Below are 45,346 nucleotides of genomic sequence, written 5' to 3'. Positions count from 1 at the left end.
GTCCCGGTGGGGCCGTCATCGGCGGTCCCGGCGGCGTGGCCGCCGGTGCCGCGGGTGCTCGCGGCGGCATGGGCGCGATGGGCGGCATGCCGTTCGGTGCCGGTGCGAACGGCGAAGAGGACGGCGAGCACACCAACAAGTACGACGAGGGCCTCGACCTGTTCGACGACCTGCCGCCCGCCTATCCTCCGGTGTTCGGCGCATAGCTCGAAACGAGGAGGCGGCCGTGTCCGGGTTCGAGGCCGATCTGGCCGCCATCGGCGTCACCGCCGGAGTGCTGGGCTCCGCGGCGGAGTCCGTCGGTGCCGCGGTGGACCGGCTGGAGGGCTGCTCGGGGCTGGGTCCCGGGCGGCTCGACGGGGTCGTCGGCACGCTGATCGCGGACACCCGCCGGGAGCTGAGCGGCGTGCTGCGTGCGGTCGACGACGACGCGGCGCTGGTCGGGACCATCCGCGGTGGGTACGCCAACCTCGACGAGGACGCCGCCGAAGGGCTGCGCCGCGCCGGCGGTGACCGCTGGTGACCGCCTACCGGGGTCTGGAGTTCGACCCGACCCCCGGCCGGCCGGACGCCGTGCACGCCGCGATCGCCCAGCTCACCACAGCCGACTCGGCGCTGGGCACGGTCGAGCCGGCGCTGCGCGACGCGGAGCGGCACTCGGCCGGCTGGGAGGGCGAGGCGGCGGAGACGTTCCGCGACCGGCTGCGCGCCACCCCGTCGGACTTCGACGCCACCCGCCACCGGTTGCGCGAGGCGGTCGCCGTCCTCGAGCGGTGGGCGCGCACGCTCACGGACAACCAGCGGCGCACCGAGGAGCTGGACGCGGCCGCCGTGCGGCTGCGCCGCCAGCTGACGGACGCGCGGGACGCCGTGCAGGACAAGCAGAACGCGCTCGACCTCGCCGCCACGCCGAGCGTGGCCGCCGGGGCGAGCATCGAGCTGTCGGGCGCCACGAGTCGGGTCGCGGACCTCGAGGAGCGGCTCGCGGCGGTGCTGGAGGAGGCGCGGACCTTGGAGCGTGAGCACCTGCGGGCGGCCGAGGAGATCGCCGACGAGCTGGGCGCGGCCGAGTCGGCCCCGTCCGCGCAGGAGCGGAGTCCGGCGATCCGCGCGCTGGCGGGCGTGCTCGGCGACGCATCCCGGACCACGGCGGCGCTCGGCGGGTTGCTGCGCACGCCGGGCTCGGCGGCCGAGCCGGTGCCGGTCGGCGCACTGCCCGCGCTCGCGGACGCGGTGTCGGCGGGGCTGTCCGGCGGCCTGCGACCCTCCGGCGAGCTGATCGTGTTCGGTGAGACCCCGCTGGCGGCGGACTCGTGAAGCTCGCCGCCATCCCGGGCGTCACGCCGGTTTCCGTGCAGTCGGTCGACGCGACCGAGCGCGCGCTCACCGACGCGATCATCGGCGTGCGCGGCCCGGAGGCGGAGCACGACCCGGGAGTCGCCCTGGCCGCGCGCGACGCCGCGGAGCTGGCGCACGCGAACGGCGCCGGCCTGGTGGCCGTGGTTACCCATGCCGTCGCCGACCCCGCGATCCTGGTCGGCATGGTGGTGACGGCGGACGCTCCGCTCGGCCCGGACGCGGCGGCGGAGCTGCGCCACTACCTGGCCGACGCGGGTCCGGACATCCGCGAGGTGACCGAGTCGCGCACCGAGCGCGGCTACCCGGTGGTGATCGCGGAGCGGATCCTGGTCGACGGCCCGTCCCGGGACGCGCCGGCCGCGGGCTGTCAGCTGCAGGCGGTCGTGATCGACCCGCCGGGCAAGCGGATGGCTGTGTTCACCCTGCATTCGACGACGGGTCGCGGCTGGCTGGAGCTCGCCGGCGTGCTCGGCCAGCTGGTGTCGTCGGTGGACTTCGAGGTGGCCCCGAACGACCCGAGAGTCCGGGTCTCCTCGAAGACGTGACGGCCTCCGACGCGGACCTCGGTGCCAAGATCCTCGCCGGGTGGCAGCGGATCTCGCGGGCGGTCGAGGACGGGCCGCGGATGAACCGGCGGCTGGCCGACCACTTCGGCGTCGGGGTGCGGGAGATCGGGCACCTGCGCGACATCCGCAACCGGGTGGCGCATCCGGGTCCGCCCGTCGAGCGGCGTGACCTCGAGCGGGCGTTGGCGACGATCCGTCAGGTGGACCGCCGTGGCCGAGCCCCGGCCAAGAAGCGGCGCACCGCCGGCCCGTCGAGGACCGGCACTGGCGCCGCACGCGGCGGACAGCGGAGCGGCACGGGCCGGACGTCAGGCGGTCGGCGCGGCGGGCGGGCGACGAGTCCCGGCCCGAGGCCGGCGGGCGCCACGAGGACGAAGCGGAAGCCCAGGCCTCGCAAGGCGAAGAGGCCCGTGCGGGTGCCGCGGCGCCTCGCCGCGTACCGGGCCGTGCTGCTGGCGGTGGTCCTCGGCGTGGCCGTCGTCGTCCTCGTCCTGGTCGAGCTCCGCTAGGGCGTCCAGCGCGGGTCGCGGCCGGACAGGGCCAGCAGGCGGTCCAAGGTGGACGCTCCCGTTGGGACGGTGACCTCGGGACCGTAGCTGCCCATCTCCCGGCCCTGCCCGGCGCTGCGGGCCACCTCGTCATGTACGTACCGCAACAGGTCCGCGTCCCAGTCCGGGCGCTGGGCGGTCGCCCGTGCCAGGTCCCAGCCGTGCACCACGAGCTCGCCCGCGACCATGCCGCCGACCAGCTCGGCCGGCAGCTCCATGGGACCGCCCATCCGCGTGACGCCCGCCCACGCGCCGGGCTCGCCCCAGGTTGCGACGGTCCGCGCGGCGTGCTCCTCCAACGCGGCGGCCCAGTCGGGTCCGGCGAGGTCCACATCGGACTCGGACTCCGCCGGCGGCGGCACGGCCTCCTTGCGGGCGGCGCCGACCAGGGACGGACCCCAGAACAGCAGGTGGTTGACGAGCCGGTGGACGTCGAACTCCGTGCACGGCGTCGGGTTGGCGAGCTGGTCGGCCTTGACGTTGCGGACGATCTCGACGAACGGCGCGGCGGCGCGCTCGATGTGCGTGGCGGACATGGCCGTCAGGCTGGCACGTCGCGCGCGGGCCGTCTTGAACAAACGCGACGTAGACTCGGCCGCGTGCCCAGGGACGCCCGCGAGCTCGGCAGCGCCTGGACCCGCTACCAGCGCCACGACTACCCGAGCCCGTCGCCGGACCTCGCGCGCTACTGGGTCGTCTCCTGGAGCTACCGCGAGTCCTACCGGCAGAAGATCGTGCCGTACCCGAACGTGCACTTGACGTTCCAGGGCGGCGGCGCGACCGTGCACGGCGTCTCCAGCGGGTTCCAGGTCAAGGTGCTCGAGGGCGACGGCGGCGTGTTCGGCGTCGAGTTCCGGCCCGGCTGCTTCCGGCCCTTCCTCGGCGCGCCGGTGGCCACGCTCGCCGACCGGTCGATCGACGCACGCGAGGTCTTCGGCTCGGACCCGCCCGCCGAGCCCTGAGCCGCCTCCCCGGAATTAAAAGTGTTGGTCGCGTTCCAGGGAACAGTGCCGTTGTGCGGTTGATGGTGGCTGGGTGCCGTCACGTTCCCTGAGGTTGCGCTGGGCAGTCCAAGACTCGCGCGATGGCTACGAGCCCGGCTCATCCCTTCAGAACGCGGTCGCGGTAGTCGCGCGGAGTCTCGCCGACCACCTTGCGGAACGTGCGGGAGAAGTGGGCGGCGTTGGCGAACCCGCACTGCCGGGAGATCTCGCCGATGCCCTTCACCGCGTGCGCCGGGTCGCCGAGCAGCTCCTTCGCCCGGTCGATGCGCAGCTGCCGGATCCGGCCGGACACCCCGTCGCCGTCGTCGAAGAGCTGGTAGAGCCGGCGACGGGAGATGAACAGCGCGTCGGCGATCCGGTCCGCGGACAGTGCCGGGTCGGCCAGGTTCTCCTTGATGTACTCGACCGCGTCGCGCCGCCGGGTGGCGATCGCGTCGGCGCGGTTCAGCTCGGTGCGCAGGGCGCTGCGCAGCACCAGCTCGGCGAGCCCGGTCAGGTACGGCCTGATGCCGTGCTGGTCGAGCGAGTCGGCCACCACCAGCAGGTGCGCCACGGCCGCGGCGAACAGCGTCTGCAGCTGCCGCTCCACCGGCACCGGGCGGAACAGCAGCGGCCGCAGCTCGCCGAAGCTGATCGACAGCTTGCTGGTCGCGACGGTCAGCAGCACCGTGCCGTGCCGACCGGCCCGGTCGCCCGGCTGGGCCCGCAGCGCGCACTCCCCGAACTCGAGGCTCACGCCTGCGGACGGCAGGTAGCGCGGCAGCGAGGCCCGCATGACCAGCTGGATCTGGTCGGGCTCGGCCTTCGTCCGGGCCAGCGACGGCTGGCGGAGCGCGTCAATCGCGATCCGGGCCGCGCTCGCCCCGGAGGCCCGCACGACGAGGTACCCCGCCGCGACCTCGTCCTCGCCGGGCACGGTCTCGTCCGCGGCCGGCGAGCCGAGCACGGCCGAGAGCGCCGCGAACCGCCGTTCGAGGTTGGCCGGGACCCGCCGGGGTTGTGCTGCTCCACCCTGCATCGCGTGCTCCCGCCGACCGCCGGACCCGTCGTTGGCGGGAATTATGCCTGTGTGCATGGTCAGGTGAGGGCGGACATCCCGACCCACTCCTCCCACGAGACGGCCCAGTCGTAGTAGTCGCCGTCGGCCGCGTCGAGCTGCTTGTCGCTGCCGGTGATCTCCACCGGGTCGCCGACCAGCGCCCCGTCGAAGTAGATCTTGGCGTTGTCCGGGGACAGGTTCACGCAGCCGTGCGAGACGTTCTGGTTGCCCTGCGACGGGATCGAGGGCGCGTAGCCGTGGACGAACTCGCCGTTGTTGGAGATGCGGACCGCCCAGGGCACCTCGACGTTGAAGTACTTGTACTTCGGGTTGGTCATCTTGTACGTCTCGTGCTTGGACATGACCACGTGCGTGCCGCTGTTGGTCACCCGGCCCGGGTCGGACTCGAGGCCCATGCTGGCGGGGAAGTCGTTGACTAGCTTGCCGCCGCGGAACACCTGCACCCGGTGGGTCTGGGTGTTCGCCTTCACGACCTGGTTGCGGCCGATGGTGAAGTGCGAGGTCATGTCGTCGTTGCCGAACACGCCGTCGCCGTAGGGCACGCCGTACAGCTCGAGGCTCACCGTCACCTTTGTGCCGGCCGGCCAGTAGGCCTTGGGGCGCCAGTGCGCGCGCTGGTCGTCGAGCCAGGCCCACGCGCCCTCGACGGGCACGGAGGTCTTGACGGTCATCGCGCGCTCGGCGGCGGCCTTGTCGTCGACCGGCCCGTCGAAGGTGACCGCGATCGGCATGGCCACGCCGTAGGTCTTGCCGTCGCCGGTGTTGATCGAGGTGCCGACCAGCCCGTTCGGGGTGACCGTGGTGAAGTCGCCGGCGATCTCGCGCTGCTCGCCGTCCGTGCCGACCGCGGTGCCGGACCAGGTGTAGGTCTTGCCGAAGCCGAGGTCCTCGCCGACCACCCACGACGTGCCGTCCGCCGCGAGCTTGCCGACGACCTTCTTGCCGGCCGGGTTCGTGAGCGTCACGTCCTCGAGCTGGCCGTCGCTGACGGTGACCTTGACCGGGGCCACCGGGTTGACGCCCTTGGCGCCGGCGGCCGGCTGCAGCGCGATCTTGGCGGCGGGCTCGGCGGGCGCCTCGGCCTCGGGCTTGCCGTCGGAGCCGCCCGTCAGCGGCCATGCGTTGTCGTCGTCCGAGCTGCACGCGGACAGGCCCAGCACCGCCACCACGCTCATCGCGACGATCGGCAGCAGTCGCCCCCGACGGTTGCCGCGTTCACCCCTGTACACAGCCATGCCAACCCCCTGTTGGTGCCCCAGCGTCTTCACACCTATTTCGACGCATTTACCGGGTGCGGCGTTGGCTCGTTAGGATGTGACACAGATCACAAACGTTCACCCCGCGTTTTGCCTGCAGAGATCGTCTGTGGGCTGTAGTCAGCCGTATGCAAGTGGTAGTGCTACGAGTGCTCTACGCGATAAGCTCCCTGCGCAGGCCGTAGTTTCTGTGTTCGTGCTTTCCACGCTCGCGGAACGAAAACGCGGGCGTGCGGCTCTTTCGTCGAGGTTGACGGAGGCAACGCCCGGGGGCTGCCGGGGTTGCACGGTGTAACCCCATGCTGATCCTGCGATGGAGGCAGGTATATGGCACAGGGCACTGTGAAGTGGTTCAACTCCGAGAAGGGCTTCGGTTTCATCGCCGTGGACGACGGTGGCGCCGATGTCTTCGTGCACTACTCGGAGATCCAGGGCAAGGGCTTCCGCACCCTGGAGGAGAACCAGCGCGTCGAGTTCGAAGTCGGGCAGGGCACCAAGGGCCCCCAGGCCACGAACGTGCGCGCGCTCTAGTCAGCTGTGACGAAAGGGCCCCGGTCGTCGACCGGGGCCCTTTTCTGGGCCTAGCGTCGGTGGAGTTGCTGGGACTCCCACTCGAGGCGCTGGAGGACCCATTCCTGGGCGAGCGCCATCGGCGAGGTCTGGTGGTAGGCGGCGAGCTCTCGGAGCCGCTCGTTCGCCATGAGGGGGAGGCGGAGCTGCATGACCTGCGCGCCGCCAAAACTGCGGCCGGAGCCGGTGGTCTCGGGGTCGCCCTCTGGGGCGAGAGCGGCGAGGTAGGACTCCAGCTCGTGGTCGGGCAGGTTCTCTTCCTGTTCCTGGGCCTCGGTGCGATGGCGGCCCGGGGCGACGATCTCGTCCGCCGGGGGACCGCTCGGTCGGCTACGTCCGGTGAAAAGCACATTGAGAGGGTAACGAAGAGGTTGCGACCTACCAAGCAAGACAGGCACTTTTCACTAGTAAGGGTTCCGGTACGCACCGTAGTCGTGGTATTGCCGCAGGTCCTGCCGGGTGTCTGCGGGGCTTCGGCGGGCCGTCGACGTGGAATCGAGACGCAACCGACATGGAGAGGCCCCCGCGCCAGGGGGAGGAACGCGGGGGCCGGAGGGGATCTCCACAGGCGCTGACCGGGGGTGTGTCAGCGACTCGATTGTTGCACGTGCACGCGCTTCGTGGGAGTGGGTAAGGCTGAAAAATTGAGAGAACTATTCACCTAGACCCCGTTACGGAGCGGTGCTCTTCCACCGCGCGGCCGTGCGCGGCCGGCGTCTCGTGGCGTCGCCCGACACCACTCGCGCGGTGGCCGTGACCTGTGGACACGTCTGGCTCGGCGGCGGCCGGGCGGCGGCCGAGGCGTCACGGTGGTTCGGCGCCCCACCGTGTGCGGAGGTGACGGTCCGTCGCGATCTTCGGCTGGCCGGTGATCTAGGCCGGCGGGTGGGCACGGCGGCTGGGCCGGACGTGGCGCGCCGTCGCGATCTCCGCCGGCGCGCTCGCACGATCTTCGGCGGCAGCCGCCCGTCAAAGCCGCCAGAGCGTCTTGCCGCCGCCCGGCTGGCGGCGCCGCTCGTCGCCGGCGTCGGTGGTCTGGGCGGAGCGCCCAGGGCGGAAGTGTGCGCGGGCGAGTGAGCCCATGCCGGGGCCGGAGCCCTGGCCTCACGAGGATCGCCCGCGCGGGGGTTGCACGCCTGCCCTCGCCGCGGCGTGCGGAGTGCCGGCTAGCCCGCCAGGCGGTGGCCCGTTTGGGCCAGGGCCGCCGCCACGTTCGGGCGGCTCAGCTCGTCCGCGCTGGTGACCGTCACCGAGCCGGTTGTCAGGTTGACCGCCACGTCCGTGACCAGCTCCAGCTCGAACAGCTCCTCGGTGACCGAGGCCGCGCAATGCTCGCAGGTCATGCCGGCGACGTCGTACACGTTGTAGATCGTGTGCATGGGCACTACCGGGTTCCTCCTCATTTCGCTCATTTCGCACGACTCCCCTCCCTTCGAGTCTTCGGAGGAGGACACGCCGCCCTTGAGGGAGCAGCGATCCCCCACATGGGTCGGCTTGGTCGCGAGGCGATCACTGCAGGTCAGCGGGTAGCTCGATCGATATGACACAGCCGGCGGGGGTCGTTTCCGTGGGTGCACGAGCCGCGATGGTGCGTCCGTTCGAGTGATTCGACCCCGCTCACCCGAACGGCCTCGCTCGCGCGGCGGGTGCCCTGATCACCGCTGACTACTATCCGTGTGGAAAGGATTCACTCCTCGGGGGGCTGTGGACGGTGCCCCCGGTCTCATAGCCTCTCCGCCAACACCTACTGGGTCGGGGAGGCGGCGATATGAGCGGACCGGTCGAAGTTCGTGACTTCCTGCTACAACAGGAGACCCGTGACCCCTCTCTGGGGTTCGGCAGCGTCCCAACCCAGCGAACCGGCGATTCCTCGCGGGTGAGCGGGGATCAGGTGCGCCGCGCGCAGCTCGCGGTGGCCCGCGGCGCGGAGAGCGTCGAGGACTGCAAGGAGCTGCTCGAGATGCTCGGGCTGGTGCCGGGCGAGGACGGCATCCCGCCGGTCCGGCGTTAGCGAAACGTGACGGGAGCCCGGCGTTCGGCGAGGTGACACGGCTGGCGATACCCGCTTTGTAGCCGAGGCGGGTTGTGTCCTATGCTTTCCCTGCTCCAAGCGGGCAACCCGGGCTCCCATCGTCTAGCGGCCTAGGACTCCGCCCTTTCAAGGCGGCAGCGCGGGTTCGAATCCCGTTGGGAGCACGTAGTACAGCAAGGCCCAGTGGCGCAGTTGGTTAGCGCGTCGCCCTGTCACGGCGAAGGTCGCGGGTTCGAGTCCCGTCTGGGTCGCGCGGAGCTCTAGGAGCGGTGTGCCTGCGGAGAACGCAGGCCTCGTCGTTTCGCTGTGATGCTGGGGGGCCGAGCCCCCCAACCCCCCACGGTGCGAGCTTCACCAGACCCGGCGTTGTTGCGTTGGGTTTGGACCAGCAGGAGTAGTGGTGTCCTGCGTCTGGATGGTTGCACCTGCGTTCGCGGGGTTGCGGTCATCACCGCAGGTTTTTTGGTTTGGCCAGGTAGCTCAGTTGGTATGAGCGACCGCCTGAAAAGCGGTAGGTCGGCGGTTCGATCCCGCCCCTGGCCACTTGCCCCGACGGACACTGTCCGGTCGGGGCTTTCGTCCATCTTGGACCCCTGTGACCTCCTGGCACGGCAAACGCTCTCCGTGACCTGCGCGCTGGGTATCACCTCTCGGACGTGGTCAAGATCCCCGGCGAGGGGGATGCACGACTCACTGTCCGTGTAACGGGCGCCCCGTACAGAGCGAATCAGAGAACGCGACCGCAGGTTGGCAGGGGCACACCAGTCCGTTGGCTCGCAAGCGAATCGGACCGCACCGGGCTTCTCGGGGATGCCCTCAAAAAAACCCGCCATGCGCGCGTGCGCGCGGCCGGGGGGACCATACATGAGTGACCAGCAAGTACGCGCCGCGCGTCGGAGACCGACGCTCCTGCGGGGCTTGGCCGCACCACGCCACTCTGACCTTCTTCCAGCAGGTGAGCCGACCCAGCCACCCGTAGCCAGCTGGGAGCCGGCCTACCGCCGGTACGTGATCCTTTCCGACATCCTCGTCACCCTCTGCGTCGCCTTCGTCGTCGGCGGCCTGATCAGCGTCAGCGGCGCCGCCCTGTTCAAGGATCTGGTCCTGGGCGGGCTCACCGTGATCGTCGTGCTCGTCTCGCTGGCCATGAACCGCGCGTGGAACCTCAACGTGCTCGGCCAGGGCGCCGAGGAGTACGTCCGGCTCGGCCGGGGCATGTTCGCCGCCGCGGTCGCGCTCGGGCTCGCCGGGCTCGCCACCGGCGTCGTGTCCGCCCGGCCCTGGGTGTTCCTCGTCGTCCCGACGACGGCCCTCATCGCGTTGCTCTTCCGTTACCTGCTCCGGCAGGTCCTGCACCGCCACCGGTTCAACGGCGAGTGCCTCCTGCCGGTCATGGCCGCCGGCAGCGTGGACACCGTCCGCGACCTGATCGAGCGCACCAACGCGGCCTCGCACATCGGCTGGCGGGTCGCCGCGGTCTGCACCATCGACGGCACCGGCGGCGGCCGGCACAGCAGGATCGACGACTCGTCCATCGACCACGTGGACGGCGTCTCCGTGGTCGGCCGGCTCGACGAGGTCGCCGAGCACGTCCGTCGCGGCGGCTACCGCATCGTCGCCGTCACCGCCGACTCCTACTGGACCCCCCGCCGCCTCCAGCAGCTCGCCTGGCGGCTCGAGGGCAGCGGCGCCGAGATGGTCGTCGCCCCCACGCTCATGGAGGTCGCCGGGCCACGACTGCATGTCAGCGGCGTGCTCGGCATGCCGCTGCTGCGAGTCAGCGCCCCCGTGTTCACCGGCATGCGCCGGTTCATCAAGGGCATCTTCGACCGGATCGGCTCGTTCCTGCTGATCCTCATGTGCCTGCCCGTGATGACGCTCGCCGCGCTCGCCATCATGATCGACTCGCGTGGCGGCCCGTTCTACACCCAGCGCCGGGTCGGCAAGTCCGGCCGCGAGTTCACCATCGTCAAGTTCCGCACGATGGTCCGCGACGCCGACCACCGCAAGGCCGCGCTCGCCGAGGACAACGAGGGCGCCGGCGTGCTGTTCAAGATGCGCAAGGACCCGCGGATCACCCGGGTCGGCGCGATCCTGCGGCGCTACTCGATCGACGAGCTGCCGCAGCTGTTCAACGTCTTCACCGGCGCCATGTCGCTGGTGGGACCGCGGCCGCCGCTGCCGGAGGAGTCCGCGCGCTACGAGCCGGACATGCGGCGCCGGCTGCTCGTCAAGCCAGGTTTGACCGGGTTGTGGCAGGTCAGCGGTCGTAGCGACCTGCCGTGGGAGGAGGCGGTCCGGTTGGACCTGCGATATGTGGAGGACTGGTCACTCGCGCTCGACGCGATGATCCTTTGGAAGACCTTCCGGGCTGTGCTCGGTGGTCAGGGGGCTTACTGAGATGAACTGCCGACTGTGTGGATCGACCGACCTGGTGAGTGTCGTCGACCTCGGGGCCACGCCGCCGTGCGAACTGTTCCTGACCGAGGTGCAGCTCGACGAGCCGGAGATGACCTACCCGCTGCACCTGCGGGTGTGCACGGGGTGCTGGCTCGCCCAGCTGCCGCCCCTGATCACCCCCGAGGACACCTTCACCGAGTACGCCTACTTCTCGTCGTTCTCGACCTCGTGGGTCGAGCACGCGCGCCGGTTCGTCGCCGACTCGACCGTCCGATTCGGACTCGGTGACGACTCGTTCGTCGTCGAGGTCGCGAGCAACGACGGCTACCTGCTCCAACACGTGGTCGACGCCGGCATCCGCTGCCTCGGCATCGAGCCGTCGGTCAACGTCGGCGCCGCCGCGCGGGAGAAGGGCGTCGACACGCTCACCGAGTTCCTCTCGCCCGAGACCGGCGCCGCGGTCCGCGCCGAGCACGGGCCGGCGGACCTCGTCGTGGCCAACAACGTCTACGCGCACATCCCCGACGTCGTGGGCTTCACCCAGGGCCTGCGCAACCTCGTCGCGGACGACGGTTGGGTGTCCATCGAGGTGCAGCACCTGCTGACGCTGTTCGAGCGCAACCAGTACGACACGATCTACCACGAGCACTTCCAGTACTACACGGTCGCCTCCGCGCAGCGGGCCCTGGCGAGCGGTGGACTGTCCCTCGTGGACGTCGAGCTGGTCGACACGCACGGCGGCTCCATCCGGCTGTTCGCCCGCCCGGCCGAGGTTGTCAGGGAGACCAACACCGAGCCGAGCCGGCGGGTGGCCGACGTGCTCGCCCGCGAGAAGGCCGCCGGCCTGCACGAGCTCGCCGGGTACGCCGAGTTCGGCCGTCGGGTCGCCACCGTGCGCCGCGAGCTGCTCGCCTTCCTGACCGACGCCGCCGCGCGCGGCAAGACCGTCGTGGGCTACGGCGCCCCCGGCAAGGGCAACACCCTGCTCAACCACTGTGGCATCCGGCCCGACCTGCTGGCGTACACGGTGGACCGCAACCCCTACAAGCACGGCAGGTACACCCCGGGCACCCGGATCCCGATCCTGCCGCCGGACCGGATCGCCGAGGATCGGCCGGACTACGTGCTCGTGCTCCCGTGGAACCTGCGCGCGGAGCTCGTCGAGCAACTGTCCTATGTGGGCGAATGGGGCGGCCGCCTGGTGTTCCCCATCCCGAGTCTGGAAATCGTTGAGGTGAATCGGACATGAAGGTCGTGCTGTTCTGCGGCGGGTACGGGATGCGGATGCGCAACGGGACCGCCGACGACGTGCCCAAGCCCATGGCCATGGTCGGGCCCCGGCCGCTGATCTGGCACGTCATGCGCTACTACGCCCACTTCGGACACAAGGAGTTCGTGCTGTGCCTCGGCTACGGGGCGCACCACATCAAGAACTTCTTCCTCAACTACGAGGAGACCATCTCCAACGACTTCATCCTGCGCGACGGGAAGGCCGAGCTGCTGGCCACCGACATCGCGGACTGGTCGATCTCGTTCATCCAGACCGGCATCGAGTCGGCCATCGGCGAGCGGCTGCGCCGTGTGCGCGAGCACCTCGACGGCGACGAGATGTTCCTCGCCAACTACGCCGACGTGCTCACCGACGCGCCGCTGGACGTGATGGTCGACCGGTTCGCCGCGTCCGACGCCGGCGCCTCGATGATGGTCGTGCCGCCGCAGTCCTCGTTCCACTGCGTGGAGATGGGCGAGGACAACCGGGTCGGCGGGATCACCTCGGTCAGCGACATGCCGCTGTGGGAGAACGGCGGCTACTTCGTCCTCCGCCAGGAGATCTTCGACCACATCCCCGAGGGTGGCGACCTGGTCGCCGACGGCTGCGGCGAGCTCGCCAAGCGGGGCAAGATGCTCGCCTACCCGTACCGGGGCTTCTGGAAGCCGACCGACACGGTCAAGGAGCGGGCGGCACTCGACGCCAGCTACGCGCACGGCGAGCGGCCGTGGGCGCTCTGGGACGACGAGCGCAGGCCCGGGCAGACCAACGGGCAGACCATTGGCCAGACCAACGGGCAGACGAACGGGCAACGGGTCCCCGTGAGGATGGCGTGATCAAATTGGGGGCGGGGCGGATCGACCGCGTGGTCGCGCTCGGCGCGCACTGCGACGACATCGCGATCGGCGCGGGCGGCTCGCTGTTCGCGACGTGCGCGTCCCGGCCGGGCATCCGCGTCGACGCGCTGGTGCTCTCCGGCGGCGGCACCGACCGGGAGGACGAGGAGCGCGCCGCGCTCGCCGCCTTCTGCCCCGGCGCCGACCTCGACGTGACCGTGCTCAAGATGCCCGACGGCCGGCTGCCCGCGCACTGGGACGAGGTCAAGAACTCGCTCGAGGACCTGCGCCGGCGCACCGATCCCGATGTGATCTTCGCCCCACGCACCGACGACGCGCACCAGGACCACCGCGGGCTCGCCACGCTCGTGCCGACGGCGTTCCGTGACCATCTCGTGCTCGGCTACGAGATCGTCAAATGGGACGGCGACCTGGGCCGACCCAACAGCTACCAGCCACTTTCGGCGGAAGTCGCCGAGAAAAAGGTCGAGTTGCTGCAACAGCACTACCCCTCGCAGCGACACCGTCCTTGGTACGACCGGGAGGCCTTCCTCGGTCTGGCTCGGATCCGCGGGATCGAGTGCCAGGCCCGCTACGCGGAGGCCTTCCACGTCACCAAGCAGATTCTCGACCTGGAGGGCTGAACGATGCGCGTCCTGCTGACGGGCCACAAGGGCTACCTGGGCACGGTGATGGCACCGGTGCTCCGCGCCGCCGGGCACGAGGTGATCGGCCTCGACTCGGGGCTGTTCGCCGGCTGCGTGCTCGGCGAGACGCCGGACGACCCGCCCGGCCACGAGGTCGACCTGCGCGACACCACCCACGCGCACGTGTCCGATGTGGACGCGGTGATCCACCTGGCGGCGCTGTCGAACGACCCGCTCGGTGCGCTCGCCCCGGACCTGACCTACGACATCAACCACCGCGCGGCCGTCCGGCTCGCCCGGCTGGCCCGCGACAACGGGGTCAAGCGGTTCCTCTACGCGTCCACCTGCTCGGTCTACGGCGCCTCGGGCGACGGCGGCCTGGTCGCCGAGGACGCCCCGCTGCGGCCGGTCACTCCGTACGCCGAGTCCAAGGTCCGCGTCGAGGACGACCTGCACGAGCTGGCCGACGACGACTTCACACCGGTCTATTTGCGCAACGCCACCGCCTTCGGCTACTCGCCCCGACTGCGCGCGGACATCGTGCTGAACAACCTGGTCGGCCACGCCTACCTCTCCGGTGAGGTCCTCGTGCTCTCCGACGGCACGCCGTGGCGGCCGCTGGTGCACGCGGAGGACATCGCGCGGGCCTTCCTGGCCACGCTCACCGCGCCGCGGGAGGCCGTGCACGACAAGGCGTTCAACATCGGCACCGAGCGCAACAACGTGACGGTCGCGGAGATCGCCGCCGAGGTCGTCGAGGCGGTGCCCGGCTCGCGGCTGCGGATCACCGGCGAGGCCGGCAACGACCCGCGCTCCTACCGGGTCGACTTCTCCCGGTTCCGCGAGGCCGTCCCGGGCTTCGACTGCGCCTGGTCGGTCAAGGACGGCGCGGGCGAGCTGATCGAGGCCTACCAGAAGCACGGCTTGACGAGCGAGTCGTTCGAGCGCCGCTTCACCCGGCTGGCCTGGTTGAAGGACGAGTCCGGCGCGGGCCGGGTCGACGACACGCTGCGGCACGTCTGATGGACCTCGGCGAGCGGATGCACGCTCTGGTGCGGCGGCTCTACCCGCTGTGCCGGAGCATCACCGGCGATGGCGTGCGGGCCACGCTCGACATCGTCGGTGAGCACCTGCCGCTGACCGTCCACGAGGTGCCCACCGGCACCGAGGTGCTCGACTGGACCGTGCCCCAGGAGTGGAACATCCGCGACGCCTACGTCGCCGACGCCACCGGCCGGCGGGTGGTCGACTTCCGCGAGCACGCGCTGCACGTCGTGGGCTACAGCGTGCCCGTGGACACGACGATGCCGCTCACCGAGCTGCGCGAGCACCTGCACACGCTGCCCGACCAGCCGTCGCTGATCCCGTACCGGACCAGCTACTACGCACCGACGTGGGGCTTCTGCCTCGCACAGGACACGTTGGACTCCTTGCCGGACGGCGACTACGAGGTGCGGATCGACTCCACGCTCGCCGACGGGCACCTCACCTACGCCGAGCACGTCGTGCCGGGCCAGGTCACCGACGAGGTGATCATCTCCTGCCACGTGTGCCACCCCGCGCTCGCCAACGACAACATGGCCGCCGTCGCGGTCGCCGTCGAGTTGGCGAAGTCGTTGGAGAACCCGTACTACACGTACCGGTTCGTCTTCGCGCCCGGGACCATCGGCGCGATCACCTGGCTCGCGCGCAACGCCGCGCGGGTGGAGAAGGTCAAGCACGGCGTCGTCCTGGCCTGCGCCGGCGACGCCGGGTCGCTGACCTACAAGCAGAGCCGCCGCGGCGACGCGGAGATCGACCGGGTGCTCGCGCACGTGCTGCGCGACCGTCCACACGAGATCCGCCGGTTCTCCCCGTACGGCTACGACGAGCGGCAGTACTGCTCGCCGGGCTTCAACCTCGGCGTCGGCTGCCTGACCCGCACGCCGTACGCGGAGTACCCCGAGTACCACACCTCCGGCGACGACCCGGCTCTCGTCTCGCCCGAGTCCATGGTGGACACCCTGACCGTGCTGCGCGAGGCGGTCGCGGTGCTGGACGTCAACCGGCACTACGTGAACCTCTCGCCCTACGGCGAGCCGCAGCTGGGCCGCCGTGGCCTGTACGACTCGCTCGGCGGCCGCAGCGACGCCAAGCAGGCCCAGCTCGCGATGTTGTGGGTGCTCAGCCTCTCCGACGGCGAGCACAGCCTGCTCGACATCGCCGAGCGCGCCGGTCTGCCCTTCGCCACCGTCGCCGCCGCGGCCGAAGCGCTGGCCGACGCGAACCTGATCAAGGAGTAACCGAATGTCGTTCGCGCGGGGCTTGGCGAAGCGGCTCACCTGGGGACTCGCCGACCAGGGCGTGTCGAGCATGACCAACTTCCTGGTCGGGGTCTACGTGGCCCGCTCGCTCGGCGTCGAGGCGTTCGGCATCTTCAGCCTCGCCTGGGTCACCTACGGCGTGGTGCTGAACCTGTCCCGGGGGCTGGGCACCGACCCGCTGGTGGTCCGCTTCTCGGGCGTGGCCGTCGACCGGTGGCGGGTGGCGACCAGCCGGGCCGGCGGCACGGCCATCGCGGTCGGGCTCGCCTTCGGCGTGCTCAGCATCGGGATCGGCGCCGCCGTGGGCGACACGTTCGGCCGGGCGTTCATCGCGCTCGGCATCGTCACCCCCGCGCTGCTGCTGCAGGACAGCTTTCGGTTCGCGTTCTTCGCCAACGGGCAGGGCCGCAACGCGGTGCTCATCGATCTCGTCTGGGCGGCCACCATGTTGCCGCTGCTGATGCTCGCCGCCGACCACGGCACCGTCGCCGGGTTCGTGGTCGCCTGGGGTGGCGCGGCGCTGTTCGCCGGCGTGGTCGGCTGGCTGCTGAGCGGGATCCGGCCGCGGCTGGACCAGACCCGCGAGTGGCTGCGCGACCACCGCGACCTCGGCACGCGCTACCTCGCGGAGAACGTCAGCAACAGCGGCGCCGGGCAGCTGCGGATGTACGCCGTCGGCGGCATCGTCGGGCTCGCCGGCGTCGGCGCGATCCGCGGCGCCGAGCTGTTGACCGGCCCGTTCATGGCGCTGCTGATGGGCCTGAACCTGGTGGCCGTGCCGGAGGCGGCGCGGGTGCTGCGCCGCGCGCCGCACAAGCTGGCACGGTTCTGTCTGCTGCTGGGTGGCGTGCAGGCGATCGCGGCGCTGAGCTGGGGTGTCGCGCTGCTGGCCATCATGCCGGACTCGTTCGGCCTGTTCCTGCTGCACGACGTCTGGCAACCGGCGCGGGAGCTGGTTCTCCCGATCACGCTGGCGCTGGCCTCGTCCGGCCTGATCGCCGGTGCCGCCGCCGGCCTGCGGGCGCTCGGCGCGGCGAAGCGCAGCCTGCGCGTACAGCTGTACTCCTCCGCCGGGTACTTCGGCGGCGGGGTCATCGGTGCCTTCCTCGGGGGAGCGGTTGGCGCCAGTTGGGGGTCCACGATCGCGATGCTCTGCTCCGCCGGACTGTGGTGGACGCAGCTGCACGCAGGACTCCGGGACCACGAGCCCGAGCCGGTTCCGGAGCCGGCCGTCGACGTCGTCGGTGCCGTCGACAACGGGCCCGGGGGTGAGAACAAGGAGATGACAACACCATGAGCACCGTGCCCCGACTGAGCATCGGCTTGCCGGTCTACAACGGGGAACCATTCCTGGCCGAGTCCATCGACTCGCTGCTGTCGCAGACGTACGAGGACTTCGAGCTGATCATCACGGACAACGCCTCCACCGACGGGACGGAGGCGCTCTGTAGACGCTACGAGCGCCTCGACTCCCGGGTGCGCTATGTCCGGCTGCCCGAGAACGTCGGCTGCGCGAACAACCACAACGTCGCCTTCGCCGAGTCGCGCGGCGAGCTGTTCAAGTGGGCCTCCGACGACGACCTCTACGCCCGCGACCTCCTGGCGCGCTGCATCGACGCCCTGGACGAGAACCCGGACGCCGTGCTCGCCCACTCGTGGACGGCGATGATCGACCCGGCGGGCGAGGTCTTCCAGGCCGTGAAGTACCCGCTCACCTCGGCCTCGGCCGGCGCGCCGGAGCGGTTCCGCAGCATGCTCTTCGCGAGCGGCGGCGACGACGACAACGGCGTCATCCGCTCCCGGGTGCTGCGCAGCGTCGCCCCGCACGGCAGCTACCACCACGCGGACCGGGTGATCGTCGCGGAGCTCGTGCTGCACGGGCCGTTCCTCCAGGTCCCCGACTGGCTGTACTTCCGCCGCGACCACCCGAACCGGTCCGAGCGGGCCAACCCCACGATCCGAAAGCGGTGCGCGAACTTCGACCCCCGCCGGGCGAACCGCCTCCGCCACCCGCTGCCCCGGTTACTCGTGGAGTACGTGTGGGGTTACGTGGCCGCCATCCGGCGCGCGCCGCTCACTCCGGCCGAGCGCCGCGAGTGCATGCGCTACCTCCGGCAGTGGCTGGCGAGCCGATCGACCCGCGGTTCGTGGGGCGAGCTGGGCGAGCTGCCCGACGCGGACACGGACCCGGCCGAGATCAAGGTGAAAGAGGTCGTCGGCGGGCGAAAGGGAGCCACCGCGTGACCACCCCGACGCGATCCCGCGGGGAGGCGTCGGAAGGGCCACGCACACCGCGGGTCGGCATCTTCGGCCTGCTCGGCTCCGGGAACCTGGGCAACGACGGCTCGCTCGCCGTCGTGCTGTCTTACCTGCGCGAGCGGCACCCCGACGCGGTCGTCGACTTCATGTGCATGGGCCCGGAGACGATCGCCGGGCGCCACCACGTGCCCGCCATCCCGCTGCACTGGTACTACGCGAGGCCGCGCCCGGGCGGTCGGGTGTGGACGCTCGTGCTGAAGAGCCTCGGCAAGCTCGTTGACCTGCCCCGCACCTTCCGCTGGGTCCGCCGCCACGACGTGGTGATCGTGCCCGGGATGGGCGTGCTGGAGGCCGAGCTGCCGCTGCGACCGTGGGGCTTCCCGTACATGCTGTTCCTGCTCGCGCTCGCCGGCCGGCTGTTCCGCACCAAGGTCGCGCTGGTGAGCGTCGGCGCGAACGTGATGCGGTCGCGGATGACCCGCTGGCTCTTCGGCCGCGCCGCGCGGCTCGCGCACTACCGCTCGTTCCGCGACCAGCGGTCGCGGGAGGCCGTGCGAGCGATGGGCGTGCGCACCGACGCCGACCCGATCTACCCGGACCTGGTCTACGCGATGCCGGTGCCGCGCGGCGATCCGGCCGTCCGTCCGAACCGGACGGTCGGGGTCGGCGTCATGGCCTACCGCGGTGGGAACGAGGACCGGGCCATGGCCGAGGAGATCCACGAGAGCTACGTCTCGACGATGGGCGAGTTCGTGGGCTGGCTGGTCGACGCCGACCGGCCGGTCCGGCTGTTCACCGGCGACCGGGCCGACCTGGTTTCGGCCGAGGAGATCGCGGCGCACGTGCTCGACCGGCGGCCGGGGGCCGACGTCGGCGTCGTGCCGCTGGCCTCGCTCGAGGACGTGCTGAGCGGCATGGCGTCCGTGCGGTCGGTCGTGGCCACCAGGTACCACAACGTGCTGTGCGCGTTGAAGGTCGTCAAGCCGACCGTCTCGCTCGGCTACGCGCGGAAGAACGACGTGCTGATGCGCGACATGGGCCTCGGCGCGTACTGCCAGCAGCTGCGCGCGTTGGACCTGGCCCGGCTGAAGGAGCAGTTCACCGAGGTGGAGGCGCGGGAGGCGCAGCTGCGTGCCGTGATGGTGGCGCGCAACGCCGAGTTCGCGGCCCTGCTCGACGAGCAGTTCCAGAGCCTGTCCGCGCTGCTGTTCCCGGCCCGGCACGACGCCGGCCCGCCCGTCCAGATCCTGGAGGCATGATGAAGGCCGTACCCGTCCCGGAGATCGTCGGCGTGTGGCTGTTCGAGCCGACTCCGCACGTCGACGAGCGCGGGTTCTTCTGTCGCACCTTCGACCGCGACGTGGTCCGCCGGGTGGGCATCGACCCGGACGCGTTCGTCCAGGACAGCGTCTCCCGGTCGCGGCGGGGCGTCATCCGCGGGATGCACGTGCGGTCCGGCGCGGGCGAGGCCAAGCTGGTGCGCTGCTCCTACGGCGAGGTCTTCGACGTGCTGGTGGACCTGCGGCCCGGTTCGAGCACCTACGGCAACAAGGCCACGTTCACGCTCAGCGGGCTGACCCAGCAGACGCTGTACGTGCCGGCCGGCTGCGCGCACGGGTTCCAGGCGCTGACCGAGCCCGCGGACATCTCCTACCGAATCGACCGCGCGCACGACCCGGCGGAGGACGTCGCGATCTCCTACGACGACCCCGAGCTCGCGATCGACTGGCCGCTCCCGGTTTCGCTGGTCTCGCCCCGCGACCGTGCCGGCCGGCCCTACACCGAGGCCAGGGAGCTGCTCGCCGCCCGCTGACCAGATCCCGAACACGGCGACGCCCGGACCGTTCTCGGTCCGGGCGTCGGTGTCGTGGAGTGGTCAGCTGGCGCGGGGTGCGGCGAGCTCCTCGGCAGTGATGAGCGGGACCAGCTCGGTGCCGGGCAGCGTCACCTCACCGCGCATCGCCTCGAGGTAGCGGCGGCGGACCTGGCTCAGCACGCCGTCGGAGTCGTAGGTGTAGCCGTCGATCTCGTCGACGAGCGTCAGCTCGGTGATGGTCCCGGCGAGGCCGCACTCGTCGGCGGTGAGCAGCTCGGTGCGCTCCAGCGGGCGGCGCTCGAAGGGCACGCCCAGGTCGCGGCACACCTCGCCGATCGTGGCGACCGTGATGCTGTCCAGGCAGCCCTCTGAGGTCGGCGGGCTGGCGACCCGCCCCCCGGACGCGGTCACCACGCACGCACCGGTGGCCTCGGCGACCCGGCCCGACTCGTTGAGCAGGATCGCGTCGTCGTAACCGAGGCGGCGCACCTCGATCCGGGCCAGCCGGCCGACGACGTAGTTCGCGCTGGACTTCACGCGGGTCGGCAGGGCCACGTCGCCGGCGCGGCGCCAGGTGCTGACACCCAGCCGCATGGGCGCCGGGTCGGGCTTCTGCTGGGTGAACGCGGTCACCACGAGGTCCGCTTCGGTCTGCTCGCCCCAGTGCCCGTGGGTCACGTACAGGGTCGTCCGGAACCACAGGTCGCGCTCCGGGACCAGCAGTCGCCGGCCGAGCTCGGCCAGGCCCTCGACGTATTCCGAATAACTGAACGTAATCGGAATATGAAGCAACGCGGCTGACCGGCACAACCGGTCATAATGCGCCCGCGGTCCGCGCAAGGAGAATTCCGTGCCCGCGTTGTTCCAGTAGCCCTTGACGCCCTCGAACACGCTCAGCGCCCGCGTGAGCGCCTCTGCGCTGATGTGGATCCGCACGTCGTCATAGGGCACCAGCGAGCCGTTGACCAGCGCCCACGGGGGCGACTGCAGCTGGGAGAGCGAGGCGGTGTGTGCCACGGATGGCCGTCCTGTTCGTCGTGGAGCAGCGAGGCGTCGACGAGCACGACGACGCCGGGCGTCGCAGTCCTCCGCGCGCCCTCACAATTCCATTCGCTGTTCTCGGGCCGATCGTTACCGGTACCGGAAAGTGTCCTGTGTCGCGGACTGTAACAATCGCCCGCGCGTCGCCGACCCTCTTGGGAGCACGCTCATCCAGTGTCCGGAGGAACCATGGTCAACGTTCACATCGACCCGTCGTTCGACGACGAGGAGCGCCGTCGTCGGCTGTTCGCCGGTGACGTGATCGTCTACACGCACGTGCCGGAGATCGCCGCGTTCGCGGAGTTCACCCGCGGGCTGATCACCGAGGTCTTCGCTCCGGACGAGCCGACCGCCGTGCACACCAGGCGCTCCAAGGACGAGCTCGCGGACCTGCTGATCGACTTCAAGCCCAAGTTCATCCACCACCCCGAGTCGATCGCGCACGTGCGCAAGGTGGTCAGCGCGCTCGGCGTCGGCGCCGAACAGATCCACGCCGATGTGCCGAAGCTGCGCACCGCCTTCCCGGCCGGCGGCCTGAACACCGGCATCGCCTACGCCTTCCAGGCCCACCGCGACACCTGGTACGCCGCGCCCAAGGCGCAGATCAACTGGTGGCTGCCGGTGTTCCCGGTGGAGCCGAACAACATCATGGAGTTCTACCCGCGGTGGTTCGGCCGCGAGATCCCCAACAACAGCGGGGACTACAACTACTACGTGGCCAACGCGTGGCGCGGGCACATCAAGGACTTCAGCGGTGCCAAGGACACCCGCGTGCACCCCGCGCCGCTCGAGCCGCTGGGCGAGGGCGAGCCGCGGCTCACCCTGGTCCCGCCGGTCGGCGGCGTGATGCTGTTCTCCGGCGACCAGCTGCACGCGTCGATCCCCAACACCAGCGCGGCCACGCGCTACAGCATCGACTTCCGCACCGTGCACGTCGACGACGTGCACAGCGGCAACGGGGCGCCGGTCGCGGACGTGCGGTGCGTCGGCACCGCGCTGCGCGACTTCCGCCGCCTGTCCGACCTGGCCGACTTCACCGAGGAGGAGGTCGCGCCGTACGACTCCGCGGACGCGGCGGACGGCCCGAAGGTGTACGTCCCGAGCTGACCCGGCAGGGGTGACGCGGAGCCCGTCGGCCAGACTGGACCGGCGGGCTCCCGCACTCCCCGGGAAGGATGCCGTGGACCATCAGATCGACGATCCGCTGCCGCGCTCGCGGGCGGCGAACGAGCGGCTGCACGCGCTGGTGCCCGGTGGCGCGCACACCCACGCCAAGTACGACGACCAGTTCCCCGAGGGCCTCGCGCCGGTGATCACGCGGGGTCTCGGCGCGCACGTGTGGGACCTGGACGGCCACGAGTACGTCGAGTACGGCTCGGGGCTGCGCTCGGTCACCCTCGGGCACGCGCACCCGGCGGTGCTCGACGCGGTGCGCCGGCAGCTCGAGGCCGGCAGCAACTTCGTGCGGCCGAGCATCCTCGAGCTCGAGGCGGCGGAGCGGTTCCTCGCCACCGTGCCGAGCATGGACATGGTGAAGTTCGCGAAGAACGGCTCGGACGTGACCACGGCCGCGGTCCGGCTCGCCCGCGCGGCCACCGGCCGGCGGCTGGTCGCGGTGTGTGCGGACCACCCGTTCTTCTCCACCCACGACTGGTTCATCGGCGTCACGGCGATGCCGGCCGGCACCTCGGCCGGCGAGTGGGCGGACACGGTCACGTTCCCGTACGGGGACCTCGACGCGGTGGCCGAGCTGCTCGACCGGCACCGGGGCGAGCTCGCCTGCCTGATGCTCGAGCCGGCCACCGTGCGCGAGCCGCCGCCGGGCTACCTCGAGGGCCTGCGCGAGCTCGCCGACCGGGACGGCTTCGTGCTCGTGTTCGACGAGATGATCACCGGGTTCCGCTGGTCGGCGGCCGGCGCGCAGGCGGTGTACGGGGTGACGCCGGACCTCGCCACGTTCGGCAAGGCGCTGGGCAACGGGTTCGCCGTGTCCGCGCTCGCCGGCCGCCGGTCGCTGATGGAGCGAGGCGGCCTGTGCGACCCGCGCGAGCGGGTGTTCCTGTTGTCCACCACGCACGGGGCGGAGACGCACGCGCTCGCCGCGGCGGTGGTCGTGATGGACGTCTACGCCGCGGAGGGCATCGCGGAGCAGCTGCACGCGATCGGCGCGCGCCTGGCCGCCGGGGTGCGCGAGGCGGCCGCCGCGGCCGGGGTGGCCGACCACGTACGGCTCCTCGGGCGGGACTCCAACCTGGTCTTCGCCACCCTCGACTCACGCGGGGAGCCGTCCCAGGAGTACCGGACGTTGTTTCTGCGTCAGCTCATCCTGCACGGTGTGCTTGCGCCGTCGTTCGTGGTCAGCAGTGCGCTGTCCGAAGTGGACATCGAGCGGACCGTGGACGCGGTTTCGCGGGCTTGTGCGGTTTACCGGGAGGCTCTCGACGTCGGCGACCCTCGGCCTTGGACCGGCGGTCGGCCCGTCAAGCCGGCTTTGCGTCCGTTCGCTTGAGAGCGTCTGCTTCGTCCTCGGTGGGGGTCGGGGCCGGCGGCGGATTCTACGGGCTCCGACTCGCGCGTCAACGGCGCCTTCGGCGTCGGCTTCGCCGATTTCGCTTCGCTCAACCATTGACCCGCGAGCCTCCGTCGCCCTGCGGGCAGGAAACCGCGGGCAGGGCTGGCGCCCTGCCCACAATTACCCGCCGCCGGCCCCGACCCTCTTCTCATTCGTCGCCGACCCGCCCACTTCGTCCTCGAGCTGGCGCCGTCTGGTTTCAGGCTTCGGGATCTGGCCTGAGCCGCTCTCGGCGGCGGTCGGCGATCGCGTCGACGGCGCGGGCGGTGAGCGGGACCATCACCAGCGCTACGCAGAAGCCGCCGACCGTGTCCGTTGGGTAGTGGGAGTTCTCCAGCACCTGCGCCCACGCCATCGCCGTCGCCACCGGGAGCACCACCGCCGCCGTCAGCAGCATGGCGGTCGTCGCGCGTAGTCGGCGGCGGTGCACCACGACCAGGACGCAGACGAGCGCGATCGACGTCGCGGTCGCCGTGTGGCCGCTGGGGTAGGCGAGGAAGCCCTGGTTGATGTCGCGGCCCACCAACGGTTTCAGCGCCGTCGTCACGGTGACCGACGCGCCGGTGCCGACCACCGCGAGCACCGCGGCGCGGTGGTGGCCGAGTCTGCGCAACACGAGGAACACGCAGCCGAGCACCAGCACGATGCCGACCGGTTCAGCGGTGAAGTCGACGATCCGGCCGATCTCGCGCCACGGCGACCCCAGGCGCCAAAGTCCCAACTGGACGGACGTGTCGAGGGCGGTGCCGGTCTTCTCGCCGGCGAACGCGATGCCCAGCACGGCGACCACCGCGGCCGCCAGCGCCGCTACGACCAGCAGCGGCGTGCGCACCACCCTCGGCAGGGCCGGCGGCGGAAGCGTGTCGTCGATCTCCGCCGTGGCCCGCATGCGGGCATGATCGCAGGTCACCGGCGGTTCGTCACCGCGGCCGTGGTGCGCCGGCCCGTGTCGGCGATCGCCGCCCGGTAGCCGGCGACCAGGTTCGCGAGCCCGGCCCGCGGGCCGAACCGCTGTTCGTAGTCGGCTCGCGCGGCCTTCCCGAGCGCGCGGTTGTGCTCGGGATCGGCGACGATCCGCCGCAGGCTCTCGGCCAGCGAGGCCGCGTCGCCGGGGCGGTGGGTCAGGCCGGTGACACCGTCGTCGACCAGCTCGGCGAGCGAACCGTGCCCGGCGACCACCGCGGGCACCCCGGCGGCCATCGCCTCCACCACGACCAGGCCGAAGGTCTCCAGCCAGGTCGAGGGCACGACGGCCGCGGCGGACCGGGCAAGCAGGTCGCGGCAGGCCGCCGGGTCAGCCAGACCGTGGTAGCGCACGTCGTCGCGGTCGCGCGCCCACCGTGCCACCTCGTCCTGCAGCGGCCCGGTGCCCGCGAGCACCAGCGGCAGGCCCAACCCGCCGTCGGCGGCGAGCCGGTCCCACGCCGTCATCAGCAGCCGGACGCCCTTCTCCTCGGTCAACCGGCCGAGGAACAACACGTGCTCGGACCGCCCGTCGCGGTGCACGCCCGGCTCGGGCACGAAGTTGTGCTTCACGACGAGCTGGTCGGCGTCCATGCCCGACGCGACGAGGATCTCCCGCTGCGCGGCGGAGATGCAGAAGAAGCGGGCGACCGAGTCCGACCAGCGGCGGCGGTTCACGGCCAGGTTGACCGCGATAGGCACGCTCGCCAGCCGCGAGCCGCGGTAGCAGCCGTGCCGGACCGCGGCCACCGGCAGCCCGCCCACGCACGACCGGCACTCCGCGCCGTCCCGGAAGAGCGTGCCGGTGGGACAGATCTGGGTGTAGTTGTGCAGCGTCGCGACCACCGGGACCCCGGCCGCCGTGCACGCGTCGAGCACCGCCGGCGACAGCAGCGGGAACGTGTTGTGCACGTGGACGACGTCCGGCCGCTGCGCCGCCAGCCGCGCGGCCAGGTCGTCGCGCGCGGCAGTGTTGCGCGGCACCCGCAGCGGCACCGCCACCTTGCGAGACAGCGACATCGACGCGATGTCGTCGCTGCGCCGCTCGAACAGGCCGGCGTCGTGGCCGGCCTCGCGCAGCAGGGCGAGCTCCTGGTCCACCACCCGGTCCTCGCCGCTCGGCTGGGCCGACCGGTACCGGTTGTGCACCACCAGGACCCGCAGCTCGTCCCCGGTCATGTCGCGACACCCGGTCTCGGCTGGGCCGCCCGCGAGGCGGCGTGGAGAAGGGCCGCGGCGATCGCGAGGTTGAGCAGGTACGGGGAGGCGTCGCCGAGGCCGGCCTCCGTGTAGGACGCGACGATGCAGTAGATGACGAGGAACAGCGCCGCCGAGCGCTCGAGCGACGGCGGCCGCAGCACCCCGACGATCAGCATGGTGACGAGGAAGGCCACCACGATGGCGACGCCGATGAGGCCCTGCTCGTGGTAGATCGCGAGCCAGCTGGAGTCGATCGGCAGCCCGCCGAAGGACTTGTTGGTCAGCCCGACCCCGAACAGCTGCTCGCTCGTCGTGCGCGGCGCGGCGAGCAGAGCGTCCCACACCTTCTGCCGGCCGGTGAGGTCGCTCAGCGCCTCGTCGTCCTGCCCGCGGCGCAGCCACGTCTGGATGAGTGGTCCCAGGAAGATCGCCGACGCGCCGGCGACGAGGGTGGCCCGGGTGAACAGCTTGCGGGCCCGCTCGGAGGTGGACACCAGCGAGACGAGCGCGACCGCGAGACCGGCGACGAGCGCGATCGTGGCCGTCCGGGTGTGGCTCATCATCAGCAGCACGAGCGCGGGCGCGGCGACGACCAGCAGGCTGGACCGGGGCTCGCGGCCGCCGAGCCAGAGCAGCACGGTCAACCCGATCACGGTGGCCGAGTAGAAGCCGATCTGCGGCGGCGTCATCGGCCAGAGAGTCCCGACCAGCCGGCCGCTGTAGAACTCCGGCATGGCCAGGCCCGGCGCGACCACCAGGCCGACCGCGACCGTCGCCAGCACCGCCCCGACCGCCCGGATGTGGTGGCGCGCCAGCCGCAACGCGTCGTCCCACCAGCGGGTGAGCAGCCAGAGTGTGGCCAGGAACAGCGCCAGGCGCCCACAGCGGAAGAACGCGCCGTAGCCCGACACCATCTGCGCGCTGCCGATCACGCTGACCACGGTCAGCAGCGTCAGCAGCAGGAGCATGGCGCTCGGCCGCAGCCGAACGCGTGGGTTCAGCAGCAGCGCCAGCACGAACGCGGCGGCCAGCGCGCCCATCGTGACCAGCTGGGTGACCGACCGCGGGATCGGCACGACCGTGACCGCGCCCTGCGAGCCGAGGGTGTTGATCACGAGCAGCATCCAGACGGCCCCGACCAGCTTGGGGCTGCGCTCCTCGGGAATGAACGCCGGCGCGACCGCGGGGCGGCCCAAGGTCATCGTCATCTCAGCCACCCGCTCTGGCGAACGCGCTGGACGCGTCCTGCTCGTAAGGATCGGCCTGCCACTCGCCGGAGTCGACCATCTCGCTGGTGTCGCGGACGACGAACGTCCACTTGCCGGAGTACCGGTTGTCGCGCCAGTGGTTGTTCTGCTCGAAGGTGATCGCCTGCTGGACGACGTCCTTCATGTAGGGCGACCAGTCCGGGAAGGTCCCGTAGTTGGACAGCACGGCCATCCGCGAGCACATGGTTCCGCAGCCCATCTTCTCGCTGTCGAGCGAGAAGCTGTTGTCGTGGATGTCGACGTTCTGCGTCTTCCACCGGCAGTCGTCGTAGAGCGGCGGCTTCGAGATGCCGGGCTGGCCGCACTTCGTCGGGTCGGACACGAGCAGCGTGCAGTCGCTCGTGGTGTTGGCCGGGCTGCTGCAGAAGCGGTCGGCGTTCTCCCAGAGCGTGATGCCGTTCCAGTTGTCGACCAGCTCGTTGCCGTAGAAGTCGATCTTGTCGGTGCGCGCCTTGATACGCGGCTCGCCGCCCGCCTCGGACAGGTAGACCGTGGCCGCGGGGAAGTTGTCCTCTCGGTCGGCGAAGGTCTTGCCCTCCACCATGTTGTTGCGCCGCATCAGGTTGTTCCGGATGATCGCGTTGTAGCTGATCTCGTAGAACAGCGCCGGCCCGTCGTTGTCCTCGATGACGTTGTCCTCGATGAGGAAGTCGTTGTTGTTCGTGTCGGCCCACAGTCCGACGCCGCGGTTGTCGTGCACCCAGTTGCCGCGGATGTCGGCGCCGTTCACCGCCCAGAACTTCACGCCGCCGGTACAGCCGCAACCATCCACCTTGGACTCCCAGTCACCGGTGTTGTTGCCGGTGATCTCGTTGCCCTCGACCAACATGGCGGTGATGCCGCCGTCGCCCTGGTAGGCGTTGATGCCGTACTGCCCGTTGTCCTTCAGGCAGTTGCCGCGCACGACCTGGCGCGCGCCGGCCATCATGCCGGCGCCGTCGTTGCGCTGGATCGTGTTGTGCTCGATGGTCCAGCCGTTGGCCGAGTCGTGGTTGACCACGCCCTCGTCGCGCGGCGGGATGAAGCCGCGCACCGTGAGGTGGCGGATGGTGACGTTCTCCCCGTCGCCGGAGAAGGCGTACTTGTTGACGCGCCGCCCGTCGAACACCGCACCCGGAGCGCCGAGGTAGACGTCACCGCGCTTGGGAAACACCTGGTCGTACTCGCCGTCGCTGAGGCGGTGGGTGCCCGGTGCGAGCCAGAACGTCGTGCCGGGCGGGTTCGCCTCGGTGACCGTCGCCAGGTTGTCACCCGAGCCCGGGACCACCTCGACCGCACCGGCCGGCGCGGTCGAGGGTCCGGGCTTGGTCTTGCCGCACACGGCGGCCACCTGCGCGGTGGGCGCGCGTGCGGCGCCACCGTCGCCGCCTTCGTCACTGCTCTTGCTGGTGGGCGCCGGGCCGGCGGGTTCCTCGGCCGGGGACGCGGTGCATGCGAACAGCAGGGGCGTGATGGCGCACAGCGCCACCGCGCGGCCGACGCGGGTCCACGGTCCGGTGCTCACAGGTGATCCTCCAGGGCTAACGGTCGAAGCGGAGCAGGGTGGTCAGGGTCGTGCCGCCACGTACCCCGCCGCTGCCGACGAGCACCCAGGCGGGCTCTCGTCGGCCGAACCCCGGCGAGTACCAGCCCAGCGGGGGCTCGGTCTCGCCGCGGTGCGCGGACCAGGTGAGGTCCGCGGGGAGGTCGAGCACGGCGGTGGCCAGCCCGCCGCGGCCGGGCCAGACCATGCGCGCGGTGGCGCCGTCCAGCTCGACGTCGACCTCGGGGCCGAGGTGGAACGACAGCTGGCCGGCGTGCTCGCCGTCGCCGCGCACCTCGTCGGTGACGTGCAGCTGTGTGCCGTCGAGCGTCACCGTGCGCCGGTGCGTCGCGGGACGCTTGCCGGTCGCGTAGCCGTCGTGCTCGGCCTGCCAGCGGGTGTCCTCGCTGGTGAGTACCGTCGTTCTGGCGTGCCGGGTCCACAGGAACGGGCCGCCGGAGGTGGACTGGTCGGTGCCGTCCAGCTCGAGCGTGTTGTGCCCGCGGGTGGACCGGAAGTACGACCGCCACTCGGGCTGGCCGTGGTAGCAGTACGTGCCGGGGTCGGCGAAGACGTCGACGCCGTCGTGGCGGACCTCGATCGACAGCGCGTCGGCGTGGCCGTGCGCGGCGATCGACAGGAAGCCGTGCGGCCCGCCGTCGCAGCGGCACCAGACCTCCGCGCCCTCGGCGCTCGATCGCAGGATCGTCATGCCGGCGTCGGCCAGGTGCACCGGGCGCGCGGCCGGGCGGGCCGCGGTGACCCGGAGGGCCTCGGGCGCCAGCGCGGCCAGCAGCGGGGTTCGCACGTCGGTGCCGGACACCCGCGGCCACCACGTGCGGCGGCCGAACAGCGCGTCGCCCGTGGCGAGCAGCGAGCCCCACCGGTCGGTGCCGGCCCCGTCGAGCACCAGGCCGTGGCCGTCGTCGGCGTCGCCCTGGCGCGGCGGGCGCAGCGTGGCGTCCACGACCGCGGCGAGCGCGTCGAACATCCGCAGCAGCACCAGCCGGGTCGACTCCGGCACCGTCACCCCGGCCGCGTGCGCCTCCAGCGCGCCGGCCAGGCCCAGCTCCAGCACCAGGCCGTGGTACTCCGTCGCGAGCTCGCGGTTGAGGCCCGAGCCGAACGTGTTGGCCCGCAGGTGCTCGTCGAGGGCGCGCAGTGCCTCGGCCCGCCAGCCGACCGACTCCGGGAACCACGGGAACGCGGCGGCGGCTGCGAGCTGGCCCGCGGCCTCGGCGATCACGTGGTTGTTGGCCGACGAGCCCTGGCTGCGGAACGCCGCGAGCCAGCGCTGGTGGTGCCAGATCTGGTGCAGCGCCTCGGGGTTGTCCTCGAAGAGCGCGGGCGCGCCCGGCCAGCCGTCGAGCAGCCGGCGCACCCACACCCACGAGATCAGCCGGATGCCCAGCTCGATGCCGCTCACCCAGTGCACGCCGGACAGCGGCGGGTTGGCCGCCCACCACGACTTCAGGTGGTCGGCGACGCGCGAGGCGTAGCGCTCCTCGCCGGTCAGCGCGTACGCCGCGGCGAGCACGGTCAGGTGCTGGTGGCGCGAGGGCTCCCAGATCTGCTTGATGTCGCCGACCGCGTCCTCGCTGCGGTAGGCGATGTCGAACGCGTACGCGTCGGTGGGCGCCCGCCGCCCGGTCTTCGGGTCGGCCGACCAGTCCGGCGCGACCAGGTCGTCGCGGACCACGCCGAAGTACTCGGCGCGGCCGGCCAGTAGCTCCTCGGCCGACTCGACGAGCCGCTTGACCGCGTCGGCCGGCACGTCGGGCAACGCCGCCGTGCCGAGACCGTTGCTGAACTCGCGGCGCCGCAACGGGTTCGGCCGCCGCGGGTTCAGGTACTCACGGCGCCGGCGTCGCTTGCGCAGCACGTCGCCCGCTCGGCCGGCGACCTCGCGCGGGCCCATCCGGGACAGCCGGCGCAGGTACCAGCCGGGCGACATCATGCCGGCGAGCCGTTCGGTGCGGGCGTGCCGTTGGTCGCGGGTGTGCGGGCGGATCGCTCCAGGCGGACCGGCGTGCCCGCGTTCAGGCTGGTCTGCACAGCGAGCGTGGCGAGCGTCGTCGCCACCAGCGAGTCGACCGGCACCGGCATCGGTCCGCCGGTCGCCACCGCGGTGAGGAACGCGTCCAGCTCGGCCCGCTGGCCCTTGTCCCGGCCCTTGGGCAGCCGCGAGGACAGCCAGCGCTTCTTGGCGTACACGCCGGCCTTGACGAAGTCGTCCAGCCGCAGCACCTTGCGGTCCGCCAGCAGGTCCAGCGTCTCCTTGGGGAAGCCGGGCGCGCCGGAGGTGGCGTAGGTGAGGGCGGCCGTCGAGCCGTCCGGGTAGCGCAGCAGGATCTGCAGGTCGTCCTGGCCGGGCGTGGCGGTGGCGAACACCGACGTCGGGTCGGCGTCGAGCAGCCAGCTGACGGTGTCGACGAAGTGCCCGCCCTCGCCGGCGAAGCGGGTGCCCTCGGCGTCGGCCTGGGTGTACCAGCTGCTCTGCTCGAGGCGGCCCGCGTTGACCAGGTAGCGCAGCGAGGCCGGGCCGACCCTGGTGCCGAACTCGGCCTTGGCCTGGCGCAGCAGCGGGGCGAACCGCCGGTTGAAGCCGACCTGCAGCCGGTCGTTGCCCGACTCGGCGATCGCGTCGAGCACGAGGCGGAGCTCGTCCTCGGTCAGCGCCAGCGGCTTCTCCACGAACACGGCCTTGCCGGCCTTCAGCGCCCGCGCGGTGAGTTCCGCGTGCGAGCTGTGCCGGGTCACCACGAACACGGCGTCGACGTCTTCGTCGGCCAGCACGTCGTCGAGGTCCGTGGAGGCGGCGGCGAAGCCGAACTTGCGCCGCGCGTTCGCCGCGGACAGCGCCGAGGTGGTGACCACATGGTGCAGCTGGGCGTCCTCGCGCTCGGTCAGGTGCGGCAGCAGCATCGAGGAGGCGTAGTTGCCGGCGCCGACGAAGCCGAGCCGCAACGGCCCGCCCCGCCGCCGCACCGTCGCGGGTGGCGCCAGCGGATCGGTGACGGCGACCGGGATCCTGACCACCGGCTGCGGGGCGACCGCGTCGTCGTGCTCGTACCGGAACAGGACGGCGACGGCCTTCAGCTCGCCCTCGTCGAGCCGCCGGTAGGTCTCCTCGGCCTCGGTGAAGCCCGCCACGTGCGAGATCAGCGGCTCGACGTCGACCCGGCCGCGCGCGGCGAGGTCGAGGAAGCACTCGAGGTTGCGGCGCTCCGTCCAGCGCACGTAGCCGATCGGGTAGTCGCGGCCCTCCAGCTCGTAGGACGGGTCGTAGCGGCCGGGCCCGTACGAGCGGGAGAACCGGACGTCCAGCTCCTTCTCGTAGTAGGCGTTCCACGGCAGGTTCAGCGAGCACTTGCCGATGTCGACGACCGTGCCGCGGTCGCGGGCCAGCTTGGCCGCGAGCTCGACCGGGTCGTTCGACGGGCCGCCCGCGGCCAGGTACACCTGGTCCACGCCGTGCCCGCCGGTCAGCTCGCCGACCGCGGCGTCCACGACGCCGGAGCCGGGGTGCGCGCACACCAGCGCGCCGAGCCGCTCGGCCAGCTCGCAGCGGCCCGGGTCGGGGTCCACGCCGACGACCCGCACGCCGGAGGCCACCAGCAGCTGCACCACGAGCTGGCCGATCAGGCCCAGTCCGATGACCAGCGCCACGTCGCCCAGCTGCGGCTCACCGCGCCGCACGCCCTGCATGGCGATCGAGCCAACCGTGCCGAACGCCGCGTGCCGCGCGTCGACGCCGTCCGGCACCCGCGCGTAGAGGTTCTTCGGCACCCAGTTCAGCTCGGCGTGCAGCGCGTGCTCGTTGCCCGCGCACGCCACCAGGTCGCCGACCGCGACGTCGTCGATGCCGGCGCCGACCTCGGTCACCACGCCGCACAGCGAGTAGCCGAGCGGGGTGTAGGAGTCGAGCTTGTTGGTCACCTTGCGGTAGGTGGCCGAGAGGCCGTTGGTCGCGACGCTCTGCATCACCTTGGCGACCTGGTCCGGGCGGGCTTTCGCCTTGCCCAGCAAGGACTTGCTCGCCTCGGAGACCTTCATCATCTCGGTGCCCGTGGAGATCAGCGAGAACGCGGTGCGGACGATGACGCCGCCCGGCTTGCACGCCGGCACGGGAACGTCCAGCAGGGTCAGCTCGCCGCTCTTGTAGTTCTGAACCACTTGCTTCAAGGGAGTTGTCCTTCTATGCGGCGGCTGTGTTCATGGCTTGCTCGCAAGCTCGCGTGGGCGGTCGGCGGCGGTGGCGCCACGGAGCCAGTACTCGAGGGTCAGCACGTGCCAGAGTTCCTTCGACCGGTCCTGCTGCCCGGCGGCGTCCTGGGCCACCAGGCGCTGCAGTGCCTCCTTCTGCAGGAAGCCCGACGAGACCAGCAGGCCCTCGTTGACGACCTCGCGCACCAGCGGCGCCAGGTCGCGGCTCATCCACGCCCGCAACGGCGCGGAGAACAGTCCCTTGGGGCGGTAGACGATCTCCTTGGGCAAGATCGAGGTGGCGGCCTTCTTGAGCGCCGCCTTCCCCTGCCGGCCGGCGATCTTGTCCTTGCCGGCGATGCGGAACGCGGCCTTGACCACCTCGACGTCTACGAACGGCACGCGTACCTCGGTGGACGCGGCCATGCTCGACCGGTCGGTGTAGGTCAGGTTCAGCCCGGGCAGGAAAAGCCGCGCGTCGGCCAGGCACATCCGGTTCACGTGGTCTGCCAGCGCGTTGTCGTGGTAGGTGTCCGCGTGCTCGGTGAGCACGTCGTCGACGGTCTCCAGCAGGTCCGGGTTCACCAGGTCGATCAGCTCGGCGCGGTCGTACATGGTGTAGCTGCGGCGGAACGCGGTCTCCTCCGGCAGCTCGGCGAAGGACAGGAACCGCTTGGCGAAGCGCACCGAGCGGTAGCCGCGCTTCGCGGTCGCCACCGGCAGCCGGCCCACGACCGTCTCGACAGGACGGCGGACGAGGCCCGGCACCTGCTGGTAGCGCAGCGCCAGCAGGTTCGCGAAGTGCTTGCGGTAGCCCGCGAACAGCTCGTCCGCGCCCATCCCGGACAGCATCACCTTGACGCCGGCCTCCCGGGCCGCCATGCAGATCAGGTAGGTGTTGATCGCCGCGGGGTCGCCGATCGGCTCGTCGAGGTGGTAGGTCATCTTCGGCAGCAGGTCGAGCACCTGCGGCGCGATCTCGATCTCGTGCAGGTCCACGCCGAACTTCTGCGCCACGATCCGCGCGTATTTCAGGTCGTCCGGCATCGCCTCGAACTTCGCGTCCTCGGCGCGGAAACCGATGGTGTACGCGGAGATCCCGGGCTGGAAGCGGGCCGCGAGCGCGGTCAGGTAGCTCGAGTCGAGCCCGCCGGAGAGGAACGTGGCGACCGGGACGTCGGAGAGCAGGTGCGCGCGGGTCGAGTCGGCGATCACCTCGCCGAGGTCCAGCGGCGGCAGGTGCTGCGCCTCGTTCGCCACCTCCTTGATGTCCCAGTAGACGCCGCGTTCGCTGGTGCCGTCGGGCCGCAGCCGCAGCCACGAGCCCGGCGCCAGCTTCTCCGCCTCGCGGAACGCGCAGCGCTGGTCGGGGACCCAGTAGTAGAGCAGCGACGCGACGAGCGCGCCGTCGTCCACCGTCAGTCCGTCCAGTTCGGACGCGAGCGCCTTCAGCTCGGAGGAGAACACCGTGGCGTTCCCCCGCCGGACGACGAACAGCGGCTTGATGCCGAGCTGGTCGCGGACCAGGGTCAGCTCGCCGGTGCGTTCGTCGAAGATGCCGAACGCGAACATGCCGCGCAGCCGGGGCAGACAGTCGGTGCCCCAGCGCCGGAACGCCTCCAACACGACCTCGGTGTCCGACGTGCCGCGGAACCGAACGCCGGACGACTCCAGCTCGCGGCGCAGGTCCGGCGCGTTGTACAGCTCGCCGTTGTAGGTGATGGCGAGCCCGGCCGAGACCATCGGCTGCGCACCGGTCTCCGACAGGTCGATGATGGACAGCCGGCGGTGTCCCAAGTGGACATCACCGGTGCCGGCGCGGTGGGCGTGGCGCCCGGCGCCGTCCGGCCCGCGGTGCGCGAGCGTGTCGGTCAACCGGTCGGTGAGCGGGCCGCCGTCGGGCCAGAGATACGTGCCTGCGATGCCGCACATGCGTGTTCCTCGTACCTCTCAGCTCGTCGTCCTGCGGTGCACGAGCTCGTCGATGTCCTGCCGGACCGGCGCGAACCGCTTGGTCGGCAGGTCGTGCACGGTGTGCTCGCCGCCGTCGGCGGTGTCGGCCTCGCTCATGCCGTTCAGCGGGCGTGGCTGGATGGGCGCGAACCGCCGCGTGGTCAGCTCCGGGTCGTTCCGGGTGCCGTTGACCCCACCCGCGGGCACGGGCTCGGGCGCGGCGACCGGTTCGCGGCTCGGCGCCGGCCCGGTCGCCGGAACGTCCGATGTGGACTCCTGTTCGGCGTCGGCCGGCACCGGCCGCACCACCGGCTCCGGCGCCCACTCCGGCCTGCGCGCCGAGTAGGGCTTGGGCTTCGCCGGCGGCTGCGAGAACGCGGACGCCGGCCGGAAGGGCAGGTGCGCGCGGCCGCGCAGCGCGGTGTGCAGGCTGTCCCACAACGTGCCGTCGGACCTGTCCCGCGGGTCCGGGTCGACCAGGACGATGCCGATGATCGGGATCCGGCTGTCGGCCAGCTGGCGGGCGACCGTGTGCAGCCACAGGGTGTTCGCGTACGCGGTGCGCACCACCAGCAGCGTCTCGGTGCCGAGGTGGCGAAGGTCGGTCCACGCGGTGCCCGGGGAGACCGAGCCGACGCCGATGCGCAGCTCGCCCGGCCGGGGCGGCGAGGTGTCCTCCGCGCCGATGATCCGGATCGGCCGGACCGCACGGTGGGTGAGCTCGCCGAGGTCGCGGCCGGGCAGGTCGTCGGCGACGACGCGACCGGCGGGGTCCTCGATGATCACCACGTCGCGGTTGGCGGCGAGCTCGCCGGCCAGGTCCAGCGCCAGCGCGGCCGCGATGCGCCGCGAGCCGATCTCCAGCACCGAGACGGGCCCCGAGCCCTCGCGCACCAGGCGGACGAGCGTGCCGGTGACCCGCTTGCGCGCCTTGGTCTTGCGCTTGGCACGCCACAGCCGGGCCAGCCCGCGCCGCGGCGCGGGCAGCTGCGCGATCACCGAGGCACCGAGGTTCGAGGCGATGTCGCTGCGCAGCACCGGCTTGTCCTTCACGACCCCGGTGAGCGCCGCGAGGACCCAGCCCAGGACCAGCCCGACCAGCAGGCCGATCGCGGCGTTGGTCGCCAGCGTGGTGACAAGGGACTCCTTCAGCGGCCGCGGGGCGTCCACGATGTCGGTGCCGGCGGCGACGCGCGGTGCGCCGATGCCGGCCTCCTCCGCCTGCTGGCTGAGGTCGGAGATCCGGGAGGTGAGCTCGGCCCGGCGGGCGTACAGCGAGTCCAGGCCGGGGGCGTTCGGCTGGTTGGCGGCCTGCTCGCCGCCGACCCCGTTCTCCTCGGCCTGCTCCCTTGCTCGCGCCTCGGCCGTGCCGATCTGGTTGTTCACCTGCTTGAGCTCGGCCTGCACGCGGTCCCGCTGGTTCAGCAGGGCCTGCGCCTCGGCCTCGGCAGCCGTCTGGACACGACCCACGTGCTCGGCGATGAACGCGTCGGCCAGCGCCTGTGCGCGCCGGACCGCCTCGGCGTTGGTCTTCGCCTCGACGGCGACCTCGATCACGTTGTTGGTCAGCGGGGTGACCGTGTACTCCTTCAGGAAGTCCTCGGGCCGCTGGTTCGAGCCGACCTCCTCCAGGGCCGCGCCCGCGATCTTGGTCGTGGTCATCAGCGTCACGTCGGTGCGGGCCAGGTTCCCCGTGTCGGAGGGCTGGTCGTCCTCGTGCACCACGTAGATGCGCGTGACCGCGGTCGGCGGGGTGGGCAGTAGGAACGCCACGGACAGGCCGGACAGCAGCCCGATCAGCGCCATGCAGACCCACAGCCGGCGCCGGCGACGGATCGCCAGCACCACCCTGCTGAGGTCGAGCAGCGGCTGTGCCGTCGGGGCTGTGGACGGCGGCGCCGGCGTCGTGGTCGGCTTCGTCGTCGTCATTTCGAACCTGCCATCGCGGTCTCGGCCCGAGCGCCCTGCGGCGGTCCGGCGGGCGGGGTGGGGTACTTCGGTTCGGTCCGGTGGGTGACGAGCACGCCCAGCACGGCGCGGCCCGCGTCGGTGCAGGCCTCGGCGATGCCGACCAGCTCCCACGGGGTCCTGGTGCCGGCGGTGGCCACCACGAGCGCGCCCGCGGCGCCGTCCGCCACGATCGGGCGCTCGACGGACACCTCGACCACGCTCAGCCGTTCCGGCGCGTCGGTCTCGCCGGCGGTGCGCAGCAGCCGGACGGCCGCGGCCTTCGCGGGCTCGTCGTCCTTGCAGACCACGACGAGCACCTCGCTCCCGCCGGACGTGCGCTCGCGCAGCCGGGAGAGCAGCCGGCGGTACCGGATGGCCAGGCCGGCCTCGTCGACCGCGGCGGGCAGCTCCGGGACGTGCCACGGCCGGTCGTCCACGACGAGCCGGCGCAGCCGCGCGGACAGGCGGGCGTCCGGCTCGACGGTCCGCTGGTGCTCGTCCGGCACGTCGATGCCGCCGAGCAGCGGCGAGCCGACCGCCGAGGCGATGTCGTCCTCGCGCCGCAGCCGCTTGTCGTTGCGGGCGGCGTACAGGTGGCCGAGCAGCCCGATGACGACGAACAGCAGGGCGCCGCCGGCGACGAGGTGCAGCATCGTCGGCGCGGCCTCGCTGGTCGGCCGCTCGGCCGGCGCCATCACGACCATCTTGCCCTGGCCGGCGGCGGCGTCGAGGTCCTCGATCCGCGCCATGGCCTCGGCGAGGGTGTTGCGCAGCGACTCGAGCTCGGTGCGCACGCCGACGCTGTCGATCGTGTTGCCGCCGCCCGCCGAGTCGTGCAGCTCGGTGATCCGCCGGTTGGTGTCGGCGACCTGCTGGCGCAGCGACTGCTGCTGCTCGCTGGAGACCTGGGCGGCCGGGTCCGAGGTGTCGGCGATCAGGTCGCGGGAGAACGTGACGAACTGGTCGGCGACCAGGTCCGCGAGCCGCTGGGCCTTCTCCGGCGTGTCGGCGTAGCCGGTGACCTTGATGATGTTCCCCTCGGCGACCGCGGCGGCGACCGAGTCGGCCAGCTCCGTCGCGTTCACGCCCCACTTCAGCTCGTCGGCGACCGGGTCCAGCACGGCGGAGCTCACCGCGACCTGTGCCTCGGTCATCAGCTCGTCGGGTTCGCGGGGGCCCTGCAGCAGGACGTTCGCCGACGCCGCGTAGCCCGGCGAGATCAGCAGCGACAGGCCGGCGCCCGCGATCGCTCCCGCGACGGCGAGCGCGACCAGCAGCCGCCATCGCCTGCGTAGGACATGCCCGACCATCGACAGTCGTGCTGTGTCGTCGTTCACTGCGAGGGACCCCCTAAATCGGCGTACTTAGGCCCGTGTCGCTTCTTGACAGCGAGCCGGTACTCACGAACCCCGTCGCCTCGGTGGCGGCTTCGGTTACACCTGTTCAATGACTCTTGGTCAAACTGGGACAGAAATTTTCACGATGCGTCGCTGATCGCTGACTCATATGCGGCCCGCAGCGCCTCGCTCGAGTGCGCCCACGACAGCGAGCCGGCGACTCTGGTCACACCGATCTCACCCATCCGCGCCCGGCCCGCGGGATCGTCCATCAGCTGGGCGGTGAGCTTCGCGAACTCCGACACGTCGTTGGCGCGTGCGTAGACCGCCGCCGGTCCGGCGGACACCCGGGCCTCGCGCAGCTCGAAGGACACGATCGGCTTGCCCATCGCCATGTACTCCATGACCTTGTTCATGGTCGACACGTCGTTGAGCGGGTTCTTCGGGTCCGGCGACAGACACACGTCCGCCGTGGACAGGTAGCGCACGAGATCCGCGTCGGGGATCCGGCCGGTGAACTCCACCTGGTCGGCGAGGCCCAGCGTGTCGGCCAGCGCCACCATCTCGTCGAAGGTGTCGCCGGCGCCGACGAACACCGCGTGCCAGTCCGTGCGGCCCTGCTCGTCGCGCAGCGCCGCGAGCGAGCGCAGCGCGTAGTCCACGCCGTCCTGCGGACCCATCACGCCCAGGTAGCAGAGCAGATGCGGCTTGCCCTTCTTGAGCTCCGGCTCCGGCGCCACGCGCTGGAACCGCTCGACCGCGGGCGCGCTGCGCACAACGAACACCTTGTCCGACGGCATCCCGCCGCGGGTGAGCGCCATGTCGCGGTAGCTCTCGTTGGTGGAGATCACCACGTCCGCGGCCCGGTAGGTGGCCCGCTCCAGCCGGCACACCGCGCGGTAGAGGAAGTCCTCGCCGCGGTCGAACCGGGACAGGTACAGCTCGGGCACCAGGTCGTGCTGGTCGAACACGAACTTCGCGCCACGCCGCTTGAGCATCTTGGCAACGAGGTACAGCAGGTCCGGCGGGTTGCACGCGTGCACGACGTCGACCTTGCCGACGGTCTTCACGATCCGGCGGGCGAGGCGATAGGTGTGCCACAGTGCCGAGCCGTACTCCTTGGCGTAGCCGGCCGGGCCGCCGGTCGCCGCGCGCAGCGGGTAGCGGTGGATCGCCACCCCGTCGAGCTCGACGTACGGCTCGGTGTCCCGCTTCGTCCCTTGTGGACAGATGACGTGTACTTCCCAGCCCGCGTCGCGCAAGGTGGTGGACTCCTGCCACACCCTGCGGTCGAACGGGACCGAGAGGTTCTCGACGAGGATCAGCGCTCTACCAGGCAAGGCCCACGTACCCCGACTCGGCCCGGCGCGCCTCGGCGTCGGGGATGCGAACTAGATCGACGATCTCTTTGTCGCCTGGTTGACCGGTACCGTGCGGCAGCGCGGCCAGCACGTCCGGGTCCTTGCAGCCGACCAGGATCACGTCGGCGTGCTCGAGGACCTCCTCGACCGAGGAGCGCAGCTGCTGGCCGAGGTGCGGCAGCCGCGCCTCGATGAACTCGCGGTTCGCGCCGAGCAGCCGGGACAGGCTCACGTTGGCGTCGTAGATGCGCAGGTCGTAGCCCTTGCCGAGGAGCCGCTCGGCGAGCTCGACGAGCGGGCTCTCGCGCAGGTCGTCGGTGCCCGGCTTGAACGACAGGCCGAACAGCCCGACCTTGCGCTTGCCGGTGCGGGCGACCAGGTCGAACGCCCGGCGCAGGTGCTCCTCGTTGGACGGGAGCACGTGCGACAGGATCGGCACGGACACGTCCGCGCGGTGCGCCGCGTGCACCAGGCCGCGCACGTCCTTCGGCAGGCACGAGCCGCCGAACGCGAAGCCGGGCCGCAGGTACGCGGGGCTGACGTTGAGCTTGGTGTCGGCCAGGAAGACGTCCATCACCGCGTGCGAGTCGAGCCCGAGCGCGGCGCAGATCGAGCCGAGCTCGTTGGCGAAGCCGACCTTCAGCGCGTGGAAGGAGTTGTCCGCGTACTTGGTGATCTCGGCCACCGGGATCGGCACTCGGAACACCTCGCCGGGCAGGCCCTCGTACAGCGCCGCCACCACGTCGCCGCTCGCCGCGTCCAGCTCGCCGATCACGGTCTTCGGCGGCTCGAAGAAGTCGCGGACGCTCGTGCCCTCGCGGAGGAACTCGGGGTTCACCGCGACGCCGAAGTCCACGCCGGCGGTCTTGCCGGACGACTTCTCCAGGATCGGGACCAGCAGCTCCAGGCAGGTGCCCGGCAGCATGGTGCTGCGGAAGACGACCGTGTGCCGGTGCGCGGTGTTCGCGAGCGCGCCGCCGATCTCCTCGGCGACCCGCTCCAGGTAGGCGGTGGAGAGGCTGCCGTTCGGCGCGGACGGCGTGCCCACGCAGACGAGCGAGATCTCGGTCGCGGCGATCGCCTCGGCGACGTCGGTGGTGGCGCGCAGCGCGCCGCTGACCACTACCTCCGCGGTCAGCTCGCCGATGCGCTCCTCGACCACCGGGGCGTGCCCGTTCATGATCAGGTCGATCTTCGTCGGGTTCACGTCGACGCCGATTACCTCGTTGCCGCGAGCGGCGAGGCAGGCGGCGGACACACAGCCCACGTAGCCGAGGCCGAAGACACTGATCTTCATGAGCTCACCGTGCTGCGGGCAGCACGAATCAAGCGTGACGTCACCACGCTGCGTCCTCCGTCGGATTGGGAGCCGGTCCCCGAACCAGCACGTCGTGCGGTGACATCGACGCCAACGTCGACGCCGCACCCCTGACTTCGTTCTTTAGGTCGGCGAACCATGGCGTCCCGTTACCGAGGTACCTCGACACTGCGTCACCGGGCAGGTCACCGGCACCGCGGCGCGGGGGATGCCGGCTCGTCCCTGTAGCTTCGTCGTGGACAAGTCGGCCACGAAGGGGAGTGACCGTGTTCGTACGCAGGATCGCGGTAGTCGGCACCGGATACGTCGGGCTCACGACCGGCGCCTGTCTCGCCTCGCTCGGCCACCACGTGGTCTGCGCCGACGTGGACGCGGAGAAGGTCAAGCGGCTCTGCGCGGGTGAGATCGACATCCTCGAGCCGCGCCTCGCGGAGCTCGTGTCGGAGGGGCTCGCGGCCGGCCGGCTGTCGTTCGTGCTCGGCGCGTCCGCGGCCGTCGAGGGCTGCGAGGTCGTGTTCCTGTGCGTGCCGACTCCCATGGGCGTCGGCGGGGTCGCCGACCTGTCCGTTGTGGAGTCGGTCATCGAGGAGGTCGGCTCGATGCTGGCCCCGGGCAGCGTCGTGGTCAACAAGTCGACCGTGCCGGTCGGCACCGCGCAGCGCACGGCGGAGCTGCTGGAGCGCGACGACGTCGCCGTGGTGTCCAACCCGGAGTTCCTGCGCGAGGGCTCGGCGGTGCACGACTTCCTCAACCCGGACCGCATCGTCGTCGGCTGCGACCAGCAGGACGCGGCGGAGCGGGTGGCCGCGCTCTACGCCCGGCTGGGCGCGCCGACCGTGCTCACCGACGCCGCGAGCGCCGAGCTGGTCAAGTACGCGGCGAACTGCTTCCTCGCGATGAAGCTGTCCTACGTGAACGCGATCGCCGAGCTCTGCGACCGGCTGGGCGCGGACATCTCCGACGTCACCGAGGGAATGGGCTACGACAAGCGGATCGGCCAGGCGTTCCTCCAGCCGGGGCCGGGCTGGGGCGGCTCCTGCCTGCCGAAGGACACGTCGGCGATGCTGCAGCTCGCGGACGCGGCCGACTTCGAGTTCCGCCTGATCCGGGCCACCATCGACACGAACAACCGGCAGCGCCAGCGCATGGTCGAGAAGGTGCGGATGGCGGTGACCGGCAAGCGCGGCGGCTCACTGTCGAAGGTGCGGCTCGGCGTGCTCGGCCTGACGTTCAAGGCCGGCACCGACGACCTGCGCGACTCGCCGGCCCTCGCGGTCGCCGCCCTGCTGCGCCAGGCCGGGGCCAAGCTGATCGGCTACGACCCGGCGCTGCGCTCCGGCGACGTCCGCGACGACCTGGACGGCGTCACGCTCGTCGACGACCCGTACGTGGCCGCCGAGGGAGTCGAGGCGCTGGTCGTGCTGACCGAGTGGCCGGAGTTCCGCTCGCTGGACTGGTCGAAGCTCGCGAACGTGGTCGGCAGCCCGGTCGTGGTCGACACCCGCAACCTGCTCGACCCGGACGTGGTCCGCCGAGCCGGCTTCCGCTGGGAAGGCCTCGGCAGGCACTGACCGCCTCCCCGGAATTCACAGTGTTGGTCGCGTTCCAGCGGCTGGTGCGGTTTGGGCGGTTGGTTCGTGGCTGGGTGCCGTCACGTTCCCCTGAGGTCGCGTCGGGCTGTCCAAGACTTCGCGCAGTGATCCACGAACGGCCTGCGCTCTAGAACTCGATGATCGCCAGGGCCTGGTCGTCGTGCGGTTTCGGGCGGGGCCAGCGGGTGCCGTCGGGGTCGTCCTCCTCGGCCTGCCGGACGGCGTCGAGCACGGCGTCCGGGCCATCGCTCGTCGCCAGCGCGGCGACCGCCGCCCAGTCGGGGAAGATCCGGTAGTCGTCGACCCCGCAGGACACCCCGTCGCTCGCGAGCAGCACCTGCCGGACCTCCGCGCGCGGCCAGGTCGCCCGGCACGCCTCGTACGCCGCGTCCGGGTCGGCCTCGGCGACCCAGAAGCCGCCCTCGGTGTTGCGCAGCCGACCGAAGGACGCCGCCGACGTGCGCAGCGCCGCGACGTGGTCGTCGCCGTAGCCCTCGCCGCCGCGCAGCCGTTCGCGATAGCCCGGGCCCGGCCGGGGAAGTGTCGCGATCCGGTCGTCGGCCAACACCCGCACGCCCTCGGTGGTGACCGCGACGACCGGGCTGTCCGCCAGCACCAGGCCCTCCACGACGTCGCCGTCCCAGCGCGCCAGCGCGACCGTGCTCGACGGCGACTCGCCCGGCAGCAGGTCGTTGTCGCGCGCCACCGCCCGGATGGCCGCGGCGAGTAGGTCCGCGAGGTCCATCGACGGGTAGCCCATGAGCCGGCCCGCGAGCTCGCCCGCCAGCCGGCTCGCGTACCAGCCGCCGCCGCGCAGGCCGGGCCGCAGCGTCGTCGCCCCGTCCAGCAGCACGACGGCGTTGGGCAGCACGGCGACCACGTCCTCGCTCGGCCGCGCCGTCCCGTCCACCCCGACACCGGCCCGCTCGGCGACCGCTACCGCGGGGACCCTGTTCATGATCCGCACCCTATCTGTCAACTTGAGTTGACAACGGTCATCCTGTCAACGTAGGTTGACGACATGAGTGAGGCGACGCAACTGGCCGGCGCGGCCGGCGACCGAGACCCGCGGGTGGGACTGCGGGCCGTCGCGGCCCTGCGCACGCTGCTGGAACGACTCGAGTCGGTGCAGGTGCGCAACGCCCGGACGAGCGGATGGTCCTGGCAGGAGATCGCGGCCGAGCTGGGGGTCAGCCGGCAGGCGGTGCACAAGAAGCACGGGAGGGCGTGACATGTTCGAACGGTTCACCAGGCAGATGCGGCGAGTCGTGCTCGACGCGGTGGAGGAGGCGGAGCGCGACGAGGCCGCGCGGGTCACCGGCGAGCACCTGCTGCTGGCCCTGCTGCGCGCGGACACCCGGTCCGCCGCGATCCTCGCCTCGGCCGGGCTGACCAGACAGGTGCTGCTCGACGAGTTCGCCGCCGCGCACCGGCGGGGCGGGCTGACCGAGGCGGACGCGGCGGCGCTCGGCGAGCTGGGCATCGACGTGGCGGCGGTCGTCGATCGGATCGAGACGGTCCACGGCGAGAACGCACTGGCCGACGCCCGGCCCCGACGCTCCTGGTTCCCGATGGGCCACATCCCCTTCGCCGACCCGGCGAAGTCCCTGCTCGAGGCCACGCTGCGGCAGGCAAGAGAACGCCATGAACGGCACATCGGCGACGAGCACCTGCTGCTGGCCATCTCCGCCGGCGCCGGCGTGCCCGCCCAAATCCTCGCCGACCACGGCCTGAGCTACCCCGAGGTGCGGGCCCGGCTGGCCAAGGCGAGCTAGAGCGGTGTCGACAGGTAGGCGTCGGTGAGCCAGCCGCGCACCTGCTCGTCGACGTCCTCCGGGGCGCGCAGCTTCGTCTGGTGGTAGACGCGGCTGCCGGAGACGGTGATCTGCCGGGTGATCCGCGGGTCGTCGACCCGGCTGGACAGGATGAACGACAGCACCATCCACCGCGTCATCGGCCGCAGCTCGACGAACGTGCGGGACCGCTTGAAGAACAGTCCGACCGCCACCGGCTCGAGGTGCAGCGGCCCGAGTGTCGAGAGGTGGGCGTGGACCGCCTCGAAGATCGGCCGTTCGAACGGCGGGCCGTCCGCGGCGAAGTACTCCTCGAGCGTCATCGCGGGCGCGCACTCGTGCGACTGGTTGCGGCGACCGAACCGGCGGTCACACTTCGGGCACGTCCAGGCGGTCACCGCACGATTGTGCCGCGCCAGGTCACGAGCGGGAGGAACGCCTGGGTGAGCGGGCCGATCGCCAGCGCGTACACCACGGTGCCGACGCCGACCGTGCCGCCGAGCAGCCAGCCGGTGGCCAGCACGGCCAGCTCGATCCCGGTGCGGATCACCCGGACCGACACGCCGGTGCGGGCCACGAGGCCGGTCATCAGCCCGTCGCGCGGGCCGGGGCCCAGCCGCACGCCGATGTAGGCGGCGGTCGCCAGCGCGTTGAGCACGACGCCGGCGATCATCAGCACGATCCGCACGGCCATCGCGTCCGCCGGGCCGACCAGCGCGAGCGTGGCGTCGACGGCGACCGCGATCAGCACGATGTTGGCCACGGTGCCCACGCCCGGCCGCTGGCGCAGCGGGATCCAGCACAGCAGCACGAGCGCGCCGACGATCGCGGTGATGGTGCCGAACGTCAGCCCGGTCCGCCGCGCCAGCGCGTCGTGCAGGACGTCCCACGGGTCGAGCCCGAGCCCGCCGCGGATCATCAGGCCCATGCTGGCGCCGTACAGCGCGAGGCCGCCGGCCAGCTGCGGCAGCCGGCGCCACGGCCGGGTCGTCACGGGGACTGGTCCCAGGTCGAGTGGAGCCACGTGGCCATCCTCGGGATGCCAGTTCTCGTATATCAATAACCAATTTGGAAGAATTGGCCATATGACGGCAACTGTCCCACTAGGTGGACGGGTCAACGCCCGTAGATTGGCCGAGTTGCTGGGAGTCTGGCGTCGCCGTGGCTCCCGGCACGGCGCCGGGGACCTTGCCGCCGGCATCCGGCTGCTGGTGCTCGACGGGCGGCTGCCGGCCGGGACCGGTCTGCCGCCCGAACGCGAGCTCGCGACGGCGCTCGGCGTCAGCCGCACGATGGTGGCCTCGGCGTGGGAGCGGCTGCGCGCCGACGGCCTGGTGGTCAGCC

43 protein-coding genes, 3 tRNA genes and 2 pseudogenes are annotated in these 45,346 nt (G+C 71.6%); 28 read left to right on the top strand and 20 right to left on the bottom strand.

What is annotated here, in order from left to right:
* From ACRDSK_RS07875 to ACRDSK_RS07855, 5 genes and pseudogenes are all read left to right on the top strand, one after another.
* Nucleotides 1–206, top strand: a pseudogene (locus ACRDSK_RS07875) (hypothetical protein); the annotation flags it as partial.
* Nucleotides 207–226: 20 nt separating this feature from the next.
* Nucleotides 227–523 carry a hypothetical protein gene (locus tag ACRDSK_RS07870; protein ID WP_431439282.1) on the top strand — a complete coding sequence of 99 codons (297 nt, stop codon included), beginning with the start codon at nt 227–229 and terminating at the stop codon, nt 521–523.
* Nucleotides 520–1,317 (top strand): putative T7SS-secreted protein, encoded by a 798-nt coding sequence (locus ACRDSK_RS07865; protein ID WP_431439281.1) that lies wholly within the window; start codon nt 520–522, stop codon nt 1,315–1,317. The genes ACRDSK_RS07870 and ACRDSK_RS07865 overlap by 4 nt, the downstream gene beginning before the upstream one ends.
* Nucleotides 1,314–1,904, top strand: a complete 591-nt coding sequence (locus ACRDSK_RS07860; RefSeq protein WP_431439280.1) for a hypothetical protein — start codon at nt 1,314–1,316, stop codon at nt 1,902–1,904. The genes ACRDSK_RS07865 and ACRDSK_RS07860 overlap by 4 nt, the downstream gene beginning before the upstream one ends.
* Complete coding sequence (locus tag ACRDSK_RS07855) at nt 1,901–2,434, top strand: hypothetical protein (RefSeq protein ID WP_431439279.1); 534 nt, start codon at nt 1,901–1,903, stop codon at nt 2,432–2,434. The genes ACRDSK_RS07860 and ACRDSK_RS07855 overlap by 4 nt, the downstream gene beginning before the upstream one ends.
* Here the strand turns inward: ACRDSK_RS07855 and ACRDSK_RS07850 are convergent.
* Nucleotides 2,431–3,009 (bottom strand): TIGR03086 family metal-binding protein, encoded by a 579-nt coding sequence (locus ACRDSK_RS07850; RefSeq protein WP_431439278.1) that lies wholly within the window; start codon nt 3,007–3,009, stop codon nt 2,431–2,433. The two genes, ACRDSK_RS07855 and ACRDSK_RS07850, sit on opposite strands and share 4 nt — an antisense overlap.
* 63 nt (nt 3,010–3,072) lie before the next feature.
* Here ACRDSK_RS07850 and ACRDSK_RS07845 point away from each other — a divergent pair, with 63 nt between their 5' ends.
* A complete protein-coding gene (locus ACRDSK_RS07845) occupies nt 3,073–3,435 on the top strand; it encodes a DUF6597 domain-containing transcriptional factor (protein ID WP_431439277.1) in 363 nt (120 codons plus the stop codon).
* Between the two features lie 139 nt (nt 3,436–3,574).
* On the opposite strand, the gene ACRDSK_RS07840 is transcribed toward ACRDSK_RS07845, so the two are convergent.
* Both ACRDSK_RS07840 and ACRDSK_RS07835 read right to left on the bottom strand, forming a co-directional pair.
* A complete protein-coding gene (locus ACRDSK_RS07840; protein ID WP_431439276.1) occupies nt 3,575–4,495 on the bottom strand; it encodes a helix-turn-helix transcriptional regulator in 921 nt (306 codons plus the stop codon).
* Nucleotides 4,496–4,554: 59 nt separating this feature from the next.
* Nucleotides 4,555–5,772 (bottom strand): L,D-transpeptidase, encoded by a 1,218-nt coding sequence (locus tag ACRDSK_RS07835; RefSeq protein ID WP_431439275.1) that lies wholly within the window; start codon nt 5,770–5,772, stop codon nt 4,555–4,557.
* Nucleotides 5,773–6,120: 348 nt separating this feature from the next.
* On the opposite strand from ACRDSK_RS07835, the gene ACRDSK_RS07830 reads away from it, so the two are divergent.
* The gene (locus tag ACRDSK_RS07830) at nt 6,121–6,324 is read left to right on the top strand and encodes a cold-shock protein (protein WP_075127229.1); all 204 of its coding nucleotides are present in this window, start codon (nt 6,121–6,123) and stop codon (nt 6,322–6,324) included.
* A 50-nt stretch (nt 6,325–6,374) separates the two neighbouring features.
* On the opposite strand, the gene ACRDSK_RS07825 is transcribed toward ACRDSK_RS07830, so the two are convergent.
* A complete protein-coding gene (locus tag ACRDSK_RS07825) occupies nt 6,375–6,713 on the bottom strand; it encodes a hypothetical protein (protein WP_431439274.1) in 339 nt (112 codons plus the stop codon).
* A gap of 331 nt (nt 6,714–7,044) precedes the next feature.
* Between ACRDSK_RS07825 and ACRDSK_RS07820 the strand changes: the two genes are divergently transcribed.
* On the top strand, nt 7,045–7,440 hold the full coding sequence (locus tag ACRDSK_RS07820; RefSeq protein WP_431439273.1) for a hypothetical protein: 396 nt from the start codon (nt 7,045–7,047) through the stop codon (nt 7,438–7,440).
* Nucleotides 7,441–7,529: 89 nt separating this feature from the next.
* On the opposite strand, the gene ACRDSK_RS07815 is transcribed toward ACRDSK_RS07820, so the two are convergent.
* The gene (locus ACRDSK_RS07815) at nt 7,530–7,742 is read right to left on the bottom strand and encodes a heavy-metal-associated domain-containing protein (protein WP_431439288.1); all 213 of its coding nucleotides are present in this window, start codon (nt 7,740–7,742) and stop codon (nt 7,530–7,532) included.
* Between the two features lie 497 nt (nt 7,743–8,239).
* On the opposite strand from ACRDSK_RS07815, the gene ACRDSK_RS07810 reads away from it, so the two are divergent.
* From ACRDSK_RS07810 to rfbC, 14 genes and pseudogenes are all read left to right on the top strand, one after another.
* Nucleotides 8,240–8,374, top strand: coding sequence for a hypothetical protein (locus ACRDSK_RS07810; RefSeq protein WP_431439272.1), 135 nt, complete (start codon nt 8,240–8,242; stop codon nt 8,372–8,374).
* Between the two features lie 112 nt (nt 8,375–8,486).
* Nucleotides 8,487–8,559: transfer RNA gene (locus ACRDSK_RS07805), tRNA-Glu, on the top strand.
* Nucleotides 8,560–8,572: 13 nt separating this feature from the next.
* Nucleotides 8,573–8,646 (top strand) — tRNA-Asp (locus ACRDSK_RS07800).
* Between the two features lie 218 nt (nt 8,647–8,864).
* A tRNA-Phe gene (locus tag ACRDSK_RS07795) sits at nt 8,865–8,938 on the top strand.
* A gap of 321 nt (nt 8,939–9,259) precedes the next feature.
* On the top strand, nt 9,260–10,795 hold the full coding sequence (locus ACRDSK_RS07790; protein WP_431439271.1) for a sugar transferase: 1,536 nt from the start codon (nt 9,260–9,262) through the stop codon (nt 10,793–10,795).
* Between the two features lies 1 nt (nt 10,796).
* Nucleotides 10,797–12,044, top strand: a complete 1,248-nt coding sequence (locus tag ACRDSK_RS07785) for a class I SAM-dependent methyltransferase (protein ID WP_431439270.1) — start codon at nt 10,797–10,799, stop codon at nt 12,042–12,044.
* Nucleotides 12,041–12,817: pseudogene (locus ACRDSK_RS07780) on the top strand (sugar phosphate nucleotidyltransferase); the annotation flags it as partial. The gene ACRDSK_RS07785 and the pseudogene ACRDSK_RS07780, both read left to right, overlap by 4 nt.
* 80 nt (nt 12,818–12,897) lie before the next feature.
* Nucleotides 12,898–13,545, top strand: a complete 648-nt coding sequence (locus ACRDSK_RS07775) for a PIG-L deacetylase family protein (RefSeq protein ID WP_431439269.1) — start codon at nt 12,898–12,900, stop codon at nt 13,543–13,545.
* A gap of 3 nt (nt 13,546–13,548) precedes the next feature.
* Nucleotides 13,549–14,571: an NAD-dependent epimerase/dehydratase family protein gene (locus tag ACRDSK_RS07770; RefSeq protein WP_431439268.1), complete on the top strand. Its 1,023-nt coding sequence runs from the start codon at nt 13,549–13,551 to the stop codon at nt 14,569–14,571.
* The gene (locus ACRDSK_RS07765; RefSeq protein WP_431439267.1) at nt 14,571–15,830 is read left to right on the top strand and encodes a DUF4910 domain-containing protein; all 1,260 of its coding nucleotides are present in this window, start codon (nt 14,571–14,573) and stop codon (nt 15,828–15,830) included. Before ACRDSK_RS07770 ends, ACRDSK_RS07765 begins: the two co-directional genes overlap by 1 nt.
* A gap of 4 nt (nt 15,831–15,834) precedes the next feature.
* Entirely contained in the window at nt 15,835–17,148 is a 1,314-nt protein-coding gene (locus ACRDSK_RS07760; protein WP_431439266.1) for a hypothetical protein, read from the top strand.
* Nucleotides 17,145–18,095 carry a glycosyltransferase family 2 protein gene (locus tag ACRDSK_RS07755; protein WP_431439265.1) on the top strand — a complete coding sequence of 317 codons (951 nt, stop codon included), beginning with the start codon at nt 17,145–17,147 and terminating at the stop codon, nt 18,093–18,095. The genes ACRDSK_RS07760 and ACRDSK_RS07755 overlap by 4 nt, the downstream gene beginning before the upstream one ends.
* Nucleotides 18,092–19,369, top strand: a complete 1,278-nt coding sequence (locus ACRDSK_RS07750; protein WP_431439264.1) for a polysaccharide pyruvyl transferase family protein — start codon at nt 18,092–18,094, stop codon at nt 19,367–19,369. The genes ACRDSK_RS07755 and ACRDSK_RS07750 overlap by 4 nt, the downstream gene beginning before the upstream one ends.
* Complete coding sequence (gene rfbC / locus ACRDSK_RS07745) at nt 19,369–19,923, top strand: dTDP-4-dehydrorhamnose 3,5-epimerase (protein WP_431439287.1); 555 nt, start codon at nt 19,369–19,371, stop codon at nt 19,921–19,923. Before ACRDSK_RS07750 ends, rfbC begins: the two co-directional genes overlap by 1 nt.
* A 63-nt stretch (nt 19,924–19,986) precedes the next feature.
* On the opposite strand, the gene ACRDSK_RS07740 is transcribed toward rfbC, so the two are convergent.
* Nucleotides 19,987–20,943 (bottom strand): aminotransferase class IV, encoded by a 957-nt coding sequence (locus tag ACRDSK_RS07740; protein ID WP_431439263.1) that lies wholly within the window; start codon nt 20,941–20,943, stop codon nt 19,987–19,989.
* 213 nt (nt 20,944–21,156) lie between these two features.
* Here ACRDSK_RS07740 and ACRDSK_RS07735 point away from each other — a divergent pair, with 213 nt between their 5' ends.
* Both ACRDSK_RS07735 and ACRDSK_RS07730 read left to right on the top strand, forming a co-directional pair.
* Complete coding sequence (locus tag ACRDSK_RS07735) at nt 21,157–22,074, top strand: hypothetical protein (protein WP_431439262.1); 918 nt, start codon at nt 21,157–21,159, stop codon at nt 22,072–22,074.
* 85 nt (nt 22,075–22,159) lie between these two features.
* Nucleotides 22,160–23,476, top strand: coding sequence for a glutamate-1-semialdehyde 2,1-aminomutase (locus ACRDSK_RS07730; protein WP_431439286.1), 1,317 nt, complete (start codon nt 22,160–22,162; stop codon nt 23,474–23,476).
* 262 nt (nt 23,477–23,738) lie between these two features.
* Here ACRDSK_RS07730 and ACRDSK_RS07725 read toward each other — a convergent pair whose 3' ends face one another.
* The 11 genes from ACRDSK_RS07725 to ACRDSK_RS07675 all read right to left on the bottom strand — a co-directional run bounded on the left by ACRDSK_RS07725 (nt 23,739) and on the right by ACRDSK_RS07675 (nt 40,596).
* The gene (locus ACRDSK_RS07725) at nt 23,739–24,428 is read right to left on the bottom strand and encodes a phosphatase PAP2 family protein (RefSeq protein WP_431439261.1); all 690 of its coding nucleotides are present in this window, start codon (nt 24,426–24,428) and stop codon (nt 23,739–23,741) included.
* Between the two features lie 17 nt (nt 24,429–24,445).
* Nucleotides 24,446–25,666 carry a glycosyltransferase gene (locus tag ACRDSK_RS07720; protein WP_431439285.1) on the bottom strand — a complete coding sequence of 407 codons (1,221 nt, stop codon included), beginning with the start codon at nt 25,664–25,666 and terminating at the stop codon, nt 24,446–24,448.
* Nucleotides 25,667–25,677: 11 nt separating this feature from the next.
* Nucleotides 25,678–26,904 carry an O-antigen ligase family protein gene (locus ACRDSK_RS07715; protein ID WP_431439284.1) on the bottom strand — a complete coding sequence of 409 codons (1,227 nt, stop codon included), beginning with the start codon at nt 26,902–26,904 and terminating at the stop codon, nt 25,678–25,680.
* A 7-nt stretch (nt 26,905–26,911) separates the two neighbouring features.
* On the bottom strand, nt 26,912–28,474 hold the full coding sequence (locus tag ACRDSK_RS07710; protein ID WP_431439260.1) for a right-handed parallel beta-helix repeat-containing protein: 1,563 nt from the start codon (nt 28,472–28,474) through the stop codon (nt 26,912–26,914).
* A gap of 16 nt (nt 28,475–28,490) precedes the next feature.
* A complete protein-coding gene (locus tag ACRDSK_RS07705; protein ID WP_431439283.1) occupies nt 28,491–30,446 on the bottom strand; it encodes an alginate lyase family protein in 1,956 nt (651 codons plus the stop codon).
* Entirely contained in the window at nt 30,446–32,677 is a 2,232-nt protein-coding gene (locus ACRDSK_RS07700) for a bi-domain-containing oxidoreductase (RefSeq protein WP_431439259.1), read from the bottom strand. Before ACRDSK_RS07700 ends, ACRDSK_RS07705 begins: the two co-directional genes overlap by 1 nt.
* Nucleotides 32,678–32,707: 30 nt before the next feature.
* Nucleotides 32,708–34,630, bottom strand: coding sequence for an asparagine synthase (glutamine-hydrolyzing) (gene asnB / locus ACRDSK_RS07695; protein WP_431439258.1), 1,923 nt, complete (start codon nt 34,628–34,630; stop codon nt 32,708–32,710).
* Between the two features lie 18 nt (nt 34,631–34,648).
* Nucleotides 34,649–36,580, bottom strand: a complete 1,932-nt coding sequence (locus ACRDSK_RS07690) for a Wzz/FepE/Etk N-terminal domain-containing protein (RefSeq protein ID WP_431439257.1) — start codon at nt 36,578–36,580, stop codon at nt 34,649–34,651.
* Entirely contained in the window at nt 36,577–37,938 is a 1,362-nt protein-coding gene (locus tag ACRDSK_RS07685) for an exopolysaccharide biosynthesis protein (RefSeq protein ID WP_431439256.1), read from the bottom strand. The genes ACRDSK_RS07690 and ACRDSK_RS07685 overlap by 4 nt, the downstream gene beginning before the upstream one ends.
* 140 nt (nt 37,939–38,078) lie before the next feature.
* Entirely contained in the window at nt 38,079–39,278 is a 1,200-nt protein-coding gene (locus ACRDSK_RS07680) for a glycosyltransferase family 4 protein (RefSeq protein ID WP_431439255.1), read from the bottom strand.
* The gene (locus ACRDSK_RS07675) at nt 39,268–40,596 is read right to left on the bottom strand and encodes a nucleotide sugar dehydrogenase (RefSeq protein WP_431439254.1); all 1,329 of its coding nucleotides are present in this window, start codon (nt 40,594–40,596) and stop codon (nt 39,268–39,270) included. The genes ACRDSK_RS07680 and ACRDSK_RS07675 overlap by 11 nt, the downstream gene beginning before the upstream one ends.
* A gap of 287 nt (nt 40,597–40,883) precedes the next feature.
* Here ACRDSK_RS07675 and ACRDSK_RS07670 point away from each other — a divergent pair, with 287 nt between their 5' ends.
* Complete coding sequence (locus ACRDSK_RS07670; protein ID WP_431439253.1) at nt 40,884–42,188, top strand: UDP-glucose dehydrogenase family protein; 1,305 nt, start codon at nt 40,884–40,886, stop codon at nt 42,186–42,188.
* A 148-nt stretch (nt 42,189–42,336) separates the two neighbouring features.
* Here ACRDSK_RS07670 and ACRDSK_RS07665 read toward each other — a convergent pair whose 3' ends face one another.
* Entirely contained in the window at nt 42,337–43,167 is an 831-nt protein-coding gene (locus tag ACRDSK_RS07665; RefSeq protein WP_431439252.1) for a hypothetical protein, read from the bottom strand.
* Nucleotides 43,168–43,230: 63 nt separating this feature from the next.
* On the opposite strand from ACRDSK_RS07665, the gene ACRDSK_RS07660 reads away from it, so the two are divergent.
* Nucleotides 43,231–43,440 carry a helix-turn-helix domain-containing protein gene (locus ACRDSK_RS07660; RefSeq protein ID WP_431439251.1) on the top strand — a complete coding sequence of 70 codons (210 nt, stop codon included), beginning with the start codon at nt 43,231–43,233 and terminating at the stop codon, nt 43,438–43,440.
* A 1-nt stretch (nt 43,441) separates the two neighbouring features.
* Complete coding sequence (locus ACRDSK_RS07655) at nt 43,442–43,984, top strand: Clp protease N-terminal domain-containing protein (RefSeq protein ID WP_431439250.1); 543 nt, start codon at nt 43,442–43,444, stop codon at nt 43,982–43,984.
* Here ACRDSK_RS07655 and ACRDSK_RS07650 read toward each other — a convergent pair.
* On the bottom strand, nt 43,981–44,400 hold the full coding sequence (locus ACRDSK_RS07650; RefSeq protein WP_431439249.1) for a DUF5655 domain-containing protein: 420 nt from the start codon (nt 44,398–44,400) through the stop codon (nt 43,981–43,983). The genes ACRDSK_RS07655 and ACRDSK_RS07650 overlap by 4 nt on opposite strands.
* On the bottom strand, nt 44,397–45,026 hold the full coding sequence (locus ACRDSK_RS07645) for a YczE/YyaS/YitT family protein (protein ID WP_431439248.1): 630 nt from the start codon (nt 45,024–45,026) through the stop codon (nt 44,397–44,399). Before ACRDSK_RS07645 ends, ACRDSK_RS07650 begins: the two co-directional genes overlap by 4 nt.
* Nucleotides 45,027–45,087: 61 nt before the next feature.
* Here ACRDSK_RS07645 and ACRDSK_RS07640 point away from each other — a divergent pair.
* Nucleotides 45,088–45,346: GntR family transcriptional regulator (locus ACRDSK_RS07640; protein WP_431439247.1), on the top strand; the 259-nt coding region annotated here is incomplete at its 3' end.

Source organism: Actinophytocola sp. (assembly GCF_050699915.1).
Taxonomy (GTDB): Bacteria; Actinomycetota; Actinomycetes; order Mycobacteriales; family Pseudonocardiaceae; genus Actinophytocola.
Note: the sequence above shows the minus strand (reverse complement) of the source record. Positions and strands in the feature narration are given on the sequence as shown.

Coding starts and splice junctions, on each gene's coding strand:
- ACRDSK_RS07850 (WP_431439278.1), bottom strand. CDS start 3,009: ATGTCCGCCACGCACATCGAGCGCGCCGCCGCGCCGTTCGTCGAGATC.
- ACRDSK_RS07840 (WP_431439276.1), bottom strand. CDS start 4,495: ATGCAGGGTGGAGCAGCACAACCCCGGCGGGTCCCGGCCAACCTCGAA.
- ACRDSK_RS07835 (WP_431439275.1), bottom strand. CDS start 5,772: ATGGCTGTGTACAGGGGTGAACGCGGCAACCGTCGGGGGCGACTGCTG.
- ACRDSK_RS07830 (WP_075127229.1), top strand. CDS start 6,121: ATGGCACAGGGCACTGTGAAGTGGTTCAACTCCGAGAAGGGCTTCGGT.
- ACRDSK_RS07815 (WP_431439288.1), bottom strand. CDS start 7,742: ATGCACACGATCTACAACGTGTACGACGTCGCCGGCATGACCTGCGAG.
- ACRDSK_RS07790 (WP_431439271.1), top strand. CDS start 9,260: ATGAGTGACCAGCAAGTACGCGCCGCGCGTCGGAGACCGACGCTCCTG.
- ACRDSK_RS07785 (WP_431439270.1), top strand. CDS start 10,797: ATGAACTGCCGACTGTGTGGATCGACCGACCTGGTGAGTGTCGTCGAC.
- ACRDSK_RS07770 (WP_431439268.1), top strand. CDS start 13,549: ATGCGCGTCCTGCTGACGGGCCACAAGGGCTACCTGGGCACGGTGATG.
- ACRDSK_RS07765 (WP_431439267.1), top strand. CDS start 14,571: ATGGACCTCGGCGAGCGGATGCACGCTCTGGTGCGGCGGCTCTACCCG.
- ACRDSK_RS07760 (WP_431439266.1), top strand. CDS start 15,835: ATGTCGTTCGCGCGGGGCTTGGCGAAGCGGCTCACCTGGGGACTCGCC.
- ACRDSK_RS07755 (WP_431439265.1), top strand. CDS start 17,145: ATGAGCACCGTGCCCCGACTGAGCATCGGCTTGCCGGTCTACAACGGG.
- rfbC (WP_431439287.1), top strand. CDS start 19,369: ATGAAGGCCGTACCCGTCCCGGAGATCGTCGGCGTGTGGCTGTTCGAG.
- ACRDSK_RS07735 (WP_431439262.1), top strand. CDS start 21,157: ATGGTCAACGTTCACATCGACCCGTCGTTCGACGACGAGGAGCGCCGT.
- ACRDSK_RS07725 (WP_431439261.1), bottom strand. CDS start 24,428: ATGCGGGCCACGGCGGAGATCGACGACACGCTTCCGCCGCCGGCCCTG.
- ACRDSK_RS07715 (WP_431439284.1), bottom strand. CDS start 26,904: ATGACCTTGGGCCGCCCCGCGGTCGCGCCGGCGTTCATTCCCGAGGAG.
- ACRDSK_RS07705 (WP_431439283.1), bottom strand. CDS start 30,446: ATGTCGCCCGGCTGGTACCTGCGCCGGCTGTCCCGGATGGGCCCGCGC.
- asnB (WP_431439258.1), bottom strand. CDS start 34,630: ATGTGCGGCATCGCAGGCACGTATCTCTGGCCCGACGGCGGCCCGCTC.
- ACRDSK_RS07690 (WP_431439257.1), bottom strand. CDS start 36,580: ATGACGACGACGAAGCCGACCACGACGCCGGCGCCGCCGTCCACAGCC.
- ACRDSK_RS07675 (WP_431439254.1), bottom strand. CDS start 40,596: ATGAAGATCAGTGTCTTCGGCCTCGGCTACGTGGGCTGTGTGTCCGCC.
- ACRDSK_RS07665 (WP_431439252.1), bottom strand. CDS start 43,167: ATGAACAGGGTCCCCGCGGTAGCGGTCGCCGAGCGGGCCGGTGTCGGG.
- ACRDSK_RS07660 (WP_431439251.1), top strand. CDS start 43,231: ATGAGTGAGGCGACGCAACTGGCCGGCGCGGCCGGCGACCGAGACCCG.
- ACRDSK_RS07655 (WP_431439250.1), top strand. CDS start 43,442: ATGTTCGAACGGTTCACCAGGCAGATGCGGCGAGTCGTGCTCGACGCG.